General features: G+C 65.5%; 56 protein-coding genes (2 of these 56 cut by a window edge). 20 read left to right on the top strand and 36 right to left on the bottom strand.

The genetic code is table 11. The features are described from left to right. Together BR78_RS0100535 and eno are read right to left on the bottom strand one after the other, a co-directional pair. Window positions 1–2, bottom strand: a 2-nt sliver of a protein-coding gene (locus tag BR78_RS0100535; RefSeq protein WP_029724718.1) for an FtsB family cell division protein. It extends 316 nt beyond the left edge of the window; just 2 of its 318 coding nucleotides fall inside the window; only part of the start codon is in view: it crosses the left edge, with 2 bases visible at window positions 1–2; its stop codon lies off the left edge, out of view. Window positions 3–120: 118 nt separating this feature from the next. After that, window positions 121–1,398 carry a phosphopyruvate hydratase gene (eno, locus tag BR78_RS0100530; RefSeq protein ID WP_029724719.1) on the bottom strand — a complete coding sequence of 426 codons (1,278 nt, stop codon included), beginning with the start codon at window positions 1,396–1,398 and terminating at the stop codon, window positions 121–123. Between the two features lie 148 nt (window positions 1,399–1,546). Between eno and BR78_RS0100525 the strand changes: the two genes are divergently transcribed. The 5 genes from BR78_RS0100525 to BR78_RS0100505 all read left to right on the top strand — a co-directional run bounded on the left by BR78_RS0100525 (window position 1,547) and on the right by BR78_RS0100505 (window position 3,378). Further along, entirely contained in the window at window positions 1,547–2,023 is a 477-nt protein-coding gene (locus BR78_RS0100525; RefSeq protein WP_029724720.1) for a hypothetical protein, read from the top strand. Window positions 2,024–2,037: 14 nt separating this feature from the next. Beyond that, window positions 2,038–2,379 carry a phage holin family protein gene (locus BR78_RS0100520; protein ID WP_029724500.1) on the top strand — a complete coding sequence of 114 codons (342 nt, stop codon included), beginning with the start codon at window positions 2,038–2,040 and terminating at the stop codon, window positions 2,377–2,379. Beyond that, entirely contained in the window at window positions 2,376–2,720 is a 345-nt protein-coding gene (locus BR78_RS0100515; RefSeq protein WP_029724501.1) for a DUF3618 domain-containing protein, read from the top strand. Before BR78_RS0100520 ends, BR78_RS0100515 begins: the two co-directional genes overlap by 4 nt. After that, entirely contained in the window at window positions 2,717–3,076 is a 360-nt protein-coding gene (locus BR78_RS0100510; protein WP_231478062.1) for a hypothetical protein, read from the top strand. Before BR78_RS0100515 ends, BR78_RS0100510 begins: the two co-directional genes overlap by 4 nt. Window positions 3,077–3,150: 74 nt before the next feature. Next, window positions 3,151–3,378 carry a DUF4170 domain-containing protein gene (locus tag BR78_RS0100505; protein ID WP_029724503.1) on the top strand — a complete coding sequence of 76 codons (228 nt, stop codon included), beginning with the start codon at window positions 3,151–3,153 and terminating at the stop codon, window positions 3,376–3,378. A gap of 4 nt (window positions 3,379–3,382) precedes the next feature. Here the strand turns inward: BR78_RS0100505 and BR78_RS0100500 are convergent, their stop codons facing one another. From BR78_RS0100500 to carA, 5 genes are all read right to left on the bottom strand, one after another. Next, a complete protein-coding gene (locus BR78_RS0100500) occupies window positions 3,383–4,009 on the bottom strand; it encodes a rhomboid family intramembrane serine protease (RefSeq protein WP_029724504.1) in 627 nt (208 codons plus the stop codon). Window positions 4,010–4,017: 8 nt separating this feature from the next. Beyond that, entirely contained in the window at window positions 4,018–4,494 is a 477-nt protein-coding gene (gene greA, locus BR78_RS0100495) for a transcription elongation factor GreA (protein ID WP_029724505.1), read from the bottom strand. Window positions 4,495–4,574: 80 nt separating this feature from the next. Further along, a complete protein-coding gene (gene carB / locus BR78_RS0100490) occupies window positions 4,575–7,907 on the bottom strand; it encodes a carbamoyl-phosphate synthase large subunit (protein WP_029934198.1) in 3,333 nt (1,110 codons plus the stop codon). Then, the gene (locus BR78_RS0100485) at window positions 7,907–8,287 is read right to left on the bottom strand and encodes a hypothetical protein (RefSeq protein WP_231478061.1); all 381 of its coding nucleotides are present in this window, start codon (window positions 8,285–8,287) and stop codon (window positions 7,907–7,909) included. The genes carB and BR78_RS0100485 overlap by 1 nt, the downstream gene beginning before the upstream one ends. Continuing rightward, window positions 8,284–9,513, bottom strand: coding sequence for a glutamine-hydrolyzing carbamoyl-phosphate synthase small subunit (carA, locus tag BR78_RS0100480; protein ID WP_029934196.1), 1,230 nt, complete (start codon window positions 9,511–9,513; stop codon window positions 8,284–8,286). Before carA ends, BR78_RS0100485 begins: the two co-directional genes overlap by 4 nt. Window positions 9,514–9,652: 139 nt before the next feature. On the opposite strand from carA, the gene BR78_RS0100475 reads away from it, so the two are divergent. From BR78_RS0100475 to rpoD, 4 genes are all read left to right on the top strand, one after another. Continuing rightward, window positions 9,653–10,105, top strand: coding sequence for a GatB/YqeY domain-containing protein (locus tag BR78_RS0100475; RefSeq protein WP_029934195.1), 453 nt, complete (start codon window positions 9,653–9,655; stop codon window positions 10,103–10,105). Window positions 10,106–10,202: 97 nt separating this feature from the next. Next, complete coding sequence (locus BR78_RS0100470; protein WP_029934194.1) at window positions 10,203–10,610, top strand: GIY-YIG nuclease family protein; 408 nt, start codon at window positions 10,203–10,205, stop codon at window positions 10,608–10,610. Continuing rightward, window positions 10,607–12,460, top strand: a complete 1,854-nt coding sequence (dnaG, locus tag BR78_RS0100465; protein ID WP_029934193.1) for a DNA primase — start codon at window positions 10,607–10,609, stop codon at window positions 12,458–12,460. The genes BR78_RS0100470 and dnaG overlap by 4 nt, the downstream gene beginning before the upstream one ends. Before the next feature lie 41 nt (window positions 12,461–12,501). Then, window positions 12,502–14,535, top strand: a complete 2,034-nt coding sequence (gene rpoD, locus BR78_RS0100460; protein ID WP_029724512.1) for an RNA polymerase sigma factor RpoD — start codon at window positions 12,502–12,504, stop codon at window positions 14,533–14,535. A 319-nt stretch (window positions 14,536–14,854) separates the two neighbouring features. Here rpoD and BR78_RS0100455 read toward each other — a convergent pair whose 3' ends face one another. The 17 genes from BR78_RS0100455 to BR78_RS0100375 all read right to left on the bottom strand — a co-directional run bounded on the left by BR78_RS0100455 (window position 14,855) and on the right by BR78_RS0100375 (window position 29,963). After that, window positions 14,855–15,337, bottom strand: coding sequence for a hypothetical protein (locus BR78_RS0100455; RefSeq protein ID WP_029934191.1), 483 nt, complete (start codon window positions 15,335–15,337; stop codon window positions 14,855–14,857). 93 nt (window positions 15,338–15,430) lie between these two features. After that, window positions 15,431–15,757 (bottom strand): PilZ domain-containing protein, encoded by a 327-nt coding sequence (locus BR78_RS0100450; RefSeq protein ID WP_029724514.1) that lies wholly within the window; start codon window positions 15,755–15,757, stop codon window positions 15,431–15,433. Between the two features lie 151 nt (window positions 15,758–15,908). Continuing rightward, window positions 15,909–16,139 carry a 50S ribosomal protein L31 gene (gene rpmE / locus BR78_RS0100445; protein ID WP_029724515.1) on the bottom strand — a complete coding sequence of 77 codons (231 nt, stop codon included), beginning with the start codon at window positions 16,137–16,139 and terminating at the stop codon, window positions 15,909–15,911. A 106-nt stretch (window positions 16,140–16,245) separates the two neighbouring features. Beyond that, window positions 16,246–16,725 carry a 3-hydroxyacyl-ACP dehydratase FabZ gene (gene fabZ / locus BR78_RS0100440; RefSeq protein ID WP_029724516.1) on the bottom strand — a complete coding sequence of 160 codons (480 nt, stop codon included), beginning with the start codon at window positions 16,723–16,725 and terminating at the stop codon, window positions 16,246–16,248. Beyond that, window positions 16,722–17,447 carry an OmpH family outer membrane protein gene (locus BR78_RS0100435; RefSeq protein ID WP_051683136.1) on the bottom strand — a complete coding sequence of 242 codons (726 nt, stop codon included), beginning with the start codon at window positions 17,445–17,447 and terminating at the stop codon, window positions 16,722–16,724. Before BR78_RS0100435 ends, fabZ begins: the two co-directional genes overlap by 4 nt. Window positions 17,448–17,476: 29 nt before the next feature. Continuing rightward, the gene (gene bamA / locus BR78_RS0100430; RefSeq protein ID WP_197021299.1) at window positions 17,477–20,224 is read right to left on the bottom strand and encodes an outer membrane protein assembly factor BamA; all 2,748 of its coding nucleotides are present in this window, start codon (window positions 20,222–20,224) and stop codon (window positions 17,477–17,479) included. 118 nt (window positions 20,225–20,342) lie between these two features. Then, a complete protein-coding gene (locus BR78_RS0100425; RefSeq protein ID WP_029724519.1) occupies window positions 20,343–21,476 on the bottom strand; it encodes a M50 family metallopeptidase in 1,134 nt (377 codons plus the stop codon). Beyond that, the gene (locus tag BR78_RS0100420) at window positions 21,473–22,630 is read right to left on the bottom strand and encodes a 1-deoxy-D-xylulose-5-phosphate reductoisomerase (RefSeq protein WP_029724520.1); all 1,158 of its coding nucleotides are present in this window, start codon (window positions 22,628–22,630) and stop codon (window positions 21,473–21,475) included. The genes BR78_RS0100425 and BR78_RS0100420 overlap by 4 nt, the downstream gene beginning before the upstream one ends. Further along, window positions 22,630–23,406: a phosphatidate cytidylyltransferase gene (locus BR78_RS0100415; protein ID WP_029934186.1), complete on the bottom strand. Its 777-nt coding sequence runs from the start codon at window positions 23,404–23,406 to the stop codon at window positions 22,630–22,632. The genes BR78_RS0100420 and BR78_RS0100415 overlap by 1 nt, the downstream gene beginning before the upstream one ends. Beyond that, the gene (locus BR78_RS0100410) at window positions 23,403–24,134 is read right to left on the bottom strand and encodes an isoprenyl transferase (protein ID WP_029724522.1); all 732 of its coding nucleotides are present in this window, start codon (window positions 24,132–24,134) and stop codon (window positions 23,403–23,405) included. Before BR78_RS0100410 ends, BR78_RS0100415 begins: the two co-directional genes overlap by 4 nt. Window positions 24,135–24,173: 39 nt before the next feature. Beyond that, a complete protein-coding gene (frr, locus tag BR78_RS0100405) occupies window positions 24,174–24,731 on the bottom strand; it encodes a ribosome recycling factor (protein WP_029724523.1) in 558 nt (185 codons plus the stop codon). A 15-nt stretch (window positions 24,732–24,746) separates the two neighbouring features. Beyond that, window positions 24,747–25,478: a UMP kinase gene (gene pyrH, locus BR78_RS0100400; RefSeq protein ID WP_029934184.1), complete on the bottom strand. Its 732-nt coding sequence runs from the start codon at window positions 25,476–25,478 to the stop codon at window positions 24,747–24,749. A 90-nt stretch (window positions 25,479–25,568) separates the two neighbouring features. Next, entirely contained in the window at window positions 25,569–25,970 is a 402-nt protein-coding gene (locus BR78_RS0100395; RefSeq protein ID WP_029934182.1) for a hypothetical protein, read from the bottom strand. Between the two features lie 122 nt (window positions 25,971–26,092). Further along, a complete protein-coding gene (gene tsf / locus BR78_RS0100390; protein WP_029934179.1) occupies window positions 26,093–27,028 on the bottom strand; it encodes a translation elongation factor Ts in 936 nt (311 codons plus the stop codon). A gap of 78 nt (window positions 27,029–27,106) precedes the next feature. Beyond that, window positions 27,107–27,988: a 30S ribosomal protein S2 gene (gene rpsB, locus BR78_RS0100385; RefSeq protein ID WP_029934177.1), complete on the bottom strand. Its 882-nt coding sequence runs from the start codon at window positions 27,986–27,988 to the stop codon at window positions 27,107–27,109. A 425-nt stretch (window positions 27,989–28,413) separates the two neighbouring features. Next, the gene (pssA, locus tag BR78_RS0100380) at window positions 28,414–29,238 is read right to left on the bottom strand and encodes a CDP-diacylglycerol--serine O-phosphatidyltransferase (RefSeq protein WP_051683135.1); all 825 of its coding nucleotides are present in this window, start codon (window positions 29,236–29,238) and stop codon (window positions 28,414–28,416) included. After that, window positions 29,235–29,963 (bottom strand): phosphatidylserine decarboxylase, encoded by a 729-nt coding sequence (locus BR78_RS0100375; RefSeq protein ID WP_029934175.1) that lies wholly within the window; start codon window positions 29,961–29,963, stop codon window positions 29,235–29,237. The genes pssA and BR78_RS0100375 overlap by 4 nt, the downstream gene beginning before the upstream one ends. A gap of 430 nt (window positions 29,964–30,393) precedes the next feature. Between BR78_RS0100375 and BR78_RS0100370 the strand changes: the two genes are divergently transcribed. From BR78_RS0100370 to BR78_RS0100350, 5 genes are all read left to right on the top strand, one after another. After that, a complete protein-coding gene (locus BR78_RS0100370; protein WP_029934174.1) occupies window positions 30,394–31,014 on the top strand; it encodes a class I SAM-dependent methyltransferase in 621 nt (206 codons plus the stop codon). A 78-nt stretch (window positions 31,015–31,092) separates the two neighbouring features. Beyond that, the gene (locus tag BR78_RS0100365) at window positions 31,093–32,313 is read left to right on the top strand and encodes an NADP-dependent isocitrate dehydrogenase (protein WP_029934173.1); all 1,221 of its coding nucleotides are present in this window, start codon (window positions 31,093–31,095) and stop codon (window positions 32,311–32,313) included. Between the two features lie 41 nt (window positions 32,314–32,354). Further along, entirely contained in the window at window positions 32,355–34,127 is a 1,773-nt protein-coding gene (locus BR78_RS0100360) for a cation:proton antiporter domain-containing protein (protein ID WP_029934171.1), read from the top strand. Between the two features lie 63 nt (window positions 34,128–34,190). Then, the gene (locus BR78_RS0100355) at window positions 34,191–34,718 is read left to right on the top strand and encodes a hypothetical protein (RefSeq protein WP_029934170.1); all 528 of its coding nucleotides are present in this window, start codon (window positions 34,191–34,193) and stop codon (window positions 34,716–34,718) included. A gap of 72 nt (window positions 34,719–34,790) precedes the next feature. After that, window positions 34,791–35,306: a hypothetical protein gene (locus BR78_RS0100350; protein ID WP_029934169.1), complete on the top strand. Its 516-nt coding sequence runs from the start codon at window positions 34,791–34,793 to the stop codon at window positions 35,304–35,306. Between the two features lie 26 nt (window positions 35,307–35,332). Here BR78_RS0100350 and alaS read toward each other — a convergent pair whose 3' ends face one another. Genes alaS through BR78_RS0100335 form a run of 3 tightly spaced genes read right to left on the bottom strand, consistent with a single transcriptional unit; the run spans window position 35,333 to window position 40,158 of the window. Further along, window positions 35,333–37,984, bottom strand: a complete 2,652-nt coding sequence (alaS, locus tag BR78_RS0100345; RefSeq protein WP_029934168.1) for an alanine--tRNA ligase — start codon at window positions 37,982–37,984, stop codon at window positions 35,333–35,335. A gap of 18 nt (window positions 37,985–38,002) precedes the next feature. After that, the gene (locus BR78_RS0100340) at window positions 38,003–38,896 is read right to left on the bottom strand and encodes a diacylglycerol/lipid kinase family protein (RefSeq protein ID WP_197021246.1); all 894 of its coding nucleotides are present in this window, start codon (window positions 38,894–38,896) and stop codon (window positions 38,003–38,005) included. Then, window positions 38,893–40,158: a M24 family metallopeptidase gene (locus BR78_RS0100335; RefSeq protein WP_029934164.1), complete on the bottom strand. Its 1,266-nt coding sequence runs from the start codon at window positions 40,156–40,158 to the stop codon at window positions 38,893–38,895. The genes BR78_RS0100340 and BR78_RS0100335 overlap by 4 nt, the downstream gene beginning before the upstream one ends. A 100-nt stretch (window positions 40,159–40,258) precedes the next feature. Between BR78_RS0100335 and BR78_RS0100330 the strand changes: the two genes are divergently transcribed. Continuing rightward, window positions 40,259–41,584: a dicarboxylate/amino acid:cation symporter gene (locus BR78_RS0100330; protein ID WP_029934159.1), complete on the top strand. Its 1,326-nt coding sequence runs from the start codon at window positions 40,259–40,261 to the stop codon at window positions 41,582–41,584. Window positions 41,585–41,985: 401 nt separating this feature from the next. Here the strand turns inward: BR78_RS0100330 and BR78_RS0100325 are convergent, their stop codons facing one another. Together BR78_RS0100325 and recA are read right to left on the bottom strand one after the other, a co-directional pair. Next, on the bottom strand, window positions 41,986–42,609 hold the full coding sequence (locus BR78_RS0100325; protein ID WP_029934157.1) for a glutathione S-transferase family protein: 624 nt from the start codon (window positions 42,607–42,609) through the stop codon (window positions 41,986–41,988). Window positions 42,610–42,807: 198 nt separating this feature from the next. Continuing rightward, entirely contained in the window at window positions 42,808–43,878 is a 1,071-nt protein-coding gene (gene recA / locus BR78_RS0100320; RefSeq protein ID WP_029934155.1) for a recombinase RecA, read from the bottom strand. 161 nt (window positions 43,879–44,039) lie between these two features. Here recA and BR78_RS20725 point away from each other — a divergent pair, with 161 nt between their 5' ends. Next, window positions 44,040–44,585 carry a 2OG-Fe(II) oxygenase gene (locus tag BR78_RS20725; RefSeq protein ID WP_051683133.1) on the top strand — a complete coding sequence of 182 codons (546 nt, stop codon included), beginning with the start codon at window positions 44,040–44,042 and terminating at the stop codon, window positions 44,583–44,585. Window positions 44,586–44,637: 52 nt separating this feature from the next. On the opposite strand, the gene BR78_RS0100310 is transcribed toward BR78_RS20725, so the two are convergent. The 3 genes from BR78_RS0100310 to BR78_RS0100300 all read right to left on the bottom strand — a co-directional run bounded on the left by BR78_RS0100310 (window position 44,638) and on the right by BR78_RS0100300 (window position 48,696). After that, window positions 44,638–45,444, bottom strand: a complete 807-nt coding sequence (locus tag BR78_RS0100310) for a 4-(cytidine 5'-diphospho)-2-C-methyl-D-erythritol kinase (protein ID WP_029934151.1) — start codon at window positions 45,442–45,444, stop codon at window positions 44,638–44,640. Next, window positions 45,444–46,979: a tetratricopeptide repeat protein gene (locus tag BR78_RS0100305; RefSeq protein ID WP_156022166.1), complete on the bottom strand. Its 1,536-nt coding sequence runs from the start codon at window positions 46,977–46,979 to the stop codon at window positions 45,444–45,446. Before BR78_RS0100305 ends, BR78_RS0100310 begins: the two co-directional genes overlap by 1 nt. Window positions 46,980–47,040: 61 nt before the next feature. Then, the gene (locus BR78_RS0100300) at window positions 47,041–48,696 is read right to left on the bottom strand and encodes an electron transfer flavoprotein-ubiquinone oxidoreductase (protein ID WP_029934148.1); all 1,656 of its coding nucleotides are present in this window, start codon (window positions 48,694–48,696) and stop codon (window positions 47,041–47,043) included. A gap of 130 nt (window positions 48,697–48,826) precedes the next feature. On the opposite strand from BR78_RS0100300, the gene BR78_RS0100295 reads away from it, so the two are divergent. Genes BR78_RS0100295 through moaB form a run of 3 tightly spaced genes read left to right on the top strand, consistent with a single transcriptional unit; the run spans window position 48,827 to window position 51,862 of the window. Further along, on the top strand, window positions 48,827–49,552 hold the full coding sequence (locus tag BR78_RS0100295) for a uracil-DNA glycosylase family protein (RefSeq protein WP_029934147.1): 726 nt from the start codon (window positions 48,827–48,829) through the stop codon (window positions 49,550–49,552). Continuing rightward, on the top strand, window positions 49,549–51,345 hold the full coding sequence (locus BR78_RS0100290) for a lytic transglycosylase domain-containing protein (RefSeq protein ID WP_156022165.1): 1,797 nt from the start codon (window positions 49,549–49,551) through the stop codon (window positions 51,343–51,345). The genes BR78_RS0100295 and BR78_RS0100290 overlap by 4 nt, the downstream gene beginning before the upstream one ends. Then, a complete protein-coding gene (gene moaB, locus BR78_RS0100285) occupies window positions 51,335–51,862 on the top strand; it encodes a molybdenum cofactor biosynthesis protein B (protein WP_029934145.1) in 528 nt (175 codons plus the stop codon). The genes BR78_RS0100290 and moaB overlap by 11 nt, the downstream gene beginning before the upstream one ends. 258 nt (window positions 51,863–52,120) lie before the next feature. On the opposite strand, the gene BR78_RS0100280 is transcribed toward moaB, so the two are convergent. After that, the gene (locus BR78_RS0100280) at window positions 52,121–52,651 is read right to left on the bottom strand and encodes a YbjN domain-containing protein (protein ID WP_081855554.1); all 531 of its coding nucleotides are present in this window, start codon (window positions 52,649–52,651) and stop codon (window positions 52,121–52,123) included. 58 nt (window positions 52,652–52,709) lie between these two features. Further along, window positions 52,710–53,051, bottom strand: coding sequence for a VOC family protein (locus BR78_RS0100275; protein ID WP_029934141.1), 342 nt, complete (start codon window positions 53,049–53,051; stop codon window positions 52,710–52,712). Window positions 53,052–53,104: 53 nt separating this feature from the next. On the opposite strand from BR78_RS0100275, the gene BR78_RS0100270 reads away from it, so the two are divergent. Next, a complete protein-coding gene (locus BR78_RS0100270) occupies window positions 53,105–54,175 on the top strand; it encodes a PA0069 family radical SAM protein (RefSeq protein ID WP_029934139.1) in 1,071 nt (356 codons plus the stop codon). A 123-nt stretch (window positions 54,176–54,298) separates the two neighbouring features. Here the strand turns inward: BR78_RS0100270 and BR78_RS0100265 are convergent, their stop codons facing one another. Continuing rightward, on the bottom strand, window positions 54,299–55,543 hold the full coding sequence (locus BR78_RS0100265; protein ID WP_156022164.1) for an SGNH/GDSL hydrolase family protein: 1,245 nt from the start codon (window positions 55,541–55,543) through the stop codon (window positions 54,299–54,301). A 74-nt stretch (window positions 55,544–55,617) separates the two neighbouring features. Then, window positions 55,618–56,164 carry the 3' portion of an AAA family ATPase gene (locus BR78_RS0100260; protein ID WP_231478059.1) on the bottom strand. It continues 1,409 nt past the right edge of the window, so the window shows 547 of its 1,956 coding nt (coding positions 1,410–1,956); the start codon falls outside the window, past its right edge — the gene reads right to left on this strand; its stop codon occupies window positions 55,618–55,620.

The following is a 56,164-nucleotide window of genomic DNA, read 5'->3' as shown; positions in this document are numbered from 1 at the left end:
ATCGAGTTGATTCTCGCGTAACCAGAGTCGTTAATCAAGGCCGCAGTTTCACTTAGCCTCTGGAAGCCGGCACTATCGTTGATCGCTCCCCTCCCGCAAGCGGGAGGGGAGCAGGAAAGGTCAAACCTTCAGCACCGACTTTCCTGCATAACGTGCCGCATCGCCCAGTTCTTCCTCGATGCGGATGAGCTGGTTGTACTTTGCGAGCCGGTCCGAGCGTGCCAGCGATCCCGTCTTGATCTGCCCGCAATTGGTCGCGACCGCGAGGTCGGCGATCGTCGCATCCTCGGTCTCGCCCGAACGATGCGACATTACGGCGGTATAGGACGAGCGCTGCGCGAGGCTGACTGCTTCGAGCGTCTCGGTCAGCGTGCCGATCTGGTTGACCTTCACCAGCAGCGAATTGGCATAACCGCCGTCGATGCCGCGCTTGAGGCGCTTGGGGTTGGTCACGAACAGGTCGTCGCCGACCAATTGGACCTTGCCGCCGATCGCGTCGGTCAGCGCCTTCCAGCCCTCCCAATCGTCCTCGGCCATGCCGTCCTCGATCGAGAAGATCGGGTATTTGGCGGCCAGCCCGGCGAGGAAGTCGACATTTTCGGCCGAGGAGAAGGTCTTGCCCTCGCCCACCATCTTGTAGGCCCCGTCCTTGTAATATTCGGTCGCGGCGCAATCGAGCGCGAGCATCACGTCGTCGCCGGGCTTGTAGCCCGCAGCCTCGATGCTCGCCATGATGAAGTCGAGCGCGTCGGTGGTCGAGCTGAGGTTCGGCGCGAAACCGCCCTCGTCGCCTACGCCCGTCGCGAGGCCTTTCTCGTGCAGCTTCTTCTTGAGCGTGTGGAAGATTTCCGAGCCGCAGCGCACTGCCTCGACGATATTCTCGGCGCCGACCGGCACGATCATGAATTCCTGGAAGTCGATCGGATTGTCGGCGTGCTCGCCGCCGTTGATGATATTCATCATCGGCACCGGCAAAACGTGCGCATTGACGCCGCCGACATAGCGATACAGCGGCAGTCCGCGCGCGTCGGCGGCGGCTTTCGCCGCTGCGAGGCTGACGCCGAGGATCGCGTTGGCGCCCAGCCGGCCCTTGTTCTCGGTGCCGTCCAACTCGATCATTGCGCGGTCGAGATCGGCCTGGTCCTCGGCGTCGAGCCCGAGCACTTCCTCGGCAATCTCGCTATTGACCGCCTGCACCGCGGCTTCGACACCCTTACCGAGCCAGCGCTTCTTGTCGCCGTCACGCTTTTCGACCGCCTCGTGCGCACCGGTCGAAGCGCCGGAAGGCACCGCGGCACGGCCAAAGCTGCCGTCCTCGAGCAGCACATCGACCTCCACGGTTGGATTGCCCCGGCTGTCGAGGATCTGGCGGGCATGGATGTCGATGATTGCGGTCACGTAACGGTCTCCCTACTTAGGGTATATCGGGATTGCCCAAGGGCGCGCGCGAGCCTCTAACCGCTCCTGTGCTCCCGGGCAACGCAGAGGATGGAACCCCGGCTGATGGCTATGGTTGTCTGCATGCGAAACAGAAAGGGCCCACGGCATGGCTGACAAGAAGAACTCCGACGAGACCGCAACCGGCGAGATCAGCCCCGCGATCACCTTCGAGGCAGCGGGCGATACCCAGGCCACACCAGGCGCGACTCAAAAGCTCAAAGACGAGGCGTCGAAGCTGGGCACGCAGGCGGCCGACCGCGCCCGCGCTTTTGCCGGCGAGAACAAGGAGCGCGCCACCAATGCGCTCGATGAGGTCGCCAAGATGTTCGAGGGCGCCGCTCTCGACGTCGATGCGCGGCTCGGCGAGCAATATGGCAAATATGCCCGCTCCGCCGCCCAGGGCATTTCGAATTTCGCCGAGAGCCTGCGCGGCAAGGAAGTGGACGATCTCTTCAACGACGCGACCGAGCTGGTGAAGAAGAGCCCGGTGATCGCCGTCGGCGCTGCCGCCGCGGTCGGTTTCGTTGTCGCGCGGCTGATCAAGTCTGGCGTCGACGCGGCCTCCGAAACCACCGACGCCTGACGGGATAAAGGGGGGTGAGCGAACCAGAGGCAGAGGAAGAAGGCATCGGCGAGCTGATCGGGCGGCTCGTCGAAGACGGCAAAGGCTTCGCCCGCGCCGAGATCGGCTATTATCGCACGCTCGCCGCCAGCAAGCTCGGCGAGGCTAGAGCGGGGTTGATCCTCGGCATCGCCGCGCTGGTGATCGCGCTCTGCTCGGTCACTGCGTTGCTTGTCGGGCTGATCCTGTCGCTGACGCCGCTGGTCGGCCCGGGCCTCGCCACGCTGATCGTGATCGTCGTGGCTTTGGCGTTGGCCGGTCTGCTCGGGTGGTTCGCCTACCGGAATGTGGCGCGCCTGTTCGGAGGCAAATCATGAGCGATCCCCAGCTGATCGCCGCAGAGGCGCAGGTCCAGGCAGCGCGCTCGCGCCTGTTTTCCACTCTCGGCGAGGTGCAGGAGCGGCTCAAGCCCTCCAACCTCGCACAAAATGCCGTGGAGACTGCCGTGCAGGGCGTCGCCTCCACTGCGCGCAAGGGCGCCGAGGCGGTCCGCTCGCGTCCCTTCGCCGTCGCCGCGATCGCCGGAACAGTTGGGCTGGTGTTCGCGCGGGGGTGGATCGCCGACATGCTTCGCCGCCGCAATGAAACCGCCCCGGCCGCCGATGGTTTGAACAAAAAGACATCCGCGAAGCCCGGGAAGAAAGGACAGCCCAGATGAGCAACGACAATGTGAGCGCACCCAAGGCCGCCAACCAGAATGGCGGCGCCCGGGGTCGTGCGGCGAAGGCTGCCGAAGGGATTGGTGACAATCCGGTCGCGCTCCTCGCCGGCGGCATTGCGCTCGGCGTGGTCATCGGCATGTTGCTGCCCCGGACGGCGAAAGAGCGCGAGCTGCTCGATCCCGTCGGCCGCCAGCTCGCCGATCGCGCCACCGCCACCGCGAGTGCGGTGAAGCAGGCCGGCAAGCAGGAGATCGAATCGCTCCTCCCCGGCCGCGACGCCACCAAGGAGCGCGCCACTGCACTGTTCGGCAACCTTCTCGACGCCGCCAAGGGCGCGGGGCAAAAGGCCTAAGGGCGAGATCGGGGTTGAGCGGTTGCGGCTTTGCCCGGTAAGGGCAGGTCAAACCGCTCTCCCCAGGAGTATCGATGAGCAAGCTTCACCTCGTCTTCGGCGGTCGTGTGACCGACCCGCAGACCCTCGACTTCACCGATCCGACCAGGCTCGACGTGGTCGGAATCTTCCCCGATTATGCCAGCGCCGAGAAGGCATGGCGCGCCGCCGCGCAGCGGACGGTCGACGATGCCGAGATGCGCTATGTCGTGGTCCATCTCCACCGGCTGCTCGAGCCGGACCTGGAGAAGCCGGCGGCCTGAGGCCTCAGGCCCGCCGCCATCTCCACATCAGCAGCGGCTTGGCGAGGGCGAGACCGGCGACGAACCCGCCGATATGCGCCGCCGCCGCGACTGCCACGCCCGCGCCCAGGAACGCGAACGCGGTCAATAAATTGACCACGGTCCACGCGGCCGCCAGCCACAGCACGTGCACTGCCTGCGCCGGGATCGGGCCGATCGCGCGCGCGCGCGAGCGGCCGAACAGCAGCGAATAAGCGCCGACCACCGCCGACGCGGCGCCGCTAGCGCCGATCATCGGCGTCATCGACATGGGATCGGGCAGCCACTGCGCAATCGCCGCCGCATAGGCCCCGACGACATAGAGCACGACGATGCCCGCCGGGCCGACCGCCCGCTCGGTCTCCCTGCCCGTGAAGCCCAGCATCAGCATGTTCATCGCCAGGTGGAAGATCCCGGCATGGAGCAGAGCGCTCGACAATGGGGTGAGCCATACTGGCACCGCCCACATGTCGTCGATCACGAAACCGCTCAACCGGCGCGGAATGAACCCGCCGGCATAGGCCGCCACCACCTCATGATTGCCGAGCGTGACGGCAAGGCTGATCGCCGCCGTCACCAGCACGATGATCGAAGTCGCCGACAGTCGGCGCATTGCCGGCCTCAGATGAATTCGATCTTGGAAACCAGATAGTAGCGGTCGCCCGCAGGCACCGACACCTCGACTTCCTCTTCGACCTTGCGCCCGATCAGCGCGCGGCCGATCGGCGAGTTGTACGAGATGCGGCCCTTGCTCGCATCCGCCTCGGTCTCGCCGACGATCTGGTATTTGAGCGGCTTGTCGTCCTCGTCGAGCAACGTCACCGTCGCGCCGAATACGACCTTGTCGCCCGACAGGTCCTTGGGATCGATGATCTGGGCGCGGCTCAATTTGCCTTCGATATCCGAAATCGTGGCTTCGTTCTGGCCCTGCTGCTCCTTGGCGGCATGATATTCGGCATTTTCCGAAAGATCGCCGTGCGCGCGCGCTTCCTCGATCGCGTCCACGATCAGCGGACGTTCCGCTTTGAGGCGCTTCAACTCAGCGGTGAGCTTCTCATAGCCCTCCTTGAGCATCGGCATCTTTTCGACCGTCGCCATTCCATTCCGCCCTTCAAACGCCTCGATCCCCAAGCGTCCCACAAGGGGCACGCCCGCACATTAACATCGATTGGGGGAGATCAATTGTGCGATTGCGAATAATAAGACTGGAGCGGGCAAACATCAAGCGTCTGCCCAGAAAGCGCCGCAATCGCCCGCGCCGTCGCCACGCTGGCCGGTGCGGTGGTGAAGTACGGCACCTTCTGTGCCATCGCCGTCGCGCGGATGCTCGCCGAGTCCTTGAGCGATTGCCAACCCTCGGTCGAATTGAAGATCAAAGCGACATCCCCATCCTGGATCCGATCGACGATATGCGGCCGGCCCTGCGCAACCTTGTTCACCCGCTCGACCACAATGCCTTCGGCTTCGAGGTAATCGGCGGTGCCCCCGGTGGCGATGATCCTGAAGCCCAGGTCCGCGAGAATCTGCACGCCGGGAAGCACTACCGGCTTGTCGCTATCCTTGACGCTGACGAACAGCGTGCCGGAAGACGGCAGCACTGTCCCCGCGCCGAGCTGCGATTTGGCGAAAGCGGTCGCGAAATCGCGATCGATCCCCATGACTTCACCGGTGGACTTCATTTCGGGTGAGAGCACGGGATCCACACCGGGGAAGCGTGCCCAGGGGAAGACGGCTTCCTTGACGGCGATATGATCGATGTCGCGATCGATCTTCGGCAGGTCCCGGAGCTTCTCGCCCGCCATCACCCGCGCCGCGATCTTGGCGATGGGAATGCCGATCGCCTTGGCGACGAAGGGCACGGTGCGGCTGGCGCGCGGATTGACTTCGATGAGATACACTTCGCCGCCCTTGACCGCGAACTGGATGTTCATCAGCCCCTTCACCTTGAGCGCACGCGCAAGCGCGTCGGCTTGACGTTCGATCTCGGCAACGATCTCGGGCGAGAGGCTGTAGGGCGGGATCGAGCAGGCACTGTCGCCCGAATGCACGCCGGCTTCCTCGATATGCTGGAGCACGCCGGCGACCACCACATCGTCGCCGTCGGCGATCGCATCGACATCGACTTCGATCGCGTCGCGCAGATACTGGTCGATGAGGACGGGGGAGTCTCCGGACACCTGCACCGCGGTCTGGATGTAATCGTCGAGTTGCTGGAGCGTGTCGACGATCTCCATCGCGCGGCCGCCGAGCACGTAGCTGGGCCGCATCAGCACGGGAAAGCCGATCCGCTCGGCGGCCGCCACCGCTTCGTCGCGGCTGCGCGCGAGGCCGTTGGCCGGCTGCTTGAGACCCAATTTGGCGACGAGGTCCGCGAAACGCTCGCGGTCCTCGGCTAGGTCGATCGCGTCGGGGCTGGTGCCGAGGATGGGGATACCCGCGTCCTCCAGCGCTTGCGCCAGATTGAGCGGCGTTTGGCCGCCGAACTGGACGATTACGCCGACCAGATTGCCGTTTGATTTCTCGATGTCGAGGATTTCGAGCACGTCCTCGGCGGTCAGCGGCTCGAAATAGAGGCGATCCGACGTGTCATAGTCGGTGCTCACCGTCTCCGGATTGCAATTGACCATGATCGTCTCATAGCCCGCATCGGCCAGCGCGAAGCAGGCGTGGCAGCAGCAATAATCGAACTCGATCCCCTGCCCGATCCGGTTCGGGCCGCCGCCGAGGATGACGACCTTGTTCCGGTCGGTGGGCATCGACTCGTTCTCGGGCTCGCCGAAGCTCGGCGCCTCGTAGGTCGAGTACATGTACGGCGTCTTCGCCTCGAACTCGGCCGCGCAGGTATCGATCCGCTTGAACACCGGACGCACGCCCAGCCGATGGCGCAGTTTCCGGACGTCCGCCTCGGTCACCCCGCCGCTCATCGCCTTGGCGACTTCGCCGATCAGTCCGGAGCTGCGCGCCATCGTCTCCGATCCGCGCCGCATGTTGACCGACTTGAGCGCCAGATAAGCGAGCCTTTTGTCGCTGAAGCCCATCGCCTTCAATTTGCGCATGCCCTCGGCATCCTGCGGCAGCCCGTCCTGGCACACGGCCTCTTCGGCCGCGACGATCTCGGCGATCCGTTCGAGGAACCACGGGTCATAGGCGGTCAGCGCCTGCACCTCGGCGACGGTGAATCCCTCACGCAGCGCCTGCGCCGCGATCAGCAGCCGGTCGGGCGAGCGGATCGCCAGCGCCGCCTCGATCTCGTCGCGCGGCGCGCCGGCGAGGCGATCGACCTGATTGAAGCCGCTCAGCCCCGTCTCGAGCCCGCGCAATGCCTTCTGCATCGATTCATGGATGTTGCGGCCGATCGCCATGACCTCACCGACCGACTTCATCGCGGTGCCGAGCGTCGCCTCGGCGCCCTTGAACTTCTCGAAGGCAAAACGCGGGATCTTGGTGACGACGTAGTCGATCGTCGGCTCGAACGATGCCGGGGTCGCCCCGGTGATGTCGTTGGTGATCTCGTCGAGCGTATAGCCCACCGCCAATTTGGCCGCGACCTTGGCGATCGGGAAGCCGGTCGCCTTGGACGCCAGCGCCGACGAACGCGACACGCGCGGGTTCATCTCGATGACGATCAGGCGGCCGTCCTTCGGATTGACTGCGAACTGCACGTTCGAACCACCCGTTTCGACGCCGATTTCCCGGAGCACCGCGATCGATGCATTGCGCATGATCTGGTATTCCTTGTCGGTCAGCGTCAGCGCCGGCGCGACGGTGATCGAATCGCCGGTGTGGGTGCCCATCGCATCGATATTCTCGATCGAACAGATGATGATGGCGTTGTCCGCGCGGTCGCGGACCACTTCCATCTCATATTCTTTCCAGCCGAGCAGCGATTCCTCGATCAGCACTTCGGTGGTCGGCGAGAGATCGAGCCCGGAGCGCACGATCGCGATGAATTCCTCGCGATTATAGGCGATGCCGCCGCCCGATCCGCCCATGGTGAAGCTCGGGCGGATGATCGCGGGCAGCCCGACATGCTCGAGCGCGGCCAGCGCCTCGGCCTCGCTATGCGCGATCGCCGAGCGGGCGCTTTCCAGCCCGATCTTGGTCATCGCCTCCTTGAACTTCAGCCGGTCCTCGGCCTTGTCGATCGCCTCGGCATCGGCACCGATCATGATGCAGCCGAACTTCTCCAGCGTGCCGTCGTTCGCCAGCGCCAGCGCGGTGTTGAGCGCGGTCTGCCCGCCCATCGTCGGCAGCACCGCGTCGGGGCGCTCCTTCTCGATGATCTTGGCGACGATCGCGGGCGTGATCGGCTCGACATAGGTCGCGTCGGCCAGCTCGGGATCGGTCATGATCGTCGCCGGGTTCGAATTGACCAGGACGATGCGATAGCCTTCTTCCTTGAGCGCCTTGATCGCCTGCGTGCCCGAATAATCGAACTCGCACGCCTGCCCGATGACGATGGGCCCCGCGCCGATGACGAGGATGGAGGAGATGTCGGTGCGTTTGGGCATTAGTTACTCTTGCGTTCGATGGTGATCAGTGGCGGCTTCGCCACACGCGCCAGACAATTGAAACTTTGGTCCGACAGGCCACGCAGGTCGACTTCAAGCCGCGCCACGTCATCCGCATCTTGCGCCACGCCTTCGGACTCAAGGTTCCAGGAGTGGACACCGCACTGCTTGGCGAGAGCGACCAGATATCCGGAAGCAGTTTCGAACTTCGGGGCCGGATCAATGGGTTGAGGGTCCGGATGCAAGCCGGTCGGTTTGGCGAATTGCACAATCACGAGATCCGGAGCCCGATTGAGGGAAGCCCAAGCCCAGCCACCGAGCGACGCCGCGGCTACTACTGCGGCTCCCGCCGCGAATGGTTTGAGCCATCGACGGCTCACCCCATCATCCCCACGAACCGCTCGAACAGATACAGGCTGTCCTGCGGCCCCGGGCTCGCCTCGGGGTGATACTGCACCGCGAACGCCGGCCGGTCGGTCAGCTCGAAGCCGGCGTTGCTGCCGTCGAACAGCGACACATGCGTCTCGCGCGCGTTCGCGGGCAGCGTCTCGCCCAGCACCGCGAATCCGTGGTTCATGCTGGTGATCTCGACCGCGCCGTCGCTGAGCCGCTTGACCGGGTGGTTGGCGCCGCGATGGCCCTGGAACATCTTCGAGGTCTCGGCACCCACGGCCAGCGCCATCAGCTGGTGGCCGAGGCAGATGCCGAACACCGGCTTGCCGCTGTCGAGCATCGCGCGGATCACCGGCACGGCATATTCGGCGGTCGCGGCGGGATCGCCCGGGCCGTTGGAGAGGAAGAAGCCGTCGGGGGCGAAGCTCATCGCCTGCTCGAAGGTCGCCGTCGCGGGGAGCACGGTCACCCTGGCACCGGCCTTGACCAGATTGCGGAAGATATTGTGCTTCGAGCCGTAGTCGATCGCGACGATGTGGGGCCGTTTCTCGACTTCGCTCGAAACGAACGGTGGTTGGGTAGCGCTCTCTTCCTCCCCGTTCGCTTCGAGCGAAGTCGAGAAGCCTGTGTCCTCATACCCAAACCCCAGCCGCCAGACACCGCCTTCCCAGCCGTAATGCGTCTCGGTGGTGACTGCGATGGCGAGATCCATGCCCTCCAGCCCCGGCCATTCGCGCGCCATCTGGAGGAGCAAAGGAATGTCGAATTCACCGCTCGCCGAATGCGCGATCACGCCATTGGGCGCGCCGCCGGTGCGGATGCGGCGGGTCAGCGCACGCGTGTCGATTCCGGCGAGGCCGATCCGCGCATGCTTCTTCATCCACGCATCGAGATGCTCGTTGCTGCGGAAGTTGCTCGGCTCGGTCACGTCCTCGCGGACGATCATCCCCAAAGCGTGCGGCTCGTCGGCCTCGACGTCGTCGGGATTCGCCCCGACATTGCCGATATGCGGAAACGTGAAGTTGATGATCTGCCCGGCAAAGCTCGGATCGGTCATGATCTCCTGATAGCCGGTCATCGCGGTATGGAAGCACACTTCGCCCACCGCCTGCCCTTCGGCGCCGAATCCCCTTCCCCACACCACGTCACCTGACGCCAGTACCAATACTCCCGTGGCTCCGGGAGGCGCAGACATGGGTTTGGCTTCGGCCATTAAGAGTGGCGCTCCAGTAAGGGTTGCGGCGATGTCGCTAAGTGGTGGCGGCTAGACCCCTCCCCGCCCCACGTCAACCGGTTCACGGATGCCACCGCATCGGCTAGGGCTGATCGCTTTCCGATTATCGAGAGAGACCATGATTCGCGACGACATCAAGGCCGCGCAGATCGCCGCCATGAAGGCCGGTGACAAGACGAGCCGGGCGGCCATCACTTTGATCCAGTCGGCAATCAAGAATCGCGACATCGAGGCACGCACCGGCAAGGCCCCGGAGGATGACGACGCCCTCGTGGTCGAAGTGCTCCAGAAGATGGTCAAGCAGCGCCGCGAATCGATCGATATGTACACCAAGGGCGGCCGCCAGGAGCTCGCCGACGCGGAAGCGGCCGAAGTCGCAGTGATCGAGCGGTTTTTGCCAAAGCAGATGACCGCGGAAGAGACGAGCGCTGCGATCGAGGCGATCAAGGCCGAGCTGGGCGCGTCGGAGATGAAGGACATGGGCCGGGTGATGGCCGAACTGAAGGCGCGGCACGCGACGACGCTGGATATGAGCAAGGCGAGTGCCGCGGTGAAGGCGGCTTTGAGCTGAGAGCCTCAAACCCCCTCCGTTCGTTTCGAGCGAAGTCGAGAAACGGAGACTTGGGACAGGCTTCTCGACTGCGCTCGAAGCGAACGGCGGGGATCGGATGGCGTTCTGGGCCTACATGTTGAGATGTTCGGATGGCCGGTATTATACCGGCCACACCGATAATCTCGAACGCCGGATTGGTGAGCATCAGAGCGATGTCTGTGACTACACTTCGCGACGGCTCCCGGTGGAACTGGTGTGGAGCGAAGCGTTCGTCAGCCGGATCGAGGCGCTCGAAGCCGAACGTATCGTGGGTGGATGGTCCCGCGCCAAGAAGGAAGCGCTGATCGCTGGCGACTGGAAGCGCGTGTCCTTCTTCGCCCGGCCGCCTGCAGAGCGTTTCTCGACTTCGCTCGAAACGAACGGAGAGGGAAAGGCATCCTCTCCCGCAACTTCACCGTTCGTTTCGAGCGAAGTCGAAAAACCTGAGGCAGCAGCCCTAGGCATATCGAGAAGCCCCAAATGAGCCTCACCCCCCAATTCCTCGACGAGCTCCGCGCCCGCACGCTCCTCTCCGGCCTCATCGCCAAGACGGTAAAGCTGCAAAAGGCCGGCCGGGAGTTCCGCGCCTGCTGCCCGTTCCATCAGGAAAAGACCCCCAGCTTCTACGTCAACGACGACAAGGGCTTTTATCACTGCTTCGGCTGCTCGGCGCATGGCGATGCGATCCGCTGGATGACCGACCAGCGCGGGCTTCCCTTCATCGACGCAGTGAAGGAGCTGGCCCAGGCCGCGGGCATGGAGATGCCCGAGCAGGATCGCCGCTCCGCCGAGAAGGCCGAGCGCGCCAAGGGGCTGCACGAGGCGATGGCCGATGCCGCAGCGTGGTTCATCGACAAATTGAACGGCATCGAGGGCGCCGAGGCGCGGAATGTCCTCAAGCGCCGCGGGATCACCGAGGAGATCGCGCGTTCCTTCGGCCTCGGCTTCGCCCCCGATTCGCGCGGCAAGCTCAAGGAAGCGCTCAAGGGCTATGGCGACGCAATGCTGGTCGAGGCCGGCATGCTGATCCAGGTCGAGGAGAAGGAGCCCTACGACCGGTTCCGCGGCCGGCTGATGATCCCGATCCGCGACGTCCGCGGCCGGACGATCGCCTTCGGGGGCCGCATCATCGGCGACGGCGAGCCGAAATACCTCAATTCGCCCGAGACCCCGCTCTTCGACAAGGGCCGCACGCTCTACAATCTCGATCGCGCACAGGCTGCCGCGCGCAAGGCGAACCGGATCATCGCCGTCGAAGGCTATATGGACGTCATCGCGCTCGCCCAGGCCGGGTTCGGCGAAGCAGTCGCCCCGCTCGGCACTGCGCTCACCGAGCACCAGCTCGAGCGGCTATGGCGGATGGCGGACGAGCCCCTGCTCTGCTTCGACGGCGATTCGGCCGGGCAGAAAGCCGCGCTCAGGGCCGCGCATCGCGCGCTGCCGATGCTTCAGCCGGGCCGGAGTCTCGCCTTCGTCACTTTGCCCGACGGCCTCGATCCCGACGATCTCGTCCGCACCAGGGGCGCCGCCGCGTTCGAGGCCTTGCTCAAGGCGCCGCAGCCGCTGGTCGACCGGATCTGGCAGAGCGAGGTCGCCGCGGAGCCGCTCGACACCCCCGAGCGCCGCGCGGGCCTGAAGCGCCGCCTTAGCGAACTCGCCCAGGCGATCGCCGATCCCAACGTCAAATCGGAATATCAGGCCGAGTTCCGGCGCCGTTTCGACGATCTGTTCGCGCGGCAACCGCGCGAATTCCGGCCGCAGGGGTCCCGCACGCGCCAGAAAGGCCCGTGGAAGCCCCCCGAGGCCATGCCCGGCATTACGATGCGCGACGTACGCTCGGGCGGGATCGATCCCGTGCTCGCCAAGGCCGTGCTTGCCGGGCTGATCCGCCATCCCGCCGAGATCGCGCGTCATATGGAGGTGCTGGGGTCGCTACGCAGTGCCTCGGGCGCGCTCGGCAAGTTGTTCGAGGCAGTAATCGACGTCGCATTGGAAGACCGGCAGCTTGATAGCGGCAAAGTCCTCACCATATTGGCGCGATCCGGATTTGATTCTGTGGCAAGCGACCTCTTGAGAGCCGACACGCTTCCTTTCTCCTTCACCCGCTCTCAGGCGGACGAAGCGAGGGCGCGTGAAGACTTGAACGAGGCCATAGCGGTGATGGTGGCGCGACCCGCGGTCGATGCCGCGCTCGCCGAGGCAACCGCGGCGTTGAGCAGGGATGGTTCCGAGGAAGCGTTCACTCGTCAGGTGGCGCTTTCACGGAAGCGCCAGGAGCTCGAAGCGCGGCTTGCGAATCTGATGCTTGCGGACGAAGAAGATTTCGACGATTAGGGCGGCGTATAATGCCGCCATCTTGATTTCGAGGGTTATTGATGGCGAAGGCTAATGGCGGCAGCGGCGACGACACCACGATTGACGTGGGCGACGCACCGCTGATCGATCTCAACGAAGGCACGCTCAAGAAGCTTGTCGCCCGTGCGAAGAAGCGCGGCTACATCACCGTCGATCAATTGAACGAGATGCTGCCGCAGGACCAGATGTCCTCCGAGCAGATCGAGGACGTGATGTCGGCGCTCAACGACATGGGCATCAACGTCGTCGAGAACGAGGAAGGCGGCGAGGACGAGCAAGCCGAGGACGATACCCCGGACGAAGTCGATGCGCCCGACAGCGGCGGCGACGAACCGGCTTTCGAAGCCGCGAAGAAGAAGGAGACGGTCGATCGCACCGACGATCCCGTCCGCATGTATCTTCGCGAGATGGGCGCGGTCGAATTGCTCAGCCGCGAGGGCGAGATCGCGATCGCCAAGCGGATCGAGGCCGGCCGCGACACGATGATCCTCGGGCTCTGCGAGTCGCCGATCACGTTCAATGCGATCATCGGTTGGTCGAACGCGCTCAACGAAGGCACGATGCAACTGCGCGAGATCCTCGATCTCGACGCGATGCTCTCCAAGGGGCCGTCGGCCGAGCAGGTCGAGGGCGCCGAGGAAGACGATAACGGCGAAATCAGCGAGAAGACCGCCGGCGCGTCCTTCAAGGAAGAGGAAGAGCCCGAGGAAGTCGCCGAGGAGGAGGACGAGGACTCGATGACCGAGCGCCGCGCTCCGCGGATCTCGGACGACGAGGAAGAGGACAACACCCTCAGCCTCGCCCAGATGGAAGAGACGCTCAAGCCGCAGGCGCTCGAGAAGTTCGCCAACATCACTTCGGTCTACAAGAAGTTCTCCAAGGTCCAGCAGGCCCGCCTGGACGCGATGGCCGCGGGCGGCGAGCTGCCGGCGACCGAGGAGCGCAAGTACCACAAATTGCGCGAGGAACTCACGGCGGAAGTCGAGAGCGTCCAGTTCCACAACGCCAAGATCGAATATCTCGTCGATCAGCTCTACAGCTTCAATCGGCGCCTGACCGCTTTGGGCGGACAGATGCTGCGCCTCGCCGAGCGCCACAAGGTGCCCCGCAAGGACTTCCTCGATCGCTACGTGAACCACGAGCTCGACGAAGGCTTCATCGCCACGGTGGAGAAGCTCGACAAGAAGTGGAAGGCGTTCGCCGAAAACGAAGCCGGCGCCGTCGATCGCATCCGCGTCGAGATTGCGGAGATCAGCCAGGCGACCGGCATGGCGCTCGCCGAGTTCCGCCGCATCGTCAACATGGTGCAGAAGGGCGAGCGCGAGGCGCGTATCGCCAAGAAGGAGATGGTCGAAGCCAATCTCCGCCTCGTGATCTCGATCGCCAAGAAATACACCAATCGCGGGCTGCAGTTCCTGGATCTCATCCAGGAGGGGAATATCGGCCTGATGAAGGCGGTCGATAAGTTCGAATATCGCCGCGGCTACAAATTCTCGACCTATGCCACCTGGTGGATCCGTCAGGCGATCACGCGCTCGATCGCCGACCAGGCCCGCACGATCCGCATCCCGGTCCACATGATCGAGACGATCAACAAGCTGGTCCGCACCAGCCGCCAGTTCCTCCACGAGCAGGGCCGCGAGCCCACGCCCGAGGAAATGGCCGAACGCCTCTCCATGCCTTTGGAGAAGGTTCGCAAGGTCATGAAGATCGCCAAGGAGCCGATCTCCCTCGAAACGCCAATCGGCGACGAGGAGGATTCGCACCTCGGCGACTTCATCGAGGACAAGAACGCCGTGATCCCGGTGGACGCCGCGATCCAGGCGAACCTCAAGGAGACGGTCACCCGCGTCCTCGCCTCGCTCACGCCGCGCGAGGAGCGCGTGCTGCGCATGCGCTTCGGCATCGGCATGAACACCGATCACACGCTCGAGGAAGTCGGCCAGCAATTCTCGGTCACGCGCGAGCGCATTCGCCAGATCGAGGCCAAGGCGCTTCGGAAGCTCAAGCATCCGTCGCGGAGCCGCAAGATGCGGTCGTTCCTCGACCAGTAAGGCGCAGAGCCACCCTGCGAAAAATAGAACGGCCCCGGAATCGCTTCCGGGGCCGTTCTGGTTTTCGCGACGGACGATTGAAACCGCCTGTCCTGAACGTCTCCCGGCCATTTGGCGGCCAGAAAACGCCCTCCCCCCGGATCGAAAACCGGTCGCTCGCGTGCGCGCTACCGCACCTCTGGTGCAGTCGGCAGCAACGCCGAACTGTGCAACTTCGATAGCGGATCAGCACGAAACATGCGTTGAACGCATGTTCCGTCCGCTTGTGCGGAAGTTTCAGGGAAGCGAAATTAAGCCTGAAATCGGTCGGTTGGCGTGATTACCTCGGAACCGCGCGCCATACCGCCGCCGCCACGCCGCCACCGCCGACGCTGAAGGCCGGGCTATCGGCCTCGCCGTCGAGCCGTAGTACCAAGGCGGTACTCAAGGCAGATTCCCGATGGCGCGGCCTCGGCTGCGCGCGCATCACGTCATAGACGGCATAGCTGCCGCCGGCGCGGGCAGTAATCTCGGGCAGCGTCGATCCCGGCCCCCATGCCACCGGTTCCGACGCCTCACCATCGGTACGCTTTGCCGATTGTCCGGCAAGGACCGTTGCCTTGGGGAGTATCCGAGGCGTGGCAGCGGCGGGAAGCATGAACGGCCGGGAGGCGGCTCGAACACGCGCGGGTGGATCACGATCCGGTACGGCGGAGGCCTTGAGCATATTCGCGCGCGCTTTGGCGACGCCGGTTCGTTCGCCGGCAAGTACCGGGAACGACATTCCACACAGGATGACGCAGGCGACCACTGCCTTCAGCATCACCGTTTCCCCAAATCAGTGAAGTTTCCGGAGCATGACCCGCTTTGCCGGGAGCCGCAACCCGGCTCGGACTCATTCGGGCTTGTCCAGCCCTCACTCAGCCGTAAGTGCTTCAAAATCCTTGGATGCGAGCGGCCGTTCGAACTCGAGCCCCGCCTCGAAATCATGCACCCAGATGACGCGTGCGGCGCAGCGCCCGATTTTGGGAAGCGCGAGCCAGATCGTCACGCCTGCGCGGAGCTCGGAATAGGTCTGCAGCCGCACGCCGTTGACCGAGAGATCGACGACCTTGCACAATGCCCGATCGAGGCCCCCGCGCCCGATCCGTGCGTCGAGTGACACGTGCGCGCGCGGGCTCTTGCGCAAGCTCGGGCTCTCCGCAGGCTCGAATTCTGCAGCAAAGGGCGCCGACGATCCCATGCCGCAAAGGCTAGGCCGGCTCGGCTAACAGTGCGTTAAAAGAGTGTCCCGGCGAACCCCGGACCTTGCCCGAACCCGTTGGCCCGTCAGCAAAATCCGGCGTTCGCCGGGACGATCATCTCGCAGGCGGCCGCCCCCGGGCGGCGCGCGATTACTTCTTGCCGAGCGAGAGGCCGCCGAAGCGCTTGTTGAAGCGCGCGACCTGACCACCCTGATCCAGCATCTGGCCGCGACCGCCGGTCCAGGCCGGGTGCGCCAGCGGATCGATGTCGAGCGTCATCAGATCGCCTTCCTTGCCCCAGGTCGAGCGAGTCTCGAACACGGTGCCGTCGGTCATCTGGACCTTGATCATGTGGTAATCGGGATGCGTGTCTTTTTTCACGATTGAATTCCTTGGAAATGCCGCCGGTTTCCGACCGGAAGCGGACGCGCGCGGTTAGCAGAGGGGGTCGCCGAACGCAACCTTCCCTGCCCTGCCCGCGGAAAATTCAAGCCTTGGGCGGATCCGCGATCATCGCAGTGAACTCGCATTCGGTGGCGACGTCGCCGTCCAGCATCGCCTTGCCGGCGAACTTGCACACGCGCGAGCGCTTCTGGAGGAATTCCACTTCGAGGCGGAGCAGCACGCCGGGCTCGACCGGCTTGCGGAACTTCACGCCGTCGATCGACATGAAATAGACGAGCTTTCCCGACCCGACGAGGTCTAGGCTCTCGACGGCGAGCACGCCCGCCGCTTGTGCCAGCGCCTCGACCTGGAGCACGCCGGGCATGATCGGACGCCCGGGGAAATGCCCCTGGAAGAATTCCTCGTTCATCGACACGGCCTTGATCGCGACGATGCGCTGGTCGATCACCAGCTCCTCGACGCGATCGACCAGCAGCATCGGATAACGATGCGGCAGCGCCGCCATCACGCGCTGGATATCCAGCGGGCCGATGGAGACGCTGCCGGTGTCGTTCTCGCTCACCGAGGCTCGGCCGGCTTGGTGGGCTGCGTGGCGCCAGTGGCTGCCGGGGCGGTTCCAGCGGCCGCGGGACGCTGCTGCTGTGCAGCCGCCTGCTGCTGATAGGCCTGGAGCTGCGCAGCCTGGGCGATCTGCTGCTGGATCGCCAGCGTCTCACGCGACGGCTGCCAATCGGCCGGCGGCTGGATGCTCACGGTCGGCGCGACCTTGTCGATCTCGGCAGTGATCGCCTGGCTGATATTGGCCGAATCCGGTGCGTACATGAACACTTCCGGCGACAATACGACGCTGATCTTGCGGGCGTTCACCACGCGCAGCTGCGCGGCCTCGTACTGACGCAGGATCGACTCGATCGCGAACAGTTCCGCGCGGGCAGCGGGATTGCTCAGGCGGCCGAGATCGTTCTGCGCGTTGGTCTGCGCGGTACGGATCTTCTCGATCGCCGGATTCTTGGCGGTCTGCGCGGCCTTGCCTTCTTCCTCGCTGACCTTGCCGTCCTTGTTGGCGTCGAGCTGCGCGACGAGCGGCTTCAGCTCGTTCTCCAGCGCGGTGCGGCGCTGCTGCATCTGATCGAACGCCGCCTTGTAGGTGGTCGAGATCTGCTGGTTGGCGGCGCCGAACGCCTTGGAGGCGGCGACGACGCTGGTCGGGTTCGCATAAGCGATGCCCGCAACCTGGGCATTCGCCGGCGCGGCGAGGACAAGCGCCGCGGGAGCGGCGAGCATCGCTGCGAAAATAGCTTTCTTCGTAATCATCAGAACTGGGTCCCTACGTTGAATGTCACAAGCTTGGTATCGTCGCCCTTTTCGTGCAGCAGCACCTTGGCGACGTCGATGCGGAGCGGGCCGAACGGCGAATTCCAGTTGACGCCGAAGCCGACCGACACGCGCGGCCGCGCGGAATCGCCGACGAAGCGTTCGAGGAACGGTGCCGTCGGCACGTTATAGATCGTGTTGATCGAAGTGCCGACGCACGGCGCCGACGCGCTTGCCGAATAACCCACCGTACAGGTAGTCAGCGAGCCGGTATGGTCGCCGCTGCCGACGACGAAGAGCTGGTTGCCGCTGGCATCCTTGATGAAGTTGTCTTTCGGAAGCAGCGTCGGCGAGCCGTCCTGGTTGAAGAGCAGCTTGCCGGCCGAATCGGTCGCCTGGGTGAACTCGATCGTCTTGCCCGGACGGGTGATGCCGAACAGGCTGCCCGCCATCACGAAGATCGACGGACGCAAGCCCATCTCGGCCGCGCCGGCACCCAGCGGGATCTCGAGCTCGGCCTTGGCGAGATAATAGGCCTTGCCGCCCAGCGCGTCGTCGATGATCTGGTCGCGATCGGTGATCAGCGCCTGCGTGCCCGCCAGCGCATCGCCGGTATAAGCGATGCGCTGCACACGCGGGCCGACGCCGCGAATGTCGAAGCCGCGGAACTGCGGCTCACCGAGATAGAAGCGGTCGGTGATGCGGACCGGATCGCTGCCCTCCCTCCTCTTCTCGAGGCTGTGGATGTAGCCACCTTCGGCCGTGAGCGAGGCGATGAACCCGCTGCCGACGTTCCAGTATTTGGCGCCCTCGGCGCGCGCACGGAGATAACGCACCTCGCCGCCGAGGCCGGCGAAGTCGCCGCCGACGCTCAGCCGCTGGCCGCGGGTCGGACGCAGGCGGCTGTTGAGGCTGTCATAGATCATCGAAACGCCGACCAGCGACGTGATGCGGTTGCCCACGGCCTCGCAATAATAACGGCCCGCCTTGAGCGGATCGCAGGCGCCGTTGGTATAGAAGGACGACTTGTCGAGCGTCACATTGTCCTGCCGTAACGTGTAGCGGGCGGACAAAGTCCAATATTCAGTCAGCGGCAGGCCCGCGACGAGCTGTCCGCCGGTCGCGACCTGGCTGTACGTGGTGCTGCGATCGCTGCCGATATAATTGAACGCGTTATAGTCCTGGCGGAACAGCGTGCCGCCGAGCGCGATATTGGTGTCGAACAGATAGGGCTCGGTGAAGCCCAGCTCGACCGACTTCGAATAGCTCGAATAGTCGACCGAAGCCGAAACGGTCTGGCCCATGCCGCGGAAGTTGCGTTGACGGATCGACGCCTGGAGGATGAAGCGCTCGAGGCTCGAAAAGCCCGCCGAGAGCGTCAGCTCGCCATTGGGGCGCTCTTCGACATTGGCGGCGAGGACGATCCGGTCCGGTGCCGAACCTTCCTTGCGCTCGATCTCGAACTTGTCCTGGAAATAGCCGAGTGAGTTGATGCGATCCTGCGAGCGCTTGACGAGGAACGTGTTGAACGCGTCGCCCTCGGCTACGCGGAACTCGCGGCGGATCACCTTGTCCTGCGTCTGGCGATTTCCGGTGATGTCGATCCGCTCGATATAGGTGCGGTTCGATTCGCCGATGTGGAAGTTCATCGACATGGTCAGCGCTTCGCGGTCACGCTGGAAATCGGGCCGCACATCGGCAAAGGCATAGCCGAATGCACCCGCAGTCTCGCTGAGCTGCTCCACGGTGTCTTCGACCGCCTTGGCGTTATACCATTGGCCTTCCTTGATGCTCAGCGCAGTGGCGAGGCGCTTGTCGTCGAAATCGCGGATCGCGCTGTCGACGGTCACCGGGCCGAATTTGTAGCGCGGGCCTTCCTCCACCACGTACGTGATGATGAAGTCCTTCTTGTCCGGCGTCAGCTCGGCGACGGCCGAGATCACGCGGAAATCGGCATAGCCTTCGGTCAGGTAGAATTGGCGCAGCTTCTGCTGGTCGTATGCCAGCCGGTCCTGGTCGTAGCTCGTGTTCGAGCTCATCAGGTGCATCAGGCTGGCGGTCTTGGTCGCCATCTCGCCGCGCAGCTTGCCATCGGAGAACACTTCGTTGCCGATGATGTTGATCTGGCGGACCTTGGACTTGGGCCCCTCGGTGATCTCGAACACCACATCGACACGGTTCTGGTCGAGGCTGACCATCTTGGGCTCGACATTCGCGGCGAAGCGACCCTGGCGGCGATAGAGCTCGATGATGCGCGCAACGTCGGCACGGACCGCAGTGCGCGTGAAGATCTGGCGCGGTGCCAGCTTCACTTCCTTGCTGATCTTGTCCTGCTTGAGCCGTTTGTTGCCTTCATAGATCACCCGGTTGATCACCGGGTTCTCACGGATGCGGATCACCAGATCGCCGGTCTCGACGCCCTCGATCGCCACGTCGGCGAGCAGTTCGGACGCCAGCAGGTCCTTGATCGCCTGATCGACGGTCTCGTTGGTGTAGGTGTCGCCGGTCCGCAGGCGGGTATAGGACAGCACCGTCTCGGGCTCGAGGCGCTGTGCACCTTCGACGCGCAGCGAACGAATCGTGCGCACCAGCTGCACCGGCACGGGCGCAATGGCGGGAGCGGCGGCCTGCGGCGCGGCCGCCTGCGGAGCCGGCGCGGCAGTTTGCGACGCGGGTGCGGGCACCGTGGGGGCGGGGGCGGTCTGCGCATGCGCAAGTCCCGAGAGCATGGTGCCCGCGAGAAGCATCGCAGTGGCGCGTGCGCCGAAATGATTAGCCTTGATCGTCACATCCCACCCCAAGTCGGATTTCGAGTAATGCCGCTGCCCACGCGACGCCGGAACAACCGCCCCTGCCTTAACCGCATCAGCCGATCAACCCGGCCAGATTTCTCCAAACGCCAAATGCGCCCAGATCATTCAACGTCACCAGCAGCATCAGCGCCAGAATTGCGATCAGACCACCCCGGAAGGCCCATTCCATCACCTGTGGCTCCACCGGGCGGCGGCGTACGGCTTCGACTGCGTAGAACAGAAGATGCCCGCCATCCAGCACTGGAACTGGCAATAGGTTGATGAATCCGAGATTAATCGAAATGAGCGCGATGAGGAATGCGAACTCGATCGGTCCCAGCACGAGACGCTCGCCCGAGACCTGCGCGATCTTGAGTGGGCCGCCGAGCTCGGAGATCGAGCGGCGGCCAGTGATGATCTGGCCCAACCCGTCGACCGTCATCTGGACGATGTCGATAGTCTGGCGAATTCCGACGAGGGGCGCTTCGAGCAAGCCCACCGGCTTCACCACCGGATCGCTGTTGCCGATGCCGAGCACGCCGAGCTTGAAGCGATTGCCGAAGCGATCCACCTCTTCTCGTGTGCCGATCACCGTGTCGGCGGATAGGTTCTGGTCGCCGCGCGTGAATTCGATGCGCACCGGCTCATTCGGCCGAAGCTGCGTATACTTCACCATGTCGGTGAAGTTTTCGACGGAGCGACCGCCGAGCGCCGTGATCCGGTCACCAGGCTGGAGCCCCGCCACCGCCGCGGCGCTACGCGGCTGGACGCTGCCCACCACCGACGGTGTGCTGTTCTGCCCGTAAGCGAAGGCAAAGGCGGCGAGGATCAGGATGGCGATCACAAAATTGGCGATCGGCCCCGCCGCGACGATGATCGCGCGCTGCCATAGCGGCTTGGCCTGGAAGGTCTTCGCTCGCTCTTGCGCGGGGAGCGAGAGCCACTCGGGCGAAGGTTGGCTGGCCGGGTTCATGTCGCCGGCGAAGCGGACATAGCCGCCCAGCGGCAGCCAGCCGAACTTCCAGCGGGTGCCGCGCTTGTCGGTGATGCCGATGACTTCGCGGCCGAAACCGATCGAGAATTCCTCGGCCTTCACGCCGAACCAGCGGCCGGCGAGATAATGTCCGAGTTCGTGGAGGAAAACGAGGGGCCCGATCACCAGCGCGAACGCGAGGACGGTGAGGAGGATACCGGGAGATTCGATCAAAGAACGCAGTCCTTCACACGCTCGCCCGCATACGCCCGCGCCTCGGCGTCGATCGCCAGCACGGCATCCAGCGAATCCGGGGCGGCCGGATCGTAGCGCGCCAGCGTATCGGCAACGATTGCGGCAATTTCAAGAAATGCGACACGTCCGGCAAGGAATGCGGCGACGGCCACTTCATTGGCGGCATTGAGGATCGCCGGGCGGGCTCCGCCTGCGGAAAGGGCATTGCGCGCCAGTGTCAGGGCCGGAAAGCGCGTCGGATCCGGCGCCTCGAAGTCGAGCCGCCCCACGCGCGCGAGATCGAGCGCTTCGCACGGCGTCGCCATACGCTCGGGCCAGGCCAGCGCATAGGCGATCGGCGTGCGCATGTCGGGCGTGCCGAGCTGGGCGAGTACCGACCCGTCGACATATTCGACCATCGAATGCACCACCGACTGGGCATGGACGAGGATGTCGAGCTGGTCCGCGCGCACCGGAAACAAGTGAAAGGCCTCGATCAATTCGAGCCCCTTGTTCATCATCGTCGCTGAATCGACCGATATCTTCGCGCCCATCGACCAATTGGGATGCGCCACGGCCTGCGCAGGCGTGATGGTGCGCATCGCTTCGAGCGGCGTGGCGCGGAACGGCCCCCCGCTGGCAGTGAGGATGATCTTCCGCACGCTGCGCGGCGCGGTGCGGTCGAGGCACTGGAAGACGGCGTTGTGCTCGGAATCGACCGGCAGCAACGTCGTCGCGTGCGCCTGCGCCGCCGCCATCATGACGTCGCCCGCCGAAACCAAAGCTTCCTTGTTGGCGAGCGCGACCGTGCCGCCCGCCTCGAGCGCCGCCATCACCGGCTTGAGACCCGCAGTGCCGACGATCGCCGCCATCGTCCAGTCGGTGCCCATGCGTGCGGCCTCGCAGATCGCGTCGGCCCCTGCCCGCGCCTCGACACCACTGCCCGCGAGCGCATCGCGAAGCGGCGCCAAGCACGTTTCGTCCGCGACCACGGCGACTTGCGAGCGGGTGCGGATCGCCGCAGCGGCGAGCTTTTCGACGTCGCGATGGGCGGTAAGCGCGACAATTTCGAACTTTTCGGGCGCGCGTTCGATCAGGTCCAGCGTCGAACTGCCCACCGAACCCGTGGCACCCAGGATCGTGACCCGTTTCATCAGGTCAGCACCAATACCAGCAAAGCCGCCACGGGCGCCACGACGACGAGCCCGTCGAGCCGATCCATGATCCCGCCGTGCCCGGGCAACAAATTCCCCGAGTCCTTCACGCCCGCCAGGCGCTTGAGATGGCTCTCGAAGAGATCCCCCATCTGCGCGAGCGCGGCGAGCAAGGGCGTGGCGACGACCAGCACCCACGGCAGGCTGAACCAATAGTTCAACAACCCCGCGAACAACCCCGCACTGATCACTCCTCCGACGAACCCCGCCCAGGTCTTGTTCGGACTGATCGCCGGCGCCAGCTTCGGCCCGCCGATCGCCCGTCCCGCGAAATAGGCGCCGCTGTCGCACGCCCAGACCAATGCCATCGCCCAGAAGGTGTAGAGCAATCCGTGCGGGTCCTGTTCGCGCAACGCCAGCAGCGAAAGCACGGGAAGCCCGGCATAGAGCACGCCGCCGGCAAGCGACGGCCGCCGCGTCACTGCTCCGATGAAGAACATCGCACCGATCAACAGGCCGAGCGCCACGAACCCCGGCCCTGCCGCCAGCCCGGGCGCCATGATCGCCAGGGGCACCGTCAGGGCATATTGCGCGAGCCGCTTCTGCTGCGCGTTCGCGCCGGTCAATTCGGCCCATTCGCTCATCATCAGCAATGCGACGACGACGATGACGATCCAGAATCCCAGCCCTCCCGCCCAGAGCGCCACCGCAGCGAGCCCAATGAGCGCAAGGGCGACGACCAGACGCGTCGCGAGATCCGATTTGGCTTTGGTCACAAGCCTCCGAAACGCCTCTGGCGTTGGCCGTACCGGTCGATCGCGTCGGCAAGCGCCGCCTCGTCGAAATCTGGCCAGAGCGTGTCGACGAACAGCAATTCGGCATAAGCCGCCTGCCACAGCAGGAAATTCGACAGGCGATGCTCCCCGGATGTGCGGATCAGCAAGTCGAGCGGCGGCAGGTCGGCGGTTTCCAGCTCGGCTTCGAACCGTGTCTCGTCGATCGCGGCAGGATCGAGCGCGCCGTCGCGCACCTGTTCCGCCAGACGGCGTGCCGCGGCGAGGATTTCCGCCTGCGCGCCGTAATTAAGCGCGATCACCAGCGTCGGGCCCGGATTGGAAGCGGTGCGCGCGACGGCGCCGTCGATCATCGCGACGAGATCGGGTGCGAGGCTGCGCCAGCCGCCGATCACCCGCAGCTTGACGCCTTCGGAAACCAGCTCGTCGAGTTCGCTCGCCAGGAAATGGCGGAGCAACCCCATCAGGTCCCGGACCTCGTCCTCCGGACGCCGCCAATTCTCCGACGAGAAAGCATAGAGCGTCAGGACTTCGATGCCGAGCTTGCGGGCGGCGCGAGCAATGCGCCGGACGCTCTCGACGCCCTGCTTGTGTCCGGCGATCCGCGGCAGGAATCGTTTCTTCGCCCAGCGCCCGTTGCCGTCCATGATGATGGCGACGTGACGCGGGATCGTACCCGCCGGAAGGTCGGGAACGGGTCTGGCGGCCATGTCAGCCGGCCGGCATCGAAGAATGGCGAACGCCCGGCGTCACTTGCCCAGGATTTCCTTTTCCTTACTCGCCGCCGCAGCGTCGATCTCGGCGATCGTGCTGTCGGTCAGCTTCTGGACCTCGGTCTCGTGGCGCTTGCGCTCGTCCTCGCCGAAAACGCCCTTCTTCTCGTCGGTCTTCAGGCTGTCATTGCCGTCTCGGCGAACGTTGCGCACGGCGATCCGCGCCTTCTCGGCATATTGGTTCGCCAGCTTGGCGAGCTCCTTGCGGCGCTCCTCGGTCAGATCGGGGATCGGCAGGCGCAAGGTCTGGCCGTCGACGATCGGATTGAGGCCGAGGCCGGCCGAGCGGATCGCCTTGTCGACTGGGCCGACATTGGTCTTGTCCCACACCTGCACCGAAAGCATGCGCGGCTCGGGCGCCGAGACGCTCGCGAGCTGGTTGATCGGCATGTGCGAACCATAGACCTCGACCGAGACCGGATCGAGCAACGTCGTCGACGCGCGGCCCGTGCGCAGGCCCTGGAGGTCGTGCTTGAGCGCCTCGACCGCGCCGGCCATGCGGCGCTCGAGATCTGCCTTGTCGTAAGCGGCCATTTTACGGCTCTCCCCTTATGCGGATACTGGTTCGTTCTGGACGATCGTCGAGGCGCCCTCGCCGCGCAGCACGGCCGAGAGATTGCCTTCGTCGCGGATGTTGAACACGACGATCGGAATGTTGTTGTCGCGGCAAAGCGCGACCGCAGACGCGTCCATCACTTTCAGATTGTCTGCGAGGACGCGGTCATAAGTCAGCGTATCATAACGCTTTGCGGTGGGAACCTTCTTGGGGTCGGCATCATAGATGCCATCGACCGAGGTGCCCTTGAACAGCGCATCGCAGTTCATCTCGGCGGCGCGCAAGGCGGCGGTGGTGTCGGTCGTGAAGAACGGCAGGCCCGTGCCCGCGGCGAAGATGACCACGCGCCCCTTCTCCATGTGGCGCTCGGCGCGGCGGCGGATATAGGGCTCGCACACGCTGGCCATCGGGATCGCCGACTGGACGCGCGTCTGGATGCCCGCCTTCTCCAGCGCATTCTGCATCGCCAACGCGTTCATGACCGTCGCGAGCATGCCCATATAGTCGGCGCTGGCGCGGTCGAAGCCCTGTGCCGCCCCCGCGAGCCCGCGGAAGATATTGCCTCCGCCCACCACCATGCAGATCTGCAATCCGGTCTCGGTCGCCTCCTTCACTTCGGCGGCAACACGGTCGCAGGTGGCGGGATCGATGCCGAACTGGCCCTGCCCCATCAGGACCTCGCCCGAGAGTTTCAGAAGGATGCGTTGGAAGCGGGGAGCGGTCATCGGAGCCTTGATTTTGGGGCGAATAGCCAAGCGGCGCGGACCCTAGAGGAGCCGGTTCGCAGGAACAAGCGGAGATGGGCGTCGAAGAGTTCAGCGCCGCACGCTTTGTCGCCATGCGAGGGCAAGCGACCATGCCAGCGCGAGCGCGACCACGATCAGCGCCGCGATCAGAATCACGACGATAGTGGCGGTGGGCTCGCCATTCGCCGGTGCCGCGCCCGCTTCCAGCTGGGCCAGCCGCCCGAAGACGCTCCGCCAACCGAAGCCGAGCGCATAAGCCCAGCCCGCCGCCAGCAGCCCCGCAGCGCTACCCGGGCGGACGCAAAGCGAGCGCAGCGCGCCGAGCAGCATCAAGGCGTTGCAGATATAGTCGACCAGCAGCGCCTGGAGCGGTTGGCCCCATTTGAGGTGAAACCAGGTTTCGAGCGTGAAATGCAGAATCGCGGCGATCAATGTGACGATCGCGAGCGCAGTCTCCGAACCGTGGCGCATCTGCCCCTCCCCGAGCGTATCCGCCCGCCGATCGTGTCATGCGCCATCGCAAGTGTCGAGGAAACGACACGGGCGCCGCCACTTGAAGGTGACGACGCCCGCCATTCCGGTCCGGGAAGACCTTACTTGGTGAGACCGGCGGTCGCAGCCACTTCGGCGGCGAAGTCGCTCTCTTCCTTCTCGATGCCTTCGCCGAGCTGGAAGCGGACATAGTCCTTGAGCACGATCGTCGCACCGGCGTCCTTGCCGGCCTTGGCGATCACGTCCTGCACCGGAGTCTTGCCGTCCATGACGAACGCCTGGGTCAGAAGCGCGTTCTCCTTCTTGAACTTCTCGATCGGCCCGTTGAGGATCTTCTCGGCCACCTCGGCGGACTTGCCGACGATCTTCTCGGCGTTCTTCTCGCGGAGAATCGCAGCCTCGCGCTCGACGACGTCGGGATCAAGACCCTCGACCGAGAGCGCCAGCGGGAAAGCCGCGGCGATGTGCATCGCCAGCTGCTTGCCGAGCGGCTCGAGCACGTCGACGCCGGCGTCCGATTCGAGCGCGACGAGCACGCCGATCTTGCCGAGGCCCGGGGCTGCGGCGTTGTGGACGTAGGGGATCACGGCGCCATTGGTCACTTCGACCTTCTTGGCACGGCGGAGAACCTGGTTCTCGCCGATCGTCGCGATGTTCGCGGTCAGCACTTCCTCGACGCTGCCGCCGGCAGCCATCGGCGCGGCCTTGATCGCATCGACGCTGTCGCCCTTCTCGAGCGCGATCCCGGTCACTTCGCGGACGAAGTTCTGGAAGATCTCGTTCTTGGCGACGAAATCGGTCTGCGAATTGACTTCGACGGCGACGCCCTTGGTCCCGGCGACGGCGACGCCGACTAGGCCTTCAGCGGCGGTGCGGCTCGACTTCTTGGCGGCCGCGGCGAGGCCCTTCGAGCGCAACCAATCGCTGGCGGCTTCGAGGTCGCCATTGGTCTCGGTGAGTGCCTTCTTGCAATCCATCATGCCGGCGCCGCTCTTTTCGCGGAGCTCCTTCACAGCTGCTGCAGTGATCTCGGCCATGTTCTATTCCTCAGCTAAAAGTCGGGCGGAGCAGTGCGTGATGCCCTGCCCCGCCCCCATTACGGTTGGATGACGGGATCAGGCGTCGATCTGACGCTCACCCTCTTCGGCCTGCTCGGGCTCGGTCACGGCAGCGGGAGCTTCGAACTCCTCGGCGGTGACGACGGGCGCGTCGGCGGCGGGCGCTTCTTCAACGACCGGAGCCGGGGCAGCGAGCGCTTCCTCGACCGGGGGCTGCTCGGCGGCGCCGAAGTCATAGCCCTGGTTGCGCATCTGCTCCTGGCCGCCACGGGTCGCGGCGATCGACACGGCCTCGCAATAGAGGCGGATGGCGCGCGAGGCGTCGTCGTTCGCCGGAACCGGGAAGGCGATGCCGTCCGGGCTCACGTTCGAATCGAGGATCGCGACGACGGGGATGCCGAGCGTGTTGGCTTCCTTGATCGCCAGCTCTTCCTTGTTCGCGTCGATCACGAACATGATGTCGGGAACGCCGCCCATGTCGCGGATGCCGCCGAGCGAAAGCTCGAGCTTGTCCTTCTCGCGGGTGAGCTGCAGCACTTCCTTCTTGGTGAGGCCGTGCGTGTCGCCCGAAAGCTGCTCTTCGAGCGTCTTGAGGCGCTTGATCGAGTTGCTGATGGTCTTCCAGTTGGTGAGCATGCCGCCCAGCCAGCGATGGTTGACGAAATGCTGGTTCGCGCGGCGTGCGGCCTCGGCGATCGGCTCCTGCGCTTGGCGCTTGGTGCCGACGAAGAGGACCTTGCCGCCGGCGGCGACGGTCGAGGACACGAACTCGAGAGCGCGCGCGAAGAGCGGCACGGTCTGCGAGAGGTCGATGATGTGGACGCCGTTGCGATCGCCGAAGATGTAAGGCTTCATCTTCGGGTTCCAGCGGTGAGTCTGGTGGCCGAAGTGCGCGCCCGATTCGAGCAATGCCTGCATGGAGACGACAGGTGCCGCCATAGGGATATATCCTTCCGGTTGAGCCTCTGGGAAGCGAGTGACCAGGCAAGAGCCGTGGCACCGGGTTATGATGCTTCCCATGCGGGTTGAGGCGGCGCGCTTAGCCGAACTGCCGCGCGCATGCAAGTGGAACAAATTTCGAACATCGTATTGACGATGGAACGTTAACGGAACATAAAGGGTTCAGAAGCGGGGCATGGAACGCCTTGCGGTACCAAGTTGTTGGAATCGCTGAATTCTCGCAGCTTGGGCGCGGATTGGGAGTCGATTGATGACTGGGATCGCCATTGGATTGCTGTTCGGCTCGGCCTTCATCGCGGCAGCCTGGACGCTATATGCCAGCATCCGTCCCCAGCTTCATCGCTTCGAGGCATTGATCGGCCCCGTTTCGACGCTCCCCGCACTGCCTTCGCGGCTCAGCCGGGTTACGGTAAGGGAAGTTCCGGCCCGGATGTCGGCACGGGCGTCGCTGCGCGCAGCCGCCTGACCCGGCGATAGCTGCGCACGCTGAACGGGATCGTCGCCAGATAGGCGATCGCGAGCAGCGCCAGCGTCGGCCAGGGTGCCGAAACCAGAGCCGCGACGAAGACCACCAACAGCACCACTGCCTCGAACCGGATCCGCTGCTTGATCCGCACGGCCGGCGCGAAGGTGGCGATGCTGGATATCAGCAATACCGCGATGAACGCGGTCCACGCCGCGATCACTACAGGCGTGCGAAGCAGCGCCTCCCCCGTCCACAGCCACAGATAGAGCGGCGTCATCGCCAGCAATGCGCCCGCCGGCGCGGGAACGCCGGTGAGGAAGCCGGCGGACTTATGCGGCTGATGTTCCTGATCGATATTGGCGTTGAACCGCGCAAGCCGCAGCGCACAGAAGAGCGCGAGCAGCAAGGCGATCATCCAGCCGAAACGGCCCAGCCCGTTGAGCGACCAGAGATAGAGGATCAAGGCCGGCGCCACGCCGAACGAAATCGCGTCGGACAGGCTGTCGAGCTCGGCGCCGAATCGGCTCTCCGCGCGCACCAGCCGGGCGATCTTGCCGTCGAGCCCATCGAACACCGCCGCCGCCAGCACCAGCAGCACCGCGACTTCCCAATTCCCGAGAATCGCGAAGCGAATCGCCGTCAGCCCCGAGCAGAGCGCGAGCGCGGTGACCGTGTTCGGCAACACCGCGCGGAGCGGGATGCCGCCTTCGCGGCGCGGCCGCCTGGGTCGTCTGGGAAGCCTGCCCGCGCGGGGCGGCCTCATTGCGCGATGCCGGTCGCGCGCGTCGCGCCCTTGCGCGCGAGGATGGTTTCGCCGGCAATGGCGCGCTGGCCAAGGGCGACTTCGACGCCATAATTTTCGGGAATGAACACGTCGACGCGGCTGCCGAAGCGGATCAGCCCGACGCGCTGCCCGCCGACCACCATGTCGCCCGCTTTGACGAAGCTGACGATCCGGCGCGCGACGAGCCCTGCGATCTGAGTGAAGCCGATCCGCAGCCCGTTCTTGTCCTCGACGATGATGTACTGCCGCTCATTCTCTTCGCTGGCTTTGTCGAAGTCGGCGTTCATGAACTTGCCGGCGATATAGATGACGTGGCGGATCGTGCCGGTGATCGGGGTACGATTGATGTGCACGTCGAACACGCTCATGAACACCGACACCCGCAGCATCGGCCCGTCCCCCAGCGCGTGCGGGCCCGAAAGCTCGGGTGGCAACGTCACGCGCTCGATCATCGTGATCAGTCCGTCGGCGGGCGAGACGATCAGCCCCTCGCCCTGCGGCGTTACCCGCACCGGATCGCGAAAGAATGCCGCGACGCCGAGCGTCAGGAACACCAGCGGCCAGGTGATGAAATCCCAGACGAACAGGCTGACCAGCGCGATCGCGCCGGCGATCAGCACATATTTGCGCCCTTCGGGGTGAATATCGGGAAAGCGCCACTTCACGGTCGAGGTACCGACGGAAGGCTTGTCGAGTGATGCCATGCGGCGCGGTGTAGCGGCATGATCGGCGCTTTCCTAGACGCCGCCGCGATTATCCGTCCCGCTCAATTCTGCCAGGGCTCGGCGACCGCAGGGATGCAACAACGCCGCTTGCCCATACCGATCCGCCGCGGTCACATTGTGCCGCACGATTCGCTTCTTGTAGTCCGGCCACAGGTCCGAACAGGCGATGAGTGGGTAGGATGCCGGCTGCACTGCGGATAAACGGTGGAATGGCGCTGGCACCCCCGCGCTTGATCCGATTGTCGCAGATCGGCTTTGCGGGACGCCGCTGGTGGTGTATCTGCGCGCCACACTGTTCGAGTTCGGGGGCGGATTGTCCCCGATTAAAGCAATTGCTGCGCTTGAATGTTCGTTCGTTTTCGCGAAAGCGCGTGCGCACTGGTTGCCACGAAAGCTGCAAAGGACTTCCATGCCCGCATCGACCGTCTCCGCAAAGCGCCGCCGTGCCAGCATGCGCGCTGCCGGAGTGTCATCGCCCTGGGTGATGTTCCTCAAGGGCTTCTTCAAGCACCCGGTGATGGTGGGTGCAGTCGCGTCCTCGTCGCAGCGGCTCGTGCGGCACATGCTCAGCCCGGTCGATTGGGACAATTGCAAGCTGTTCGTCGAATATGGACCGGGCGTAGGCACCTTCACCCGACCGATTCTCGAGCGCCTCGCGCCCGATGCCAAGCTGATCGTGATCGACACCAATCCGGATTTCATCCGCTATCTCAAGCACACGATCGACGATCCGCGCTTCATCGCGGTCAATGATTCGGCGGCCGACATCAAGCGGATCATCGCCGATCATGGCTTCGAGCACGCCGATTACATCGCCTCGGGCCTGCCCTTCTCGACGCTGCCGACCGGCGTGGGCGACGCGATCGCACATGCGACGCACGACATCCTGCGCAAGGACGGCGCGTTCCTCGTCTATCAATATAATCCCAAGGTGCGGAACTTCCTGACGCCCTATTGGGAACATATCGATCACGCGGTCGAATGGTGGAACCTGCCCCCCGCACAGCTCTGGTGGGCGTGGAAGAAGTGAGCGCCGCCAACGGCGCTTGATCCCCCCTCCCCATGTCCCTAGACGCTCGCCCAAACCCTAACTGAGGACAGCGAGCACATGGCGAAGATCAAGGTTGCAACGCCGGTCGTGGAGATCGACGGCGACGAAATGACGCGGATCATCTGGCAGTGGATCCGCGAGCGCCTGATCCTTCCCTATCTCGACATCGACTTGAAATATTACGACCTCGGCGTCGAGAAGCGCGACGAGACCAACGACCAGATCACGATCGATTCGGCCAATGCGATCAAGCAGTACGGCGTCGGCGTGAAATGCGCGACGATCACTCCGGACGAGCAGCGCGTCGAGGAATTCGGCCTCAAGGAAATGTGGAAGTCGCCCAACGGCACCATCCGCAACATCCTGGGCGGCGTGATCTTCCGCGAGCCGATCGTGATCTCGAACGTCCCGCGCCTGATCCCCGGCTGGACCCGCCCGATCGTCGTCGGCCGCCATGCGTTCGGCGACCAATACAAGGCGACCGACTTCAAGGTGCCCGGCAAGGGCAAGCTCACCATGAAGTGGGAAGGCGAGAACGGCGAGACGATCGAGAAGGAAGTGTTCAACTTCCCCGACGCCGGCGTCGCGATGGGCATGTACAATCTCGACGAATCGATCACCGATTTCGCCCGCGCCAGCATGAACTACTCGCTCGGCCGCGGCTGGCCGCTGTATCTCTCCACCAAGAACACGATCCTCAAGGCCTATGACGGGCGCTTCAAGGACATCTTCCAGGCCGTGTTCGACGCCGAGTTCAAGGACCAGTTCAAGGCCGCCGGCATCGTCTACGAGCACCGCCTGATCGACGACATGGTCGCATCGGCGCTCAAGTGGCACGGCGAGTTCGTCTGGGCCTGCAAGAATTATGACGGCGACGTCCAGTCGGACCAGGTCGCGCAGGGCTTCGGCTCGCTCGGCCTGATGACCTCCGTCCTGATGTCGCCCGACGGCAAGACGATCGAGGCCGAGGCCGCACACGGCACCGTCACCCGCCACTATCGCCAGCACCAGCAGGGCAAGGCGACTTCGACCAACCCGATCGCCTCGATCTTCGCCTGGACCGGCGGCCTGAAATATCGCGGCAAGTTCGACAACACCCCCGAAGTGACGCGCTTCGCCGAGACGCTCGAGAAGGTCTGCATCAAGACCGTCGAGAGCGGCGCGATGACCAAGGACCTCGCATTGCTGATCGGCCCTGATCAGGCGTGGATGACCACCGAGCAGTTCTTCGAGGCGATCCGCGTCAACCTCGAGAACGAAATGGGCAGCTGGCAGTAAGCGGCTGACAAACGGCACGGGCGGCGGCTAGGCTGCCGCCCATGCTCGATCTCCACAACACCGGCCTCAGCGACACACTCGTCATCCTCGGTGCCGCGGGGTTGGTGATCCCCGCCTTCGCCCGCTTCCGGATCAGCCCGGTGATCGGGTTCATCCTGGTCGGCGCGCTCGTCGGCCCCTTCGGGCTCGGCTCGCTGGTCAGCCAGAACCCCTGGCTTTTCTATTTCACCATCTCCGACGCGCATTCGATCGAGCCGTTCGCCGAATTCGGTATCGTCCTGCTGCTGTTCTCGATCGGCCTCGAGCTCTCGTTTCGAAGGTTATGGGCGATGCGTACCCTCGTTTTCGGGGTGGGTGCGGCGGAACTGGCGTGCGCGGGCCTGATCCTCGCCGCGGCGCTGTATCTGACCGGGCTCAGCACCGGCGGGGCGATCGGGCTCGGGCTGGCGCTGGCGCTCTCGTCGACCGCCCTCGTGATCCCGATCGCGGGCACGACCAGCGCAGTGGGCCGTGCGGCGTTCGCGATGCTGCTGTTCGAGGATCTGGCGCTGGTTCCGATCATCTTCATGCTCGGCGCGCTCTCGCCCGTACCCGGAGTCCATGGCGGAGAGAATCTGCTGCTCACGCTCGGCATGGGCATATTGACCGTCGCGATCCTGTTCGTCGGCGGTCGGTTCCTGTTGCCGCGCATGTTCGCGCAGGCGGCGCGTACCAAGAGTCCCGAGCTCTTCCTCGCCGCCAGCCTGCTCGTGGTGATCGCCGCGAGCCTCGCCACCACCGCCGCCGGCCTTTCGCCGATCGTCGGCGCGCTGATCGCGGGGCTGCTGATCGCCGAGACCGAATATCACGGTGAAGTCGAAGCGATCACCACGCCGTTCAAGGGCCTCGCGCTCGGCGTGTTCCTGATCACCGTGGGGATGCGGATCGATCTGGGGTTCATGCTTACCAACTGGGCGCCTTTGCTGGGCTCGACGGTCATGGTGATGGTCGTCAAGGTCGCGGTCACCACCGGACTGCTCAAGCTTTCGGGCGCGCGCACCGGCACCGCGACAGAGACCGGCGTGCTGATGGCCAGCCCCTCCGAAACCACGCTGATCGTGCTCGGCGTCGCGGGCGCGGCGGGGCTGATCTCGGCACCGACCGCGGCTTTCTGGACTACCGTCACCGCGATCGGCCTCACCGCGACGCCGCTGCTCGCCAAGGCCGGCCAGCTCTTCTCGCGCCTCATCGAGCAGCAGGAGAGCGATGCCGCACCGATTGCAGTGGACGAGACGAGCCCCGGCGCAGTGGTCATCGGCTTCGGCCGCGTCGGACGCACCGTCGCCGACATGCTGCGGCGGCATAATCTGACCTATCTCGGAGTCGATGCCGATATCGACAACGTCAACGCGGCGCGGAAGGAGGGCTATACGGTGCTGTTCGGCGACGTGACGCGCAGCGAGCTCGTCGATCAGCTCAAGCTGGGTCACGCCAGGGCGCTCGTGCTGACGATGGACGATCCCGTGCTCACTGTCCGCCTCACCAAGCGCGTGCGGAGCTGGGTGCCCGATCTACCGATCATCGCGCGCGCCCGCGACGCCGATCATGCTGCGGAGCTCTACAAGGCCGGTGCGACCGACGCCGTGCCCGAAACGCTCGAAAGCTCGCTCCAGCTCTCCGAGGCGGTGCTTGTCGATCTCGGCATGGCGGTGGGGCCGGTGATCGCATCGATCCACGAGAAGCGCGACGAGATGCGCAAATCGATCAAGGCGGCATCGGACCTCGATCGCGAGCCCCGGCTACGGCGCGCACGGCAGAGCGACGTGACCGGATAGAGCGGGGCTTGCGGGGCGCCGCGTGAGCGCGCATCCAACGCCCCTAGTTTAGGAGCATTGCCCATGATCGCTGCCCTGTTGCTTGCCGGCCTGCTCGCGGGACAATCCGCGCCCGCGCCCGCGCCCGCCGACCCGCTGGCGCCGGCGCGCCAAGGCAAACTCCGCTGCGTGGCTCCCAATCCGGCCAGGCTCACCTGCCGCGCGATCATCCGGTACCAGGTGGCCGACGATGGCAGCTTCGACGCGACGGTGACCGGCCTTTTCTCCAGCGATCCGGGTATCCTGCTGCGCTACAAGACGTTCGGCCGGATCGAGGAAGGCGGCGTTTGCGTGATGATTCGCACCAGCGATTTTCAAAACGGCATGCTGCTGAGCAACGGCAAGCGGATGGCGCCCAATGCGGACCAAGCGATGCGGCTGCAGGTGCTCAACTCGGTGCAATCGCTGCAGGGCAAGAAGCGCTGCACCCAGGACCGCACCGAAGACGGCATGACCCGCATGATCGTGACGCTGGACGGCGTCGCGCACCCCGAACTCACGCAGCCGGTCGCCTGGGTCGCCCGCAGCGAGGGTTATGCGGTGGGGCGCTGAGCCCTTCCGCCATTGCCTTGCCGCAGCGCGGCCAGCATCGCATGTTCGGCTGATCGTGATGGAGTCCGACCGATGATCGAAGCGTTCTTCCTCCTGCTGGCGAGCAACGCGCCGCAAGCCGCCACCGATCCGCTGGCCTCGGCGAGGGCTGGCAAGCTCCAATGTGCCAGTCCCAATGTCGAGAAGAAGACCTGCATGGGGTTGAGCAGCTACAAGGTGAACCCCGACGGCAGCTTCGAATCGGTCACCACGATCGTCGTCGCGCCGCAGCCGCTGATCACGATGGAAGTGAAAGCACCGGGCACGGTGAAGGACGGCGCATTGTGCAGCCCGATCCGCAAGGCCGATTTCGAAGGCGCGGCGTTCAAGATGGACGGCAAGCCGCTCGACGAAGCCATGGCGACCGCGATCCGCACACAGATCGTCGGATCGATCACCCCGATGCTCGACAAAATGGGTTGCGCGCGCGAGACGCCCGACGGCGCAGCGTTCAAGGCCGAAGTGACGCTGGACGGCGTCGCGCATCCCGAGCTGACGCAGCGCGTATCGTGGGTGAAACCGGAGGACGGCTACAAGCTCGGGCTGTGAAGTGATCCCTCGGCTTGCGCCGAGGATCAGGCCGCGGCCTTGGCCTCCGCCAGCGCGTCCTTGACTGCTTCAATCGCGTCAGCGCCCTTCGACCCATCCGGACCGCCGCCCTGGGCCATGTCGGGGCGGCCGCCGCCGCCCTGCCCGCCCAGCACCGCGACCGCGGTCTTGACGAGATCCACTGCGCTGAGATCGAGCCCGTCGCTGACGCCGACCGCGACCGAGGCGCGGCCGTCATTCACTGCAACCAGCGCGACGACGCCGCTGCCGATTCGCGCTTTGGCTTCGTCCACAGCGCCGCGAAGTGACTTGGGATCGAGCCCATCGAGCACCTGACCGACGAAGTTGATCCCGTTCACCTGCTCAGGGCCCGCAGGAGCAGCAGCCCCGCCGCCGCCCAGCGCAAGCGCCTTCTTCGCATCGGCCAGCTCGCGCTCGAGCCGGCGACGTTCCTCGACCAGCGCGGCCACGCGCGCCGGCACTTCATCGGGCGAGGATTTGAGCGCCGCGGCCGCTTCCTTCAGCCGTTCGTCGCGCGCGTTGAGCCATTGGCGCGCGGCTTCGCCGGTCAGCGCCTCGATGCGGCGGATGCCCGACGAGACGGCGCTTTCCGAGACGATCTTGAAGATCGCAATGTCACCGGTCGCGTTGACATGCGTGCCGCCACACAATTCGACCGAATAATGCTGCTCGTCACCGCGACCCATCGAGAGCACGCGGACCTCGTCGCCATATTTCTCGCCGAACAGCGCCATCGCACCTGCGGCGATCGCGTCTTCGGGAGTCATCAGCCGGGTGCCGACGCTCTCATTGTGGCGGATCTGCGCATTCACATCGGCTTCGATCTCGGCGATCTCCTGCGGAGTAAGCGCCGAGGGGTGCGAGAAGTCGAAGCGCAGGCGATCGGGGGCGACGAGGCTGCCCTTTTGCGTGACATGGCCGCCAAGCCGCTTGCGCAATGCCGCGTGCAGCAAGTGCGTGGCCGAGTGGTTGGCGCGGATCTGGTCACGGCGCGCGGCATCGACCGAAAGCTTGACGGTATCGCCGACCGAAAGCTCGCCGCTCTCGATCTTCGCGTGGTGCGCGTGGAGGCGGCCGAGCGGTTTGGAGGTGTCCTCCACCACCGCGCGTAGCTGGTCGTTGGTGATCGTGCCGGCGTCGCCCATCTGGCCGCCCGATTCGCCGTAGAAGGGCGTCTGGTTGGTCAGGACGGTGACGCTGTCGCCGACACTGGCCTTGTCGACGCGCGCGCCTTCCTTGACGATCGCAACGACCTGCCCTTCGCCTTCGGTGCCGCTGTAGCCGGTGAATTCGGTGCCGCCGAGTTCGTCGGCGATGTCGTACCAGACTTCGTCCGAAGCCTTGTCGCCCGATCCCTTCCATGCGGCACGCGCGGCACGCTTCTGCTCGGCCATCGCCGTGTCGAAGCCGGCACGATCGACCGAGATGCCGTCTGCACGCAAGGCGTCCTCGGTCAGGTCGTATGGGAAGCCGAAGGTATCGTAGAGCTTGAACGCGGTTTCGCCGGGAAGCGTGTCGCCCTCGGTTAGTCCCTTGGTCGCTTCGTCGAGCAGGCGCAATCCATTGGCGAGCGTCTGGCGGAAGCGAGTCTCCTCCTGCAGCAAGGTCGCCTCGATCAGCGGCTGGGCCCGGACGAGTTCGGGATAGGCCGCGCCCATCTCGGCGACGAGGCTCGGCACCATGCGGTGCATCAGCGGATCCTTGGCGCCGAGCAGATGCGCGTGGCGCATCGCGCGGCGCATGATGCGGCGCAGGACGTAGCCGCGGCCCTCGTTCGCTGGCAGCACGCCGTCGGCGACCAGGAAGCCCGATGCGCGCAGGTGATCGGCGATCACGCGGTGGCTGGCCTGATTGTCGCCGGTGGTCGAGGCGCCGGTCAGCGCACCGCTCTCGGCGATCAGTGCCTTGAACGTGTCGGTGTCGTAATTGTCGTGGACGCCCTGAAGCACTGCGGCGACCCGCTCGAGACCCATGCCGGTATCGATGCTCGGCTTGGGCAATTCGCCGATCTGGACGTCATTCTCCTGCAGATACTGCATGAAGACGAGGTTCCAGATCTCGACGAAGCGGTCGCCGTCCTCTTCGGGCGAACCCGGGGGGCCGCCATAAATGTGATCGCCGTGATCGTAGAAGATCTCCGAGCACGGCCCGCACGGGCCGTCGGATCCCATCGCCCAGAAATTGTCCTTGGTCGGGATGCGGATGATGCGGCTTTCGGGGAGCCCCGCGATCTTCTTCCACAGGTCAAACGCCTGATCGTCGGTGTAGTAGACGGTGGCGGTCAGCTTTTCCGCCGGAATGCCCCATTCCTTGGTCAGCAGCGTCCACGCATGCGTGATCGCCTGCTCCTTGAAATAGTCGCCGAACGAGAAATTGCCGAGCATCTCGAAGAATGTGTGGTGGCGCGCGGTGTAGCCGACATTGTCGAGATCGTTGTGCTTGCCGCCGGCGCGGACGCACTTCTGCGAGCTGGTCGCGGTCGAATAGGGACGAGTCTCGAGCCCGGTGAAGACGTTCTTGAACGGCACCATGCCCGCATTGACGAACATCAAGGTCGGATCGTTGTGCGGCACCAGCGGCGCGCTGGGCACGCGGGCGTGGCCCTGACCTTCGAAATAGTCGAGGAAGCTGCGGCGGATATCGTTCGTGGACGTCATGCGTGCGACGTAGGGGAACTAGGTCGGTTCCTCAAGCGGCGCGATGACGCTGAGCGCCCTGGAATCGAGCGTGAAGGCGAGCGGGACGGCCAACGACTTCACTTCGCCATCGAGCGCGACATGGATGCATCGCTTCGGACCGGTGACGCATAGCTCGGAGACATCGCCGATCGCGGCGAAATCGCGGTCGGGGTCGGTACGGCCGATCAGTGCGCGGATTGCGAAACCGATCAGCGCCAGACGGCGACGCGAGGCGACTGCATAGACCGAGAGCACGCCGTCATCGAGTGCCGCGCGCTGCCCGAGCCTGCCGGCCTCGAGCACATAACGGTTGTTCCCGACAAACAACATCGGCGTGACTATGTTCTCTTCTCCCCCCGGCATTGTGAGCCGCAACCGCCGATGCCGCATCCGCCGCAGCGCCGCCGCCGCCGCGAGTATGGCGGCGAGCTTCCTGGGCAGCTTTATGCCTTCGCGCTGCTGGACGAGATCGGGATAAAAACCGATCGACGCGTTGTTGACGAAGACCTGGCCATTGACGCGGCCAAGATCGATGCGGCGCTGCGGACCATCGGCGATGAGCTTCGCCGCTTCGGGAAGCTCGAGCGGAATGCCCAGCTCGCGGGCCAGATGGTTCCGCGTCCCCAATGGCAGGATGCCGAGCGTGGAACCCGCTTCCGCCAGCGCACCCGCTGCACTACCAAGCGTCCCGTCACCCCCGCCGATCACAACGAGCTTGCGGCCGGCGACCTTCGCCACCGCGTCCGCCATCCCCTCGCCGGGGAAGAACTGGAGGTCGATGCTTATGCCGGCATCGGCGAACGCCTTGCGGATCTCGTCCTCCAGCGCCTCGCTCTGGGCCGCCGCGGCGCCGCCGCCGCGGTTGACCAGGAGGGGGACGGGTCCGCTCACTCGAACGGGCGATCGATCGACTTCGGCGGCGTGCTGAACCATTTCGGGCCGCTTTCCGTCATGTGGAAGCAATCCTCGAGCCGGACGCCGAAGTTGCCGGGGATGTAGATGCCGGGCTCGTTCGAGAAACACATGCCGGGCGCGAGCCGGGTCTTCTCGCCGCGGACGAGATTGACCGGTTCGTGGCCGTCCATGCCGATCCCGTGCCCGGTGCGGTGCGATAGACCGGGGAGCTTGTAGTCGGGGCCATAGCCGAGCGACGTGTAATAGCCGCGCACCGCATCATCCACGGCGCCGGCGGGGGTGCCGAGCTTCGCCGCCTCGAGCGCGATCTGCTGGCCGCGTGCCACCACCTCCCAGACCTTGCGCTGCTCGGCGCTCGGCGTGCCGAAGACGAAGCTGCGGGACACGTCGGACTGATAGCCCTGGACGCTGCAGCCGCAGTCCATCAGCACGACTTCGCCGGGCAGGACCTTTTGCGGCTTGCCGCTGCCATGCGGATAGGCGGCCGCCTCGCCGAGCAGGATGAGGTTCCACTCGTTCGAGCCGCCGAGCTTGCGCGTCGCCGCGCTCATCAGCGCGGCGATGTCCTGCGGCGTCATGCCCGCAGTGATTCGGGGATATGTCCAGCGATAGGCGGCAATCGTGACGTCGGTGGCGAGCTGCATCAAGGCGAGCTCCGGCGCGGTCTTGATCATGCGGCAGCCACGCACCACCGGGTTGGCCGAGACGATCTTCGCAACCGGCAGCGCGTGCTGGAGCCCGTCGACTGCGAAATAGCGCATCGTCTCCTCGACCCCGATCGGCCGCGCGGCCAGCTTGCGGTCCTTGAGGAAACCGGCGACCACGGCGAGCGGGTCTTCATCCTCCTGCCACACCCGCACCTCGGCGGGGATAGCCAGGCTTTCGCGCACCGAGGGCTCTTCGAAGAACGGGGTGACGATGCAGGGCTCGCCTTCGACCGGGAGGACGACGCAGGTCAGCCGTTCGCTGCGGCTCCAGCGCACCCCGGTGAAATAGATCAGCGACGATCCCGGCTCGATCAGCACCGCGCCGATATGGTTCGCCCGCATCAGCGCCTGGGCGCGGGCAATGCGCGCCTTGCGCTCCCCAGGACCAATCGGCTGCGCGCCGATGGTGATGTCCTTCAGGTCCGATACGTCGATATCGGCGGCGGCAAGCACCCCCGGCAGCGCCAGCAGCGGCACCGCGCCGGCCGCCCGGATCAGGGCTCGGCGGCTGAGGCTGTGGCGGTGCAACATCGGACGACTCCGGCAAGAATTGCGTGGACGGCCGCGATAGGGTGCTTGACCCGGCCGCGACAATCCCCTTCCCTGCCGCGAACTTTCTTAGGGGAATTTCGTGGGCAAGCGACTGACGTGGTTCATTCTGGCCGGGCTGCTGCTCGGCGGACTGATCGGCTGGGGACTGAACGTCGCCTATGACGATGGCACCGCCGAGGGAACCGCACGCCTCGCCGCGATCAGCTACTGGTTCGACATCCCGACCCAGATGTTCCTCCATCTGATCAAGATGATCATCGCGCCCCTGGTGGTCTCGACGCTGGTGGTCGGGATCGCGCATATGGGCGGCACCGGCGCGATCGGCCGAGTGGGCATCAAGGCGTTCTTCTGGTTCGTCACCGCCAGCCTCATCTCGCTGACTCTGGGCCTGTTGCTGGTCAACCTCCTCCAGCCGGGCGTCGGCCTCAATCTGCCACTGCCCGACGCGGCGGCATCTAGCGGAGTCGACCGCTCGGGCTTCGACGCCGCCAAATTCTTCATCCACATCGTGCCGACATCGGCGATCGACGCGATGGCGACCAACGACATCCTCCAGCTGGTGATCTTCTCGCTGTTCTTCGGCGTCGGGCTCGCGGCGGTGGGCGAAAGAGGCGCTCCGCTGGTCCGCGGCCTCGAGGCGCTGGTCGCGGTAATGCTGACGGTCACCGGATATGTCATGCTGTTCGCACCGGTGGCGGTGTTCTGTGCGGTGGCGCGGACGCTGGCGACGCGCGGACTCGGCGTGGTCGGTGACCTCGCCTTCTTCATGGCCAGCTTCTATATCGGCCTCTTCGTCCTCTGGGCAGTCCTGCTCGGCGCGTGCTTCGTGGTCGTCGGCCCGCGTACCGGCAAGCTGCTGCGCTATCTGCGCGATCCCATCCTGCTCGGCTTCTCGACCGCTTCGTCGGAGGCCGCTTATCCGCGGACGCTGGAGGCGCTCGACAAGTTCGGCGTGCCGCCGCGGATCGCGAGCTTCGTGCTGCCGCTCGGCTATTCGTTCAATCTCGACGGCTCGATGATGTACATGACGTTCGCGTCGATCTTCATCGCCCAGGCTTACGGCATCCACCTCGACTGGGGGACGATGATCACGATGCTGCTGATGCTGATGATCACCAGCAAGGGCATCGCCGGCGTGCCGCGCGCCAGCCTGGTGGTGATCACCGGAACGCTGTCGCACTTCCAGATTCCCGAGGCGGGCATATTGCTGATCCTCGCGGTCGACCATTTCCTCGACATGGGCCGCACCGCGACCAACGTGATCGGCAACGCGGTCGCGGCGACGGTGGTGGCGCGCTGGGAGGGCCAGCTCGATCCGCCGCAGGATCCCGACGAGGCGATCGTGCTGCCAACCCACCCGGTTCCCGGCGACGAGGACCGGTTCAAGGATTACGGCAAGCACTGAAGGCTGCGGGGGCTTAAATTGACTCAGTTGGTGGAAACGCAGTTGATCTCGTAACTTTATTGCGCGGGTTTTCGCGACTGCAGGGTGTCGACCAGGTCAAAGAGCGGCCGGGTTTCCGGCTTGTTGAGCCAAGCAGACCAAATCCTACATTGCAAGGTGGGCGCTGTTCCCGTCTTCGGACCGGCGCCAATTCTGTCATCCCGGAAGCCGATTTTCTTCAAATCTCCGATTTGATCAGAAAATCGAGCTGTCCGGGATCCACCGTGAGGCAAGTATCCAGCGGAGAAGTGGATCCCGGACTGTAAGGCTTTCCAGCGTAAAACCTGCGGTTTTCCGGGAAAGCCTAACATCCGGGATGACGAGAAATAGCTCCAGAGCCGAACCTGCCCATGCCTGTCTGATCAGGCATAAGCGTAAGCCCCGCCGGCTTTCAGCGCCGCCTGATAGGCGGGCCTCGCGTGGATCTTCTGGAGCCACGCGGCGATGTGCGGGCGGCCTTCGGTGGCGTCAGCGCGGCTGACGGCGGCTTCGAGCGGGAAGCTCATCATCACGTCGGCGGCGGTGAAATCCTTGCCGGCGAACCACGGACGCGCCGCGAGCTCGGCCTCGACATAATCGAGATGCACGTCGATCATCGGCTGGAACTTCTTCTGCGCCACCTTGCCGAGCAGCGGCACACGGCTCAACACCAGCTTGACCAGCAGCGGCGGCATCAGCGAGCCCTCGGCATAATGGAGGAAGTGGCGGTAGCGCAGCGCATCGTCGCGATGCGCGGGCGCCCCGAGGCGGCCATCGGCCTTTTCGACCAGATATTCGACGATCGCCCCCGTCTCGGCGAGCACTAGACCGTCATCGTCGATCACCGGCGACTTGCCGAGCGGGTGAACCTGCAAGAGTTCAGGCGGGGCGAGCATCGTCGCCTTGTTCCGCTCGTAGCGCTTGATCGTGTAGGGAAGGCCCAGCTCCTCGAGCAGCCAGAGGACGCGCTGCGAGCGCGAATTCTCGAGATGGTGGACGGTGATCATGTTGGATTTGCTTCCCTTAACTTCGCACTTTTCCCGCGAATCGTGAACGAACGTTGCGCCGGAACGCAACAAACGGAAAGACCCGGCGCAGGGCAATGCGCCGGGTCTTCCGATGGGCTGAGCCCGTGACCGCCGCCGGCGCGATTCACGCCGGCGCGGTCGAAAAGTTAGTAAAGGTTAGGCGTAAGCGCATTCCGATCAGATGTCGTCCTCGGGGTCCGGACCGGCCATCAGCCCTTCGGCGACCTGATCGGTGCGGTTGCGGATCGCGGCTTCGAGCCGAGTGCAGAGTTCGGGATTCTCCTTGAGGAAAGTCTTCGAATTCTCGCGCCCCTGGCCGATGCGGACGCTGTCATAGCTGAACCACGCGCCCGACTTCTCGACGAGCCCTGCCTTGACCCCGAGATCGAGAATCTCGCCGATCTTCGAGATGCCCTGCCCGTACATGATGTCGAACTCGACCTGCTTGAACGGCGGCGCGACCTTGTTCTTGACGACCTTGACGCGCGTGGCGTTGCCGATGATCTCGTCGCGATCCTTGATCTGGCCAGTGCGGCGGATGTCGAGGCGGACCGAGGCATAGAATTTGAGCGCGTTGCCGCCGGTGGTGGTCTCCGGATTGCCGTACATCACGCCGATCTTCATGCGGAGCTGGTTGATGAAGATCACCATGCAACGCGAGCGGCTGATCGAGCCGGTGAGCTTGCGCAGGCTCTGCGACATCAGGCGGGCCTGGAGGCCGACATGGCTGTCGCCCATCTCGCCTTCGATCTCGGCGCGAGGCACCAAAGCCGCGACCGAATCGACCACCAGCACGTCGATCGCGTTCGAGCGGACCAGAGTATCGACGATCTCGAGCGCCTGCTCGCCGGTATCGGGCTGCGAGACGATCAATTCGTCGATATTGACCCCGAGCTTCTTGGCGTAAACCGGATCGAGCGCGTGCTCGGCATCGACGAACGCCGCGGTGCCGCCGGTGCGCTGCGCCTCGGCAATGACATGGAGCGCGAGCGTGGTCTTGCCCGAGCTTTCGGGGCCATAGACTTCGATGACGCGGCCACGCGGGAGGCCGCCGACGCCCAATGCGATATCGAGCCCGAGCGAGCCGGTCGAGATCGCCTCGACCTGCATCGTCTCCTTCGAGCCCAGGCGCATCGCGCTGCCCTTGCCGAAGGCGCGATCGATCTGCGCCAGTGCGGCGTCGAGCGCCTTCTGCTTGTCCGTGGATACTGCCATGTTGCCGTCGATCACCTTGAGGGAAGCTGCCATTTTATATCCCCGTCGCTAGAGCGTTTGACTGCCGCATTCAACCTTGCGTGTGCGGCATGTACGGCATTTGTTCTCATAGAACAAGAGGGGAACTTCGTACTGCCGAAACGAGACCGACGGAGCGCTATTGTTTCCCGGCACGCGTCGTCCTAGCCAGGGATATGGCCCTGTCCTTTCTCGATTTTCCCGAGGCGTTCAGCACCGCCGAATGCGAGACGATCGTGGCGCTGGCGGCGCGGAGCAATCTCGAACCGGCGACGGTGTGGAGCGGCGTCGCGGATCACGTCGATACGCGGACGCGGCAGGCCGAGCGCTGCTACTGGCCGCGCGGCCCCGAGACGGCGTGGATCTACGACCGGCTCGACGCACTGTTCGCCGAGGCCGGGACGCGATTCGAGACCGAAGTGGATCCGGTGTTCGAGGACATCCAGTTCGTTCGCTACGGCGTGGGGGCACATTTCCAGACCTGGCATTCGGATGCCGGGACCGACCGCTATGAGGAGCGGCGGATCTCCGCTTCGGTCGAGCTGTCGGAGGCCGGCGATTATGACGGCGGGGTGCTGGAGATCATGCCGACGATGGGGCCGGCACGGACACTGCCGCGTGGCGGGGCGCGGCTGTTCCGGTCGCGGATGATCCATCGGGTCACGCCGGTGACGCGGGGGGTGCGGCATGCGCTGGTCGCGTGGACGGGGATGCGGGGCTGAGATCTGATCACTCCCTCCCTTGCAGGGAGGGGAGTCTTCCGAGGAATCCGCCTTAGGCCAACCGCGTTTCGACGCTCCACCAATGCGGGCGCTGGACCGCTCTCGCTGCATCAGCACACGCCTCGATCGCTTCGAACAGCGCGAAGCAGGTGGCGCCGGAGCCTGACATGCGGGCGAGCGTGACGCCTGGCTGGGCGGCGAGCAGCGCCAGAACTTCGCCGATCACCGGGGCGATTTCGCGGGCTGGCGCTTCGAGGTCGTTGCGGCCGGCAAGCGGGTCCGGGCCCAGCGGTCCGCGATCCATACCGTCCCAGCGGCGGAAGACTTCGGCGGTGGAAACCGCCACCCCCGGATTCACCAGCAGGACCGGCGTGCCCGGCATGCCGGGGACCGGCTGAAGCTGCTCCCCCCTGCCCTTGCCCAATGCGGTCTTGCCGAGCAGGCAGGCGGGGACGTCCGAACCGAGACCGTCGGCGATCGCGAAGAGCCGGGGATCGTCGAGCGCCACGTCGTGCAGCCTCGCCAGTGCACGTAAGGTCGCCGCCGCGTCCGCCGAGCCGCCGCCGATGCCGGAGGCGACCGGCAGGTGCTTTTCGAGCTCGATCGCGTGGGCACCGCCGCCGAATGCCTCGGCGAAACGTGTCGCGGCGCGAGTGACTAGATTGTCGCCCTCCCCCGCCAGCCTATCGGCGAATGGACCGGTGATGCGGAATTCGGATGCTCCGGCGGGAGCGATACGCAGCACGTCGCCATATTCGACGAACGCGAACAGGGTTTCGAGCTCGTGATAGCCGTCGGGACGGCGGGCGCGGACGTGGAGCGCCAGGTTGAGCTTGGCGCGCGCGATCTCGGTCAGCATCAGTTTGGCCGGGGCTTCAATCCGTGCGCGAGCTTGGCGTCGAGCCGCGCGGTCGCGTCGTTTTCGGCAGTGAGCGCGGCGGCGCGCCACGCATAGCGCGCCTCGTAATGCCGCCCCAGCCGCCAATAGGCGTCGCCGAGATGCTCGTTGGCCCGCGCCGCCGCGGGATCGCCCTGCACGGCGCGTTCGAGCAAGGGCAGCGCCTTCGCGACGTCGCCGCTCTGATACCACGCCCAGGCGAGCGAATCGGCGATCTCGGCATCGTCGGGCTTGAGCGAACGCGCGCGTTCGAGCAGCCCCTGCGCCTCGGCGATGTTCTCGCCCCTCGCGACCTGGGCATAGCCCAGATATTTGAGCGCGGACGCCTGATCGGGGCCCAATGCCACTGCGCGCCGGAGCGCGGGCAAGGCTTCGCTCCAGCGGCCGGCGCGGTCGAGCGCGCGGCCGTGGAGATAGTGGAGCAGCCAATTATCCTCACCGCCCTCACGCGCGATCGCTGCGCCATAGGCCGCGGCGGCGAGATCGAAGCGGCCCTGATCGACGAGCAGGTCGCCATAGGTCTCGCTGTCGGCACTGGTCGCCTGTGCGCCGCCGGCCAGCGTTTCGGCTAGCGCCAGCGCCTCGTCGGTGCGGCCGGCGCGGCGCAACACCGCCACGCGGCCCGCCGCCGCGCCGCGTACGAACGGGCTGTCCTTGTTCACGTCCGCCAGCACGCCGAGCGCGAGATCGTGCGAGCCGCCCCGCGACAGCGCCTCGGCGAGGAACAGGCGGGCGCGGTCCTCCCCGGGATCGAGCAGCAGAGCGGCACGGGTGAGGACGACCGATAGGGACTCCATGTCTTCGCCGGCGATCTCGACCGCGAGCTCGAGGAACATCCGCGAGGCGCCGAACGCGGCATCGGGCTTGTCGCGCTTGCCGAGCCGCTTGCGCAGGCGCTCATATTCGGGGCGATCGCCCGCGAGCAGCTGGCGCGCGGAATCGCGCGCGCCGGTCTCGCCCAGCAATGTCGCCGCGTCGATCCGGGCATCCTCGCTGTCGTTGGTTGCGAGTTCGGCGGCGATCGCGGCCATTGCCTCATGGGTGCGCTTCGAGGCGATCAGCAGCAGCATGCGGTGGCGCTGGGTGTAGCGGCGCGCGAGCGCGTCGCCGGGCGCGGCATCGAGCAAGGCGACGGCATCCTCGCCGCGATCGAAGGCGAGCCATGCGCGAAGCGACGGTGCGAGGAAATCGAACGGCCCCTTGCTGAGAAGATCGGCCGCGCGCCGGGCGCCGGCGGCGTCGCGGCTCTTGAGCGCGATCGCGAAGGCGAGCACTGCCGCGTCGGGCGGCGCGACCCCGGCCTTGACCAGGACCGCGCCGGCGCGGCTTGCGAGGACATAATCGCCCGCGGCAAGTGCCTGACGATAGGCCCGCAGCGCGACGACCTCGTCGTCGGGCGCGGCGGCCAGCGCCTCGGCATAGCCCGCGGCGGCGGCCTGCGCCGCACCCTCCGCATCGGCGGCGCGGGCGCGGACATAAGCGGTGGGATCCGGCACAATGTTGTCGGGCGCGGCATATGCGAGCGGCGCTCCGGCGAGGAGCAGCGCCAGGCCGAGGCTACATGTTCGGATAATTGGGGCCGCCGCCGCCTTCGGGGACCACCCAGTTGATGTTCTGCGTGGGATCCTTGATGTCGCAGGTCTTGCAGTGCACGCAATTCTGCGCGTTGATCTGGAACCGCAGATCATCACCTTCCCCTACGACTTCGTACACACCCGCCGGACAGTAACGCTGGGCCGGCTCGGCGTATATGGGAAGATTGTAATTCAAGGGGATGTCGGGATCCTTGAGCGTCAGATGGACCGGCTGATCCTCCTCGTGATTGGTGTTCGAGATGAACACCGAGGAGAGCCGGTCGAAGGTGAGCACGCCGTCGGGCTTGGGATATTCGATCGGCGTGGCGGCGCTGGCGTGCCACAGGCTCTCGTGATCGGGATGGTGCTTCATCGTGAAGGGCCAGCGCAGGCCGAGCAGTTCCATCCACATCGCCACGCCCGAGAGGATCGTCCCCCAGGTGTCGCCGAACTTCTTGACGAGCGGCACGACGTTGCGGACGCCGCGCAGCTCCTTCTCGACCCAGCTGGTCTTGTAGGCTTCGGGATAGGCGGTGAGTTCGTCCGAGCTGCGGCCGGACTGGACCGCGGCGAAGGCGGCTTCGGCGGCCATCATGCCGCTCTTCATCGCCGTATGCGTGCCCTTGATGCGGGGTACGTTGAGGAAACCGGCGGTATCGCCGATCAAAGCCGCGCCGGGCATCACCAGCTTCGGCACCGACTGCCAGCCGCCGTCGCTGATCGCGCGAGCGCCGTAGGAGACGCGCTTGCCGCCCCTCAGGATCTTCGCGATCTCAGGGTGGGTCTTCCAGCGCTGCATCTCGTGGAAGGGCGATAGATAGGGGTTCTTGTAGTTGAGCCAGAGGACGAAGCCCAATGCCACCTGCCCGTCGGCCTGATGATAGAGGAAGCCGCCGCCGTTGGACTCGCCGTCCCTGAGCGGCCAGCCCTGGGTGTGGATCACCTTGCCGGGGACGTGGTTCGCGGGATCGATATCCCACAATTCCTTGATGCCGATGCCGTAGACCTGCGGATCGGCATCCTTGCAGAGGTCGAACTGGCGCTGGAGCTGCTTGGTGAGGTGGCCGCGGACGCCTTCGCCGAACAGAGTGTACTTCGCGTGGAGCTCGAGGCCGGGGGCGTAATCGGGCTTGTGGTGGCCGTCGCGCGCGACGCCCATGTCGCCGGTGGCGACGCCCTTCACGCTGCCATCGTCATTGTAGAGGATTTCGGCGGCGGCGAAGCCGGGGAAGATCTCGACGCCGAGCTCCTCGGCCTTGCCGGCGAGCCAGCGGCAAAGGTTGCCGAGGCTGCCGGTATAGGTGCCCTTGTTGTGGAGATAGGGGGGTGTGATGAACTCGGGGAAGCTCGCCCTGCCCTTCTCGGTCAGGATCCAGTGATGGTTCTCGGTGACCGGGGTGGCGGCGAGCGGACAGCCGTCCTCGCGCCAGGTCGGCAGCAGCTCGTCGAGCGCGCGCGGATCGACCACGGCGCCCGACAGGATGTGCGCGCCGACCTCGGAGCCTTTCTCGAGGATGCACACCGAAAGCTCCTGCCCGCCCTCCGCGGCCAGCTGCTTGAGCCGGATCGCCGCGGCCAGGCCCGAGGGACCCGCGCCGACGATCACGACATCATAAGGCATCGACTCTCGTTCGCTCATCCTCTTAATCCCTTGCGAGTCGTTCACGTGGACGTAGCGTCGAGCCTGTCGTCGCGGTTCCGCAACGTCCTGTCTGCTTGCGATTGGAGGCAGATTGACCGCGGCGTCAACAAGGATTCAAAGATACGGTATGGGAGGGGAAGTAGTTCAGGATTGGCAGAAGGCCGTCGCGAGCACGCTCGAATGGTGGCGTGATGCGGGTGTCGACATGCTCGTCGAGGACGATGTCCGCGACTGGCTGGCGCGGACGCCGCCGCCTGTCCCCGCCGTAACGAGCGAGACCGCCGTAGCGGCACCGGTGGCCGAGGCGCTGCCCGACACGCTGGAAGCTTTTGTCGAATGGCGGATGAGCGACGCCGCGCCCGAGGCCGGATGGCACATGCCGCGCTTCGCGCCGACGGGCCCGATCGACGCCGAATGGGTGTTCGTCACCGACGTTCCCGAAGCCGAGGATTCCGAAATGCTGATGTCGGGGCCGGCGGGCCGGCTGCTCGACAAGATGCTCGCGGCGATCGGATCGAGCCGCGAATCGGTCCATCTGTTGCCGCTCGCCTGGGCGCGGCCGATGACCGGACGGATCGCACCCGACGAAGAGGCGCGGCTGATCGAGCTAGCGCGGCATCATTTGTCTTTGCTCCGCCCGCAGAAGCTGTTTCTGCTCGGGCAATCGGCGAGCCGTGTGTTGGCTGAGACGGCGGGAAATTCCCTAACAAATCCTATACGTCTCGTTAACCATTTCGAGGCAAAAACGGCGGCAGTGGCGAGCTACCATCCCCGCTTCCTGCTGGAGCGGCCGGCCGCAAAGAGCGAAGCCTGGAAGCATCTGCTGCTGTTGAGCCGGGGGACAGCCGAGTGATCAAGCGTACCATCATCGCCGTCGCGCTGCTCGCGCTGCCCGCGACCGCGCATGCCGACGACCTCACCGCCGATACGCGTCCTGCAGCCCCTGCGGCGGTGCGCGACGGCGACGGCGTGCCCGACCAGCTCGATGCCGAGCAGCGTGCGGGATATCGCCGGGTGTTCGCCGCGATACGCGCCGAGCAATGGACCGACGCGCAGCTTCAGCTCGATGCGATGAAGCCGGGGCCGCTTCACGCGCTAGCCCGCGCCGAACTCTACACCGCCAAGGATTCGCCCAAGGTCGAACTCCCGCAAATCCTCGCCTTGCTGGCGGAGGCGCCCGATCTGCCACAGGCCGAGCAGCTCGTGCGGATGGCCAAGGCGCGCGGCGCATTGGACACCCCCGCCCTTCCCGCCGCATCGCGGCTGATCTGGTTCGACGGCGCGCCGGTCCGCCAGCGTGCGCGCTCGATCAAGAGCGACACCGCGGCGACTTCGGTCGCGATCGAGATCCAGCCCTTCGTCAAGGCCGATGACGGTCTCCAGGCCGAGGCGGTGGTCGAAAAGTTCGCACTCGATCTCACGCCCGAGGCACTGACCGAATGGCAGCAGAAGGTCGCCTGGATCTATTATGTTTCGGGTGACGACAATAATGCGCGGCGCGTGGCGGCAAAGGCCCAGCTGGGCGTCGGCGAATGGGTCGGCCAGGCCGATTGGGTCGCGGGGCTCGCCACCTGGCGGCAGGGCGACTGCAATGCCTCGGCGGACGCTTTCGAGCGCGTCGCGATGCGCGCTACCGATACCGAACTCCGCTCGGCGGGCTTCTATTGGGCATCGCGCGCCGACATGGCGTGCGGGCGACCCGAAAAGGTGAGCACGCGTCTCAAGGCCGCGGCGCAGTTCGGCGAAACCTATTACGGGCTGCTCGCCAAGGCGGCACTCGGCATCCAGGACAAGCCGGTGACCGGCGAACGCTTCGTCGCCGAGGATTGGCGCGCGCTCGAGCGGCGCCCGAACGTCCGCGTCGCCGCGGCGCTTACCGAGATCGGCGAGGACGGCCTCGCCAACGAAGTGCTGCGCCACCAGGCCAAATTCTGCACGCCCGGCGACCACGCTTCGCTCACCCGCCTCGCCGGCCGGCTCAACCTTGCCGCGACGCAGCTCTGGCTCTCGCATAACGGCCCTGCCGGCGCGCGGCCGCTGGTGCAGGCGCGCTATCCCTCGCCCAACTGGACCCCCGCGGGCGGCTGGCGCGTCGACAAGGCTTTGGTGTTCGCGCACACGCTGCAGGAATCGCGGTTCAACGCCGAGATCCGCAGCGCCGCGGGCGCGATGGGGCTGATGCAGGTCAAGACCGGCGCCGCGATCGATGTCGGCCGCCGCCAGGGCGTGACCTATGCCGCGTCCGACCTGACCAAGCCTTCGGTCAACATGGAGATCGGCCAGTCCTATCTCGAGCAATTGCGCGACCAGCCCTTCACCCAGGGCCTGCTGCCCAAGGTGATCGCCGCGTACAATGCCGGGCCGACTCCGGTCGCTCTGTGGAACAGCATGAGCAAGGACAATGGCGATCCCCTGCTCTACATCGAGAGCATCCCTTATTGGGAGACGCGCGGCTATGTGATGACCGTGCTGCGCAATTACTGGATGTACGAGAATCAGGAAGGCCGCGCCTCGGCGAGCCGCGCTGCGCTGACGCAGGGCCTTTGGCCGAAATTCCCGGGGCTGCCGGGCGCCAAGGCCGTGAAGGTCAGCGCCCGCCTCACGCCGCGGCTTCCGGCCAGCGCACAGGTTGCCGGTGGCAATTGACGAGACGATCGCGTTCCGGCCGGTCCGGATCGCGGTGCTCACCATTTCCGACACGAGGACACTCGCGGACGATCGCTCGGGCGACCGGCTGGTCGAACGGCTGACGCAAGCGGGGCACGAACTCGCCGACCGTGGACTCGTGCGCGACGATGTCGAGACGATCGTCAGCCGGCTCCACGGCTGGATCGACGACCCGCAGGTGGACGTGATCCTCACTACCGGCGGCACCGGCGTCACTGGGCGCGACATCACTCCCGAGGCGCTGGCGCGTGTCCAGGACAAGGAAATACCCGGCTTCGGCGAGCTGTTCCGCTGGCTGAGCTATCAGAGCATCGGCACTTCGACGATCCAATCGCGCGCCACCGCCGGCGTGGCGCGCGGGACCTATATCTTCGCGCTGCCGGGCTCGACCGGGGCGGTCACCGACGCATGGGACGGCATCCTCGCGAGCCAGCTCGATATCCGCCACAAGCCGTGCAATTTCGTCGAGCTGATGCCACGGCTGATGGAGCGGTAGCGGGGTTAGGTGGTGTCGACATTCAGTCCTTTACTTCCCTCACCCCCTGCAAGGGGGAGAGGGTTGCGCAGACTTAGGCTCGCAGAGCCTTAGTCGGAGCTGGGTGAGGGGGTGCGGCTGTGCAACGGCCGCGCGGAGCTTCGCTCCGCTCTACCCCTCACCAAGCTACGCTAGCCAGCAAGCTGGCAAGCTTCGCTATCCTCTCCCCTATCAAGGGGAGAGGGAGACTTCGGGCTGAATGTCGATACATCCTCAGGTTCAGCTCTTCGGCTTGTCCGTCTTGGGATCCGGCAGGTTGAGCTCTTCCTTGAAGAACGTCGCCAGCTCGTGGAGCTGCGAATTCCACCAGTCGAGAACGTCGGCGAAGTTCGCCGCGTTGAGCCCGCCGATGGTGGCCACGTCATAGGCGGCGCCCAATTGCCCGTCGTTGCGGACAAAGGCCTGGAGGAAGCGCTTCTTCGAATTCCACTTGTTGACGAATTCGGGCGTGTTCTCCGGCGCCTTCTCGAACAGCACTTCGAAGCGCAGCGAGTCGCAATTCTTATGGTCCTTGCAGCCATAGAAATAGACGTCGAAATGATAAGAGGATTCGTCGCTCTCGATCATCGGATCGCCGTCGCCGTCCTTGGTGAGCTTGGGCTTCAGCTCGGCTTTCTCCATCGCCGCCATCACGGTGGCGGGATTGCTGGCGCAGATCAGCCCGGCGCCGCAAGGCTTGGCATCCTCGGCGGACGCAGGTGCCGAAAGGCAAAGCACGGCAATGCCGGCGGCGAACGGAAGCAGGCGCATCGATTTCCCCCTGATTGAGCGGCGAAACTAGCAGCCGCCTCCGTTCGCGCAATCCGCGCTATCCGGATTCGTTGACGAACACGCCCAGCTCGTTGCCGTCGGGATCGCGGAAGTGGAAGCGGCGGCCGCCCGGATAGGCGAAGATCGGCACGGTCACTTCGCCGCCCGCCGCCGTCACGCTCTCGAGCGCGGCTTCGAGATCCTGCGCCTCGACGATCGGAAGCAAGTGCGCGATCGCCTGATCCCTGGTGCCGTTGAGCCCGACATCGACATCGCCGCTGGTGGTCGCCGCATAATCCGGTCCGAAATCGGTGAAGCCCCAGCCGAACGCCTTCGCATAGAAATCGCGGACCGCGGCGACATTCTTCACCGGCAGTTCGACATAAGAGATACGCGCCATCGATTCCTCCATTCGTTCTTGATATGTTCTAGTCCGGCGCCTAGCATATGGCAATGGCAAAGACTCGGGCCATTCGCGGCGCCACGCTCAATCGCGACAGCATCCGCTTCAACCTGCCCGAACGCGAGGAGGATGGCGACTGGCGCGACGAACGCGAGGCCGTGGACGGCGAGGCGCCGCCGCTGCGCACCACGGTAACGGTCGAGAAGCCGAAGACGATCCTCACGCGCAACAACTCGCCCGACATCGCTTTCGATCGATCGGTGAACCCCTATCGCGGCTGCGAGCATGGCTGCATATATTGCTTCGCGCGGCCGAGCCACGCGTATCACGATCTGTCGCCGGGGCTCGATTTCGAGACGCGGCTGTTCGCCAAGCCCGACGCGCCCGTGCTGCTGCGCGCCGAGCTGGCGAAGCGCGGCTATGCGTGCAGGCCCGTGGCATTCGGGACCAACACCGATCCCTATCAGCCGATCGAAGGCAAATGGCGGATCACGCGCGGCTGCATCGAAGTGCTGGCCGAGTGCAACCATCCGATCACGATCACCACCAAATCCGATCGGGTGACGCGCGACATCGACCTGCTCGCGCCGATGGCGGCGAAGGGGCTGGCGGCGGTGATGCTGTCGATCACGTCGCTCGACCCGCGGATCGCGATGACGGTCGAGCCGCGTGCGCCCTCCCCCGCCAAGCGCCTCGCGGCGGTTCGCACGCTTACGCAAGCGGGGATTCCGGTTTTCGTGTCGATGGCGCCGGTAATCCCGGCGATCACCGATCACGAGATCGAGCATATCCTGGAAAAGGCCGCGGAAGCGGGTGCGCGCGGGGCATTCTTCCTGCCGGTGCGGCTGCCGCACGAAGTGGCGCCTCTGTTCCGGGCGTGGCTCGATACGCATTTTCCGGATCGCGCGGGCAAGGTGATGGCGACGATCCAGTCGATCCGCGGCGGCAGGGACAATGATCCCGATTTCCACTCCCGGATGCGCGGACAAGGGCCTTGGGCAGAGCTGCTGCGCAAACGCTTCCACATCGCGGCGAAACGCTACGGGCTGGACGGCGAGCGGTTGCGGCTGCGCACCGACCTGTTCCGGCCGCCCGCAGGGCCGCAGGGGGAGTTGTTTTAGACCGTCATCCGTCATCCCCGCGAAAGCGGGGACCCATCTCCGGCGCCCTCCCGCATCACGGCTGTGGTGATTGCGGCCCATTCGGGAGATGGGCCCCCGCTTTCGCGGGGGTGACGGTGGGGTTCAGCGCTTCTTCGCGTTCGAGAACAACGCCAGCGGCACCGCATCGGCCATCGCCTGGTATCCGACGATCGAAGGATGGAGCCCGTCGCCCGAGTCCAGATCCGGCCGCAGCCGCATCGGATTGACCGGATCGCGCATCGCGGCGTCGAAATCCATCAGTGCGTCGAAATTGCCCGGCGTGCGGATCCATGCGTTGACCGCCGCGCGATCGGTCTCGTTGGCGGCATCGGGATGATAATAGCCTGAGGCGCCGTCGGGCATGATCGTGCCGCCGATCACCTTGATCCCATGCGAGCGCGCCCGGGCGACGATCTGCCGGAGTACCCCGATCATCTCGCGGACCAGGGCGGCGTGCTGCTCGGGCGTCGCGGGCGCCTCGCGGGTAAGCGTGCCGAGATCGTTGATTCCCTCGAGGACGAGGAGGTGCGTTACCCCGGGCGGCGTCAGCACTTCGCGTTCGAAGCGGGCAAGTGCGTTGGGGCCGTTGCCGTCGAGCCGCAGCCGGTTGCCGCCGATACCGGCGTTGAGCACCGCCATGTTGCGGGTCGCGGGATTGGCGCGCAGCCGGACGGCGAGGCGATCGGGCCAGCGGGCATTGGTATTGGGCTGGACGCCATAGCCGTCGGTGATCGAATCGCCGAGGATGACGAGCGCCTGCGCGCCGGGCGCATCGACCTCGACGTCGCCGATCACGTACCAGCGGGTAGAGGTCTTCGCGCCGGCGAGCGCTTCGGCCATGACCTGCTGGCCATGCGCGAAATGGCTGTGTGCCCGCGCGCCGGGATGGCCGGTCTGGCGATCGGGTGGGCTCGGCAGATGGAGCGTGAGCGCGAGATCGGCGCCTGCCGTTATGGGCAGCTCGACGGGATCGGAGAGATAGTCGGCGCCTGCGGGGATCGTCACGCTCGCGGCGCCGCCGAAGGTCAGCGGGTGGAGCGTGGCGGGGACGATGCGCGAGGTGGTGTTGTCGGCCGAGAGGGCCACGCTGGCCGCGCTGACCACCAGCGGCGCAGTACCGAAGGCGTTCGACAGCCGTACGCGCGCGCGCTTGCCGCCGATCGTGACGCGGACGATCTGGCGGAGCGTCGCATCGGTCAGATCCTCGGCCGGTGCGACATTCTCGTTGGTGGGGACCATCTGCGAAGTCGCCCAGCTCGCCACCCAATGCGGCCGCTCCTGCGCGACCGCGGCGCCGCCCAGGCACAGAGCCACCAGCAGGCCGATCGGCCCGCGCATCCTCGCCATTCGCATCCTCCGCCTTTTGATATCGCTACCATAAGCGCGGGCGCCTGCGTGGCAATGGCCGGAGCGGCCGGGGTTCAGAACCCCAGCCGCCCCGTCGCACCGGGCTTGGCCTCGACCTCGGCGCGGAGCCGGGCAAGGATGAAGCCCTGGTCTCCGCCGGTGAAGCGGAGCTGGCGCCGCACGACCGCGAAGTCGCCCGGGGTCAGGTTGGCGATCTCCGCCAGCGCGGCGGGCGCCGGGCTGCCGAAGAAGCGCTCCCATGCCGCTGCCGCGCGCGCCGGCCCCAGCGGGCCGAGCCGGAGCTTGAACACGAAGCGCCGGAGCGCCGCGGGATCGAGCCGCTCGACATGGTTGGTCGCCGCGACGAAGGGCAGAGGATGGCGATCGAGCCAGCTCAGCAGCTCGTTGACCTGGCCCACCTCCCAGTTGCGAGTCGCGGTGCCGCGATCGAAGAGGAGCGAATCCACTTCGTCGAACAGCAGCACCGCCCCGCGCCGCTCGGCCTCGCGGAACGCCTCGGCGATCTGCTGCTCGGTCTCGCCCACCCATTTCGAGAGCAGGTCCGACGCACGCTTGACGAGCAGCGGCCGATCGAGCGCACGCGCGAGATGATGTGCGAGC

Origin of the sequence: Sphingomonas sp. UNC305MFCol5.2, assembly GCF_000712135.1 — a bacterium.
GTDB lineage: Bacteria > Pseudomonadota > Alphaproteobacteria > Sphingomonadales > Sphingomonadaceae > Sphingomonas.
The sequence above is the reverse complement of the archived record's forward strand: the minus strand, read 5'-3'. Positions and strand labels throughout refer to the sequence as shown.

Coding starts and splice junctions, on each gene's coding strand:
- BR78_RS0100525 (WP_029724720.1), top strand. CDS start 1,547: ATGGCTGACAAGAAGAACTCCGACGAGACCGCAACCGGCGAGATCAGC.
- BR78_RS0100515 (WP_029724501.1), top strand. CDS start 2,376: ATGAGCGATCCCCAGCTGATCGCCGCAGAGGCGCAGGTCCAGGCAGCG.
- BR78_RS0100510 (WP_231478062.1), top strand. CDS start 2,717: ATGAGCAACGACAATGTGAGCGCACCCAAGGCCGCCAACCAGAATGGC.
- BR78_RS0100505 (WP_029724503.1), top strand. CDS start 3,151: ATGAGCAAGCTTCACCTCGTCTTCGGCGGTCGTGTGACCGACCCGCAG.
- BR78_RS0100500 (WP_029724504.1), bottom strand. CDS start 4,009: ATGCGCCGACTGTCGGCGACTTCGATCATCGTGCTGGTGACGGCGGCG.
- greA (WP_029724505.1), bottom strand. CDS start 4,494: ATGGCGACGGTCGAAAAGATGCCGATGCTCAAGGAGGGCTATGAGAAG.
- carB (WP_029934198.1), bottom strand. CDS start 7,907: ATGCCCAAACGCACCGACATCTCCTCCATCCTCGTCATCGGCGCGGGG.
- carA (WP_029934196.1), bottom strand. CDS start 9,513: ATGGCCGAAGCCAAACCCATGTCTGCGCCTCCCGGAGCCACGGGAGTA.
- BR78_RS0100475 (WP_029934195.1), top strand. CDS start 9,653: ATGATTCGCGACGACATCAAGGCCGCGCAGATCGCCGCCATGAAGGCC.
- BR78_RS0100470 (WP_029934194.1), top strand. CDS start 10,203: ATGGCGTTCTGGGCCTACATGTTGAGATGTTCGGATGGCCGGTATTAT.
- dnaG (WP_029934193.1), top strand. CDS start 10,607: ATGAGCCTCACCCCCCAATTCCTCGACGAGCTCCGCGCCCGCACGCTC.
- rpoD (WP_029724512.1), top strand. CDS start 12,502: ATGGCGAAGGCTAATGGCGGCAGCGGCGACGACACCACGATTGACGTG.
- BR78_RS0100455 (WP_029934191.1), bottom strand. CDS start 15,337: ATGCTGAAGGCAGTGGTCGCCTGCGTCATCCTGTGTGGAATGTCGTTC.
- BR78_RS0100450 (WP_029724514.1), bottom strand. CDS start 15,757: ATGGGATCGTCGGCGCCCTTTGCTGCAGAATTCGAGCCTGCGGAGAGC.
- BR78_RS0100435 (WP_051683136.1), bottom strand. CDS start 17,447: ATGCTCGCCGCTCCCGCGGCGCTTGTCCTCGCCGCGCCGGCGAATGCC.
- bamA (WP_197021299.1), bottom strand. CDS start 20,224: ATGCTTCTCGCGGGCACCATGCTCTCGGGACTTGCGCATGCGCAGACC.
- BR78_RS0100420 (WP_029724520.1), bottom strand. CDS start 22,630: ATGAAACGGGTCACGATCCTGGGTGCCACGGGTTCGGTGGGCAGTTCG.
- BR78_RS0100410 (WP_029724522.1), bottom strand. CDS start 24,134: ATGGCCGCCAGACCCGTTCCCGACCTTCCGGCGGGTACGATCCCGCGT.
- frr (WP_029724523.1), bottom strand. CDS start 24,731: ATGGCCGCTTACGACAAGGCAGATCTCGAGCGCCGCATGGCCGGCGCG.
- pyrH (WP_029934184.1), bottom strand. CDS start 25,478: ATGACCGCTCCCCGCTTCCAACGCATCCTTCTGAAACTCTCGGGCGAG.
- BR78_RS0100395 (WP_029934182.1), bottom strand. CDS start 25,970: ATGCGCCACGGTTCGGAGACTGCGCTCGCGATCGTCACATTGATCGCC.
- tsf (WP_029934179.1), bottom strand. CDS start 27,028: ATGGCCGAGATCACTGCAGCAGCTGTGAAGGAGCTCCGCGAAAAGAGC.
- rpsB (WP_029934177.1), bottom strand. CDS start 27,988: ATGGCGGCACCTGTCGTCTCCATGCAGGCATTGCTCGAATCGGGCGCG.
- pssA (WP_051683135.1), bottom strand. CDS start 29,238: ATGAGGCCGCCCCGCGCGGGCAGGCTTCCCAGACGACCCAGGCGGCCG.
- BR78_RS0100375 (WP_029934175.1), bottom strand. CDS start 29,963: ATGGCATCACTCGACAAGCCTTCCGTCGGTACCTCGACCGTGAAGTGG.
- BR78_RS0100370 (WP_029934174.1), top strand. CDS start 30,394: ATGCCCGCATCGACCGTCTCCGCAAAGCGCCGCCGTGCCAGCATGCGC.
- BR78_RS0100365 (WP_029934173.1), top strand. CDS start 31,093: ATGGCGAAGATCAAGGTTGCAACGCCGGTCGTGGAGATCGACGGCGAC.
- BR78_RS0100360 (WP_029934171.1), top strand. CDS start 32,355: ATGCTCGATCTCCACAACACCGGCCTCAGCGACACACTCGTCATCCTC.
- BR78_RS0100355 (WP_029934170.1), top strand. CDS start 34,191: ATGATCGCTGCCCTGTTGCTTGCCGGCCTGCTCGCGGGACAATCCGCG.
- BR78_RS0100350 (WP_029934169.1), top strand. CDS start 34,791: ATGATCGAAGCGTTCTTCCTCCTGCTGGCGAGCAACGCGCCGCAAGCC.
- alaS (WP_029934168.1), bottom strand. CDS start 37,984: ATGACGTCCACGAACGATATCCGCCGCAGCTTCCTCGACTATTTCGAA.
- BR78_RS0100335 (WP_029934164.1), bottom strand. CDS start 40,158: ATGTTGCACCGCCACAGCCTCAGCCGCCGAGCCCTGATCCGGGCGGCC.
- BR78_RS0100325 (WP_029934157.1), bottom strand. CDS start 42,609: ATGATCACCGTCCACCATCTCGAGAATTCGCGCTCGCAGCGCGTCCTC.
- recA (WP_029934155.1), bottom strand. CDS start 43,878: ATGGCAGCTTCCCTCAAGGTGATCGACGGCAACATGGCAGTATCCACG.
- BR78_RS20725 (WP_051683133.1), top strand. CDS start 44,040: ATGGCCCTGTCCTTTCTCGATTTTCCCGAGGCGTTCAGCACCGCCGAA.
- BR78_RS0100310 (WP_029934151.1), bottom strand. CDS start 45,444: ATGCTGACCGAGATCGCGCGCGCCAAGCTCAACCTGGCGCTCCACGTC.
- BR78_RS0100300 (WP_029934148.1), bottom strand. CDS start 48,696: ATGAGCGAACGAGAGTCGATGCCTTATGATGTCGTGATCGTCGGCGCG.
- BR78_RS0100295 (WP_029934147.1), top strand. CDS start 48,827: ATGGGAGGGGAAGTAGTTCAGGATTGGCAGAAGGCCGTCGCGAGCACG.
- BR78_RS0100280 (WP_081855554.1), bottom strand. CDS start 52,651: ATGCGCCTGCTTCCGTTCGCCGCCGGCATTGCCGTGCTTTGCCTTTCG.
- BR78_RS0100275 (WP_029934141.1), bottom strand. CDS start 53,051: ATGGCGCGTATCTCTTATGTCGAACTGCCGGTGAAGAATGTCGCCGCG.
- BR78_RS0100270 (WP_029934139.1), top strand. CDS start 53,105: ATGGCAAAGACTCGGGCCATTCGCGGCGCCACGCTCAATCGCGACAGC.
- BR78_RS0100265 (WP_156022164.1), bottom strand. CDS start 55,543: ATGGCGAGGATGCGCGGGCCGATCGGCCTGCTGGTGGCTCTGTGCCTG.